53 protein-coding genes and 1 pseudogene (2 of these 54 running past the window's edge) are annotated in these 56,647 nt (G+C 58.4%); 18 read left to right on the top strand and 36 right to left on the bottom strand.

Annotated features, from left to right (window positions below; translation table 11 throughout):
• The 4 genes from BK659_RS09335 to BK659_RS27955 form a co-directional block, all read right to left on the bottom strand.
• A protein-coding gene (locus BK659_RS09335; protein WP_123424771.1) for an acyl-CoA reductase crosses the window boundary here: on the bottom strand, positions 1–592 show its beginning. The gene continues 1,829 nt to the left of window position 1, outside the view; the window shows 592 of its 2,421 coding nt (coding positions 1–592); its start codon is at positions 590–592; the stop codon falls past the left edge of the window.
• A 1-nt stretch (position 593) separates the two neighbouring features.
• A complete protein-coding gene (locus tag BK659_RS09330; RefSeq protein WP_123424770.1) occupies positions 594–1,721 on the bottom strand; it encodes a LuxE/PaaK family acyltransferase in 1,128 nt (375 codons plus the stop codon).
• Between the two features lie 26 nt (positions 1,722–1,747).
• Entirely contained in the window at positions 1,748–2,989 is a 1,242-nt protein-coding gene (locus BK659_RS09325) for an MFS transporter (RefSeq protein WP_123424769.1), read from the bottom strand.
• Between the two features lie 308 nt (positions 2,990–3,297).
• Entirely contained in the window at positions 3,298–3,429 is a 132-nt protein-coding gene (locus BK659_RS27955; protein WP_259740232.1) for a hypothetical protein, read from the bottom strand.
• Between the two features lie 157 nt (positions 3,430–3,586).
• Between BK659_RS27955 and BK659_RS09320 the strand changes: the two genes are divergently transcribed.
• The gene (locus BK659_RS09320) at positions 3,587–3,775 is read left to right on the top strand and encodes a hypothetical protein (protein WP_123424768.1); all 189 of its coding nucleotides are present in this window, start codon (positions 3,587–3,589) and stop codon (positions 3,773–3,775) included.
• 16 nt (positions 3,776–3,791) lie between these two features.
• Here BK659_RS09320 and BK659_RS09315 read toward each other — a convergent pair whose 3' ends face one another.
• From BK659_RS09315 to BK659_RS09305, 3 genes and pseudogenes are all read right to left on the bottom strand, one after another.
• The gene (locus tag BK659_RS09315) at positions 3,792–4,169 is read right to left on the bottom strand and encodes a fe2+ zn2+ uptake regulation protein (protein ID WP_123424767.1); all 378 of its coding nucleotides are present in this window, start codon (positions 4,167–4,169) and stop codon (positions 3,792–3,794) included.
• 385 nt (positions 4,170–4,554) lie between these two features.
• A pseudogene (locus BK659_RS09310) lies at positions 4,555–4,716 on the bottom strand (FecR/PupR family sigma factor regulator); the annotation flags it as partial.
• Positions 4,717–4,912: 196 nt separating this feature from the next.
• On the bottom strand, positions 4,913–9,784 hold the full coding sequence (locus BK659_RS09305; RefSeq protein ID WP_123424766.1) for a dermonecrotic toxin domain-containing protein: 4,872 nt from the start codon (positions 9,782–9,784) through the stop codon (positions 4,913–4,915).
• A 221-nt stretch (positions 9,785–10,005) separates the two neighbouring features.
• Here BK659_RS09305 and BK659_RS09300 point away from each other — a divergent pair, with 221 nt between their 5' ends.
• Entirely contained in the window at positions 10,006–11,046 is a 1,041-nt protein-coding gene (locus BK659_RS09300; RefSeq protein WP_123424765.1) for an Ldh family oxidoreductase, read from the top strand.
• Positions 11,047–11,250: 204 nt separating this feature from the next.
• Here BK659_RS09300 and BK659_RS09290 read toward each other — a convergent pair whose 3' ends face one another.
• A complete protein-coding gene (locus BK659_RS09290; RefSeq protein WP_123424763.1) occupies positions 11,251–11,568 on the bottom strand; it encodes an ElaB/YgaM/YqjD family protein in 318 nt (105 codons plus the stop codon).
• Positions 11,569–11,733: 165 nt separating this feature from the next.
• Between BK659_RS09290 and BK659_RS09285 the strand changes: the two genes are divergently transcribed.
• Entirely contained in the window at positions 11,734–11,985 is a 252-nt protein-coding gene (locus BK659_RS09285; protein WP_019690567.1) for a hypothetical protein, read from the top strand.
• 160 nt (positions 11,986–12,145) lie between these two features.
• Here BK659_RS09285 and BK659_RS09280 read toward each other — a convergent pair whose 3' ends face one another.
• Positions 12,146–13,075: a LysR family transcriptional regulator gene (locus tag BK659_RS09280; protein ID WP_123424762.1), complete on the bottom strand. Its 930-nt coding sequence runs from the start codon at positions 13,073–13,075 to the stop codon at positions 12,146–12,148.
• Positions 13,076–13,160: 85 nt separating this feature from the next.
• Here BK659_RS09280 and BK659_RS09275 point away from each other — a divergent pair, with 85 nt between their 5' ends.
• On the top strand, positions 13,161–14,081 hold the full coding sequence (locus tag BK659_RS09275; RefSeq protein ID WP_123424761.1) for a carbon-nitrogen hydrolase family protein: 921 nt from the start codon (positions 13,161–13,163) through the stop codon (positions 14,079–14,081).
• Positions 14,082–14,103: 22 nt separating this feature from the next.
• On the opposite strand, the gene BK659_RS09270 is transcribed toward BK659_RS09275, so the two are convergent.
• The 4 genes from BK659_RS09270 to BK659_RS09255 all read right to left on the bottom strand — a co-directional run bounded on the left by BK659_RS09270 (position 14,104) and on the right by BK659_RS09255 (position 18,272).
• Positions 14,104–14,577 (bottom strand): LEA/WHy family protein, encoded by a 474-nt coding sequence (locus BK659_RS09270; RefSeq protein WP_123424760.1) that lies wholly within the window; start codon positions 14,575–14,577, stop codon positions 14,104–14,106.
• Positions 14,578–14,635: 58 nt separating this feature from the next.
• Positions 14,636–16,108 carry a nucleobase:cation symporter-2 family protein gene (locus BK659_RS09265; protein ID WP_123424759.1) on the bottom strand — a complete coding sequence of 491 codons (1,473 nt, stop codon included), beginning with the start codon at positions 16,106–16,108 and terminating at the stop codon, positions 14,636–14,638.
• A gap of 326 nt (positions 16,109–16,434) precedes the next feature.
• Complete coding sequence (locus BK659_RS09260; protein WP_123424758.1) at positions 16,435–16,809, bottom strand: DUF6124 family protein; 375 nt, start codon at positions 16,807–16,809, stop codon at positions 16,435–16,437.
• Between the two features lie 560 nt (positions 16,810–17,369).
• A complete protein-coding gene (locus BK659_RS09255) occupies positions 17,370–18,272 on the bottom strand; it encodes a LysR family transcriptional regulator (RefSeq protein WP_123424757.1) in 903 nt (300 codons plus the stop codon).
• A gap of 101 nt (positions 18,273–18,373) precedes the next feature.
• Here BK659_RS09255 and BK659_RS09250 point away from each other — a divergent pair, with 101 nt between their 5' ends.
• The 5 genes from BK659_RS09250 to zapE all read left to right on the top strand — a co-directional run bounded on the left by BK659_RS09250 (position 18,374) and on the right by zapE (position 23,661).
• Positions 18,374–19,465: a polyamine ABC transporter substrate-binding protein gene (locus BK659_RS09250; RefSeq protein WP_123424911.1), complete on the top strand. Its 1,092-nt coding sequence runs from the start codon at positions 18,374–18,376 to the stop codon at positions 19,463–19,465.
• 13 nt (positions 19,466–19,478) lie between these two features.
• Complete coding sequence (gene speB / locus BK659_RS09245) at positions 19,479–20,438, top strand: agmatinase (RefSeq protein WP_123424756.1); 960 nt, start codon at positions 19,479–19,481, stop codon at positions 20,436–20,438.
• 175 nt (positions 20,439–20,613) lie between these two features.
• Positions 20,614–21,330 (top strand): helix-turn-helix transcriptional regulator, encoded by a 717-nt coding sequence (locus BK659_RS09240; protein ID WP_123424910.1) that lies wholly within the window; start codon positions 20,614–20,616, stop codon positions 21,328–21,330.
• A gap of 51 nt (positions 21,331–21,381) precedes the next feature.
• Positions 21,382–21,723: a nuclear transport factor 2 family protein gene (locus BK659_RS09235; protein WP_123424755.1), complete on the top strand. Its 342-nt coding sequence runs from the start codon at positions 21,382–21,384 to the stop codon at positions 21,721–21,723.
• 819 nt (positions 21,724–22,542) lie between these two features.
• A complete protein-coding gene (gene zapE, locus BK659_RS09230) occupies positions 22,543–23,661 on the top strand; it encodes a cell division protein ZapE (protein WP_123424909.1) in 1,119 nt (372 codons plus the stop codon).
• A 213-nt stretch (positions 23,662–23,874) separates the two neighbouring features.
• Here zapE and BK659_RS09225 read toward each other — a convergent pair whose 3' ends face one another.
• The 6 genes from BK659_RS09225 to BK659_RS09200 form a co-directional block, all read right to left on the bottom strand.
• Positions 23,875–25,149 (bottom strand): OprD family porin, encoded by a 1,275-nt coding sequence (locus BK659_RS09225; RefSeq protein WP_123424754.1) that lies wholly within the window; start codon positions 25,147–25,149, stop codon positions 23,875–23,877.
• Positions 25,150–25,253: 104 nt separating this feature from the next.
• Complete coding sequence (locus BK659_RS09220; protein WP_123424753.1) at positions 25,254–26,903, bottom strand: ABC transporter ATP-binding protein; 1,650 nt, start codon at positions 26,901–26,903, stop codon at positions 25,254–25,256.
• Between the two features lie 2 nt (positions 26,904–26,905).
• Positions 26,906–27,766 (bottom strand): ABC transporter permease, encoded by an 861-nt coding sequence (locus tag BK659_RS09215; RefSeq protein ID WP_123424752.1) that lies wholly within the window; start codon positions 27,764–27,766, stop codon positions 26,906–26,908.
• On the bottom strand, positions 27,763–28,704 hold the full coding sequence (locus BK659_RS09210; RefSeq protein ID WP_123424751.1) for an ABC transporter permease: 942 nt from the start codon (positions 28,702–28,704) through the stop codon (positions 27,763–27,765). The genes BK659_RS09215 and BK659_RS09210 overlap by 4 nt, the downstream gene beginning before the upstream one ends.
• A 10-nt stretch (positions 28,705–28,714) precedes the next feature.
• A complete protein-coding gene (locus BK659_RS09205) occupies positions 28,715–30,277 on the bottom strand; it encodes an ABC transporter substrate-binding protein (RefSeq protein WP_404942520.1) in 1,563 nt (520 codons plus the stop codon).
• A 117-nt stretch (positions 30,278–30,394) separates the two neighbouring features.
• Complete coding sequence (locus tag BK659_RS09200; RefSeq protein WP_123424750.1) at positions 30,395–31,519, bottom strand: C45 family autoproteolytic acyltransferase/hydrolase; 1,125 nt, start codon at positions 31,517–31,519, stop codon at positions 30,395–30,397.
• A 419-nt stretch (positions 31,520–31,938) separates the two neighbouring features.
• Here BK659_RS09200 and BK659_RS09195 point away from each other — a divergent pair, with 419 nt between their 5' ends.
• Complete coding sequence (locus BK659_RS09195; protein WP_123424749.1) at positions 31,939–32,430, top strand: GNAT family N-acetyltransferase; 492 nt, start codon at positions 31,939–31,941, stop codon at positions 32,428–32,430.
• A gap of 152 nt (positions 32,431–32,582) precedes the next feature.
• Here BK659_RS09195 and BK659_RS09190 read toward each other — a convergent pair whose 3' ends face one another.
• Together BK659_RS09190 and BK659_RS27725 are read right to left on the bottom strand one after the other, a co-directional pair.
• Positions 32,583–34,337, bottom strand: a complete 1,755-nt coding sequence (locus BK659_RS09190) for a phosphoethanolamine transferase CptA (RefSeq protein WP_123424748.1) — start codon at positions 34,335–34,337, stop codon at positions 32,583–32,585.
• Positions 34,338–34,556: 219 nt separating this feature from the next.
• Positions 34,557–34,724, bottom strand: a complete 168-nt coding sequence (locus BK659_RS27725; RefSeq protein WP_185015302.1) for a DUF6026 family protein — start codon at positions 34,722–34,724, stop codon at positions 34,557–34,559.
• Between the two features lie 251 nt (positions 34,725–34,975).
• On the opposite strand from BK659_RS27725, the gene gnd reads away from it, so the two are divergent.
• Together gnd and zwf are read left to right on the top strand one after the other, a co-directional pair.
• On the top strand, positions 34,976–35,980 hold the full coding sequence (gnd, locus tag BK659_RS09185; RefSeq protein WP_259740240.1) for a phosphogluconate dehydrogenase (NAD(+)-dependent, decarboxylating): 1,005 nt from the start codon (positions 34,976–34,978) through the stop codon (positions 35,978–35,980).
• A complete protein-coding gene (gene zwf, locus BK659_RS09180) occupies positions 35,977–37,497 on the top strand; it encodes a glucose-6-phosphate dehydrogenase (protein WP_123424746.1) in 1,521 nt (506 codons plus the stop codon). The genes gnd and zwf overlap by 4 nt, the downstream gene beginning before the upstream one ends.
• Before the next feature lie 125 nt (positions 37,498–37,622).
• On the opposite strand, the gene nhaB is transcribed toward zwf, so the two are convergent.
• From nhaB to BK659_RS09165, 3 genes are all read right to left on the bottom strand, one after another.
• Positions 37,623–39,125: a sodium/proton antiporter NhaB gene (gene nhaB, locus BK659_RS09175; RefSeq protein ID WP_123424745.1), complete on the bottom strand. Its 1,503-nt coding sequence runs from the start codon at positions 39,123–39,125 to the stop codon at positions 37,623–37,625.
• Positions 39,126–39,242: 117 nt separating this feature from the next.
• Positions 39,243–40,532: a hypothetical protein gene (locus BK659_RS09170; RefSeq protein WP_123424744.1), complete on the bottom strand. Its 1,290-nt coding sequence runs from the start codon at positions 40,530–40,532 to the stop codon at positions 39,243–39,245.
• Between the two features lie 288 nt (positions 40,533–40,820).
• Positions 40,821–41,087, bottom strand: coding sequence for a hypothetical protein (locus BK659_RS09165; RefSeq protein WP_123424743.1), 267 nt, complete (start codon positions 41,085–41,087; stop codon positions 40,821–40,823).
• Between the two features lie 345 nt (positions 41,088–41,432).
• On the opposite strand from BK659_RS09165, the gene BK659_RS09160 reads away from it, so the two are divergent.
• Complete coding sequence (locus BK659_RS09160; RefSeq protein ID WP_123424742.1) at positions 41,433–42,758, top strand: sigma-54 dependent transcriptional regulator; 1,326 nt, start codon at positions 41,433–41,435, stop codon at positions 42,756–42,758.
• 65 nt (positions 42,759–42,823) lie between these two features.
• On the opposite strand, the gene BK659_RS09155 is transcribed toward BK659_RS09160, so the two are convergent.
• The 8 genes from BK659_RS09155 to pnuC form a co-directional block, all read right to left on the bottom strand.
• Positions 42,824–44,098 carry a hypothetical protein gene (locus tag BK659_RS09155; RefSeq protein ID WP_123424741.1) on the bottom strand — a complete coding sequence of 425 codons (1,275 nt, stop codon included), beginning with the start codon at positions 44,096–44,098 and terminating at the stop codon, positions 42,824–42,826.
• Positions 44,099–44,144: 46 nt separating this feature from the next.
• Entirely contained in the window at positions 44,145–44,885 is a 741-nt protein-coding gene (locus BK659_RS09150) for a hypothetical protein (RefSeq protein ID WP_123424740.1), read from the bottom strand.
• A 33-nt stretch (positions 44,886–44,918) separates the two neighbouring features.
• Positions 44,919–45,599, bottom strand: coding sequence for a C39 family peptidase (locus tag BK659_RS09145; protein ID WP_123424739.1), 681 nt, complete (start codon positions 45,597–45,599; stop codon positions 44,919–44,921).
• Positions 45,600–45,669: 70 nt separating this feature from the next.
• Positions 45,670–46,917, bottom strand: a complete 1,248-nt coding sequence (locus BK659_RS09140; protein WP_123424738.1) for an autotransporter outer membrane beta-barrel domain-containing protein — start codon at positions 46,915–46,917, stop codon at positions 45,670–45,672.
• A gap of 53 nt (positions 46,918–46,970) precedes the next feature.
• Positions 46,971–47,543 (bottom strand): adhesin, encoded by a 573-nt coding sequence (locus BK659_RS09135; protein WP_123424737.1) that lies wholly within the window; start codon positions 47,541–47,543, stop codon positions 46,971–46,973.
• Positions 47,540–47,980 (bottom strand): hypothetical protein, encoded by a 441-nt coding sequence (locus BK659_RS09130; RefSeq protein WP_123424736.1) that lies wholly within the window; start codon positions 47,978–47,980, stop codon positions 47,540–47,542. Before BK659_RS09130 ends, BK659_RS09135 begins: the two co-directional genes overlap by 4 nt.
• A gap of 331 nt (positions 47,981–48,311) precedes the next feature.
• Positions 48,312–48,836, bottom strand: coding sequence for an AAA family ATPase (locus BK659_RS09125; RefSeq protein ID WP_123424735.1), 525 nt, complete (start codon positions 48,834–48,836; stop codon positions 48,312–48,314).
• Positions 48,833–49,396 carry a nicotinamide riboside transporter PnuC gene (pnuC, locus tag BK659_RS09120; protein WP_123424734.1) on the bottom strand — a complete coding sequence of 188 codons (564 nt, stop codon included), beginning with the start codon at positions 49,394–49,396 and terminating at the stop codon, positions 48,833–48,835. The genes BK659_RS09125 and pnuC overlap by 4 nt, the downstream gene beginning before the upstream one ends.
• Before the next feature lie 130 nt (positions 49,397–49,526).
• Here pnuC and BK659_RS27720 point away from each other — a divergent pair, with 130 nt between their 5' ends.
• Genes BK659_RS27720 through BK659_RS09110 form a run of 3 tightly spaced genes read left to right on the top strand, consistent with a single transcriptional unit; the run spans position 49,527 to position 51,248 of the window.
• Positions 49,527–49,979 carry a hypothetical protein gene (locus tag BK659_RS27720; RefSeq protein WP_185015317.1) on the top strand — a complete coding sequence of 151 codons (453 nt, stop codon included), beginning with the start codon at positions 49,527–49,529 and terminating at the stop codon, positions 49,977–49,979.
• Between the two features lie 34 nt (positions 49,980–50,013).
• On the top strand, positions 50,014–50,844 hold the full coding sequence (locus BK659_RS09115; RefSeq protein WP_123424733.1) for an undecaprenyl-diphosphate phosphatase: 831 nt from the start codon (positions 50,014–50,016) through the stop codon (positions 50,842–50,844).
• Positions 50,841–51,248, top strand: coding sequence for a DUF1294 domain-containing protein (locus BK659_RS09110; protein ID WP_259740231.1), 408 nt, complete (start codon positions 50,841–50,843; stop codon positions 51,246–51,248). Before BK659_RS09115 ends, BK659_RS09110 begins: the two co-directional genes overlap by 4 nt.
• 135 nt (positions 51,249–51,383) lie before the next feature.
• Here BK659_RS09110 and BK659_RS09105 read toward each other — a convergent pair whose 3' ends face one another.
• Together BK659_RS09105 and BK659_RS09100 are read right to left on the bottom strand one after the other, a co-directional pair.
• Positions 51,384–51,749 (bottom strand): MmcQ/YjbR family DNA-binding protein, encoded by a 366-nt coding sequence (locus BK659_RS09105; protein WP_123424731.1) that lies wholly within the window; start codon positions 51,747–51,749, stop codon positions 51,384–51,386.
• Complete coding sequence (locus BK659_RS09100) at positions 51,746–52,654, bottom strand: LysR substrate-binding domain-containing protein (protein ID WP_123424730.1); 909 nt, start codon at positions 52,652–52,654, stop codon at positions 51,746–51,748. The genes BK659_RS09105 and BK659_RS09100 overlap by 4 nt, the downstream gene beginning before the upstream one ends.
• A gap of 128 nt (positions 52,655–52,782) precedes the next feature.
• Here BK659_RS09100 and BK659_RS09095 point away from each other — a divergent pair, with 128 nt between their 5' ends.
• Together BK659_RS09095 and BK659_RS09090 are read left to right on the top strand one after the other, a co-directional pair.
• Positions 52,783–53,394 carry an FMN-dependent NADH-azoreductase gene (locus tag BK659_RS09095; RefSeq protein ID WP_123424729.1) on the top strand — a complete coding sequence of 204 codons (612 nt, stop codon included), beginning with the start codon at positions 52,783–52,785 and terminating at the stop codon, positions 53,392–53,394.
• A 278-nt stretch (positions 53,395–53,672) separates the two neighbouring features.
• The gene (locus BK659_RS09090; protein WP_123424728.1) at positions 53,673–54,719 is read left to right on the top strand and encodes an alpha/beta hydrolase family protein; all 1,047 of its coding nucleotides are present in this window, start codon (positions 53,673–53,675) and stop codon (positions 54,717–54,719) included.
• A gap of 11 nt (positions 54,720–54,730) precedes the next feature.
• Here BK659_RS09090 and BK659_RS09085 read toward each other — a convergent pair whose 3' ends face one another.
• The gene (locus BK659_RS09085) at positions 54,731–55,927 is read right to left on the bottom strand and encodes an MFS transporter (RefSeq protein ID WP_123424727.1); all 1,197 of its coding nucleotides are present in this window, start codon (positions 55,925–55,927) and stop codon (positions 54,731–54,733) included.
• Between the two features lie 235 nt (positions 55,928–56,162).
• On the bottom strand, positions 56,163–56,647 hold the 3' portion of the coding sequence (efeO, locus tag BK659_RS09080) for an iron uptake system protein EfeO (RefSeq protein WP_123424726.1). The gene runs 340 nt beyond the window's last position; 485 of the gene's 825 nt are visible here — the last part of the coding sequence; its start codon lies off the right edge, out of view; its stop codon occupies positions 56,163–56,165.

Genomic DNA, 56,647 nt, shown 5'->3' with positions numbered 1-56,647 from the left:
CGCTGAGCGCGGCTTCGCCACCCCATGCGCTGACGCCATCGGCGTGAGCGCATAGAAGACCAATATCAGCGATGTCTACCGGTAGTACGGCAATGCAGTTGACCAGCAACCCGCCAGAGTCACAGTCGAGCAATGCCGCCAGTAATTGCGCGCTCAGGCCATTGTCACTGGAGCTTGGGCGCAGCCAGTTGACGTTGCCCACCAACAGGCTTTCCAGTACCGCGCAGAACCCCAGCAATGGAGCGTTGGCAGGCGTGATATGCACCACAAGCCCTAACGGGTGCCAGTTTTCAAAAGGTTGTTGGTCGTAGGCGATACGCCGCAGCGATTGCGGTTGTACGCCCAACTCTCGTTCCAGTTTGGTGCTCAGTGTGCTGCGTTGGCAGAACGCGATGAGTTCCTGGCGTTGTCCCTCATCGAGTTCAAGGTTGTGCTGACGGGTCAGCAGTTTCTGCGCGAAAAGCTCCGCGCATTCAAGGACGCTTTCGCTGGTCGGTGGTTGCTCCAGTTGTTGCGCCAATCCTGGCAGCAGCCGGTCGAGGGCGGCTGTTGGTGTGAGGGTGTCGTGCAGTTGGCCGTTGATCAGGTACATATCAAGCTCTCCCTATCAGTTCGGAGGCGGCCATCGCACAACTGCGACTGGCGCTGGTTCCGGCGCGGCCATGCAGCTCGAACCAGTCGGTGGCCAGGCCACAGCCGCAGGTTGCAGCGGGGTGCAGGGTTGCCAGGTCACTCATGACCACGGAGTGCGCCGGGCTTGATGAAATGTAGGGGGAGACCAACTGCAACAGACCGCTGTTGCCGTAAGGTTGAACGGCGAAATCGGTCGGGTTACGTATAAACACCTTCGAATAAACCGGGACATGAAAGTGGTGGTTGGCGCATTCGATATAGGGCACCGCATGCTCGACAGCGCCGTACCCGTCGCGACAACGACTGACGTCTATCCCCAACTGCTGCGAAATGCTGGAGTAAAGCTGTTGCCTGGAGACTTCCTCGCTCGCTCGGGTTTTCCAGCCACCGCCAAGGAACACCAGCGAATCGGGATGCAGCTCAAGCGTTGGCGCCTCAAGGTCTTTCATTCTTTGCAAGGCCTGCCAGAGAAACGCCGGAAAGCCAAAAATACGCACGGGCAAACCCTCATTGGCAAACTGGCGCAGGGCTTCGATCACGCCGAATACATCGAATTCGTGGCTGCTGCCGGTGGCGCGCAGCGCGTAGACAGTCCGGTTGATCGGCGCGTATTGGCACAGGAATTGGTCGGTATAGGACGTTCCCAGGCTGATTGCGCCCACAGGTTCGTAACTCAGCAACAGGTAGTTGCACGGGGTGTGGCTGTTCCAGTGGTAATGCTCGAAGATCCTGCTCACCATGTTCTGCGCTGCCGTCAGGCTTCGTACGTCATAACGCATGCGGCTTTTCTGGCCGCTGGTACCTGAAGAAGTCAGCTCCAGGGCATCTTGCCCGGTGGGGCTCAGCAGCAGACGTTGCTTGAAGTAGTTGGCGTACAGCGGCGGCAATCGCGCCCAGTCGTCCAGCTCACCCAGCGCTTGGGCACTCAAACCATTGGCGCCCAGCCAATGTTCATAACCTGGCGTGTGATGGCAATGAAAGAGGCTGATTTCGCGCATCGAGTTGTCGAATAACCCTGGCGGAACAGAGTCCAGGCAATAGGGCCGTGGCAATGCACACAAGGCATCGGTGTAGGGTAGATGAATCATCAAAAGTCCTTTTTTGATTGAGTTATTTATAGAGAGAGCGCGGGCCTGGTCGCAGGCAAAAACCAGCGCAATGGCACCAGTGCCAGAAGTCCTGAGATACCGATTGTCAGAGCGAAGTAACCCAGGTCCTCGCCAGCGCCCAGTGCGGCGATCACTGAGCCTGCGCCGGCCATTAGCGCGATGGAAATCATCCCCACCATGGCCGAGACCAATCCTTTGCTATCGTCACTGGTGAACAGCGCCGCGCGGTACAGTGCTGCATTGCTCATGCCGAGACCTATGCCGTAAAGCATCAGGCCACTGACCAGAACCGGGATCGAAAGAGAAAACCGACTGGCGATGATGAGTAGCACCAGGCCCGCACAGAATGGCCAGAGCGCACATTGGATCAAGCCTTCCAGAGTGGTTCTGGAAATCATCAGGTTCAGCAGCAGATTGCCGATGATGACGGCGCTGAAGACCGGGATCTGCCACAGCCCGTACTCAAGAACGGACAACCCTTGTCCCTGAATCAACAGAAGGGGTGACAGACCGATCCAGGCGATCAGTGGCAAACTCATCAGCCCCAGCGCGACACTGGCGCAGATGAATCGACGGTTCTTGAGCAGGGCGATGTACCGAAGGGCTAACGTATGCAGCCTGAATGGCGTGGGGGTTAGCCGTGTACCGTCCTGACGCAGGGCGCCGATGGTTTCCGGCATGACCCAATAAAGCACGAGCCACACCGCGGAGCCGCAGACGCCAAGCATGAGAAAAAGCTCACGCCAGGACATCCATTTCAGCATCAGGCTCCCCACCAGAGGGCCGAGGAGCGGAGAGAGCAGGGCGACATTACCCAGCACGGCCATGATCCGAACCGCATCGGCTTCACAAAACACTTCCTGAAGCGCCGGGTAACTGACGGCGATGACAAACCCCAATCCCATGCCCTGAAGCAGGCGCAACAGGTTGAATGCAAAAATACCCTGCACCCAGACGGTCATGACGCAGGTCACGGCGAAGGCCGCGCAGCCAATCAAGAGTACTTTTCGGCGTCCGAAACAATCCGCGAGCGGGCCAATCAGCCACTGCAAAAGAACACCGCCCAGCAAGTACAGATTGAAGGCTGACGGAATATGCTTTGTACTGGCATTCAGGTCTTCGGTCACCGTCAACATGGCGGGCATTATCATGTCGCTGGCCATATAGGTCAGCAGTTCAAAGAGTGTAATCGCCAGGCAGAAGCCTAGCGCCTGGAAAGTTCTGATTTTTATGATGGGCTTGAGCATAAAGTTCCAAAGTTTGTGTGGTGACTTATATGAAAGTTCTATATTTAAGTTGAGAGTAGTTCGGAATGAAAATAAGCCAAGTTAAATTATTGATTTATTGAGAGTAATAGTTGTCGTGTTATTTCGAGATTCTGTATCGGGTAGTAGTGTGGTTTATGGTGAGGGCGTTAACTTACAGAGTCACGTGTAAAGCCCAGGTACGAAAAAGCCCGCACTCAGTGGCGGGCTTTTATCTTGATGTTATAAGTAGTGGTCAAATAGTGAGGATGTGGGAGCACTTAATGATGTGGACGCCCCCTGAATAAAGGTCAACGGCGGTAGTAACCATCATGGTAGTAGCGGTGGTCGCCATGCCAGCCACCTCCGCGTGGGAAACATACGCAACCGCTCAGGGTCAGGACAATCAGCAGGGGAATCAGCAGTGTGATTCGACGGAACATTTCTCAATCCTCATCGTTTGAACCGCATGAAGCCAAAATGCTTCATGGGCTGTAACATGAGACCCCGCATGCTGCCGCTCATCCCCGAAGAAGCGTATGAGCTTGGCATGCATCAGGATACAAACCGGATACACATTTTCAGGTTCAGGAACCCGCAATGACCCAGTCGCAACGTTTGAAATATTCGATTCTGATCTCCCTTGTCGTGCTGGGGATCATGGTTGGTCTGTCCTACATGCAGAACGCCGGAATGATCAGCGAGAAGCTGTTCCAGTACATCGCCATTGGCGTTGCGGTGATCGTGGTGGTGATCAATGGCGTGATGCGTCGCAAGGTCAAACCTTAAGCCACGCGCCAGCGCTTTATTGATTGCCGTAGAGCACGGCAGCCGCTTGCGGGTGCAGGCTGTAGCTCTTGTCCTCGTTCAAGACAATCAGGCCTTCGCTGCACAGTCGCTTCAACACTTCGCGAACGCTGAGAAAGGACAGGGGAATGCCCAGGTCCAGCAAGTGGCTGTGCACGCCGCGCACTCCCAGCGGGCGATCGTTCTCGGTGGCGGTCAGTAGCGCGTCGATCACTTTCAGGCGAATCAGGCTGGTGCGCAGGCCGAAGCTTTTGAGCAGTTGCCGGATGCGCTCATTGTTGTGGCGCTCGGTGTTTTTGGCGAACGCGCCGGTGTCCAGGTTCAGCGAACCGTTTGGTGCAGGGGTGCCATCCGTTGGCAGTTGCGAGTTGTACATGCAAAAACTCCTTTTCAGAGCCTGATCAGGAAAAAGTGATGGGTGCTCTCATTGATTAATGACGAATGAGCTGAGCAAATCATGAAGGCTCGTATGTAGAAAATTTGTCGGAACCACGTCAGCGCAAGGTGAGATGCCCGGTTTTGCCGGGGCGTGGAGGATTAAATTTATTTCACAATCGCTCGCCGGTTACTCGCCCTTGATCAGTCAGGCCGGGCAACCGCTGGGCCAGCGTAGGTTGCCCCAAAAGATCGCAGCCTGCGGCAGCTCCTACGGATTTACATACGGCTGCGATCCTGGTGATCCTGCACGCGCCGAAGTAGGCATTAGGCCGCGCCCTTCAGCGTTTTACTGGTTGTTGCGCGAGTGAGTTCAGCACTGTAGTTGCTGTGTATTTGAATGCATGCAGCGGATGGGCATTACGCCATTGCTCGAACGCCTGACGCTCGGCCACGGTGCAGTCACTGGCGTGCAGACGCATGCACCAATGAGCCGCCGCGTCTGTGATGGCGCCGTATTCAGTTTCCGAGAGAGTTTCTTCGCTCATTGACTCATCCTGATTTCCTGCATTCTAACCTTCGCGGTGAGCTGGCGAGAACAGCCGTCTTGGCGACTACGCATCAACGCAGCGGCTTTTCTTCCACCCATGTTCTGAGTCAGGACATGGGTGAGCATGATCCCCAGCTGGAGTGAAAAAAAGGGTCAATGGCGCCTTTGTTGTTGCGGGCGCTGTTCTCTCGGTGTCAAGGCGTGCTGATATCCAGTTGACGCCCCAGGTGGCTGATAAACAAGGCCACAGAGTCGGCGTTGCCCAATTGTACGGCCAGCCTCACATTTGCATCGTTCATGAATGTTGTGCGGGCTGTCTGGAGGGTCTGTTGCCCGGTCAGCGCCAACACCTGTTTCAGCGCATCGGCAGTATTCTCGTAGGTCGTGCTGCCCAAATCTTCCCAAACGCCGCTGCTGGAATTAAAAATCGTGAAGAGCTGTGCCAAGGGCGATCGGCTCGATAGCGCTTCTTGCTGGAGTTCCCCCAGTTCGCGCTTGAGCAGCTGCGCACGTGGACTGAACGTCCCCAGCAGGTCGACGAAGGGCTTGCAGGAGTCCATGTACGCAATATCTTCGGTGTTACTGACGAGATGCGAGAACTCATGGATCAGCGTTACCGCACGGGCATGGGCGCCGATGGCAAACGAAGGATCCGCCATGTAGTTGCGATAGTGATCGAGCCTGGGGAGAAAGAATTTCTCCAACAGGTAGAGTTTTCGCCCCGCATCGTTCGGGATGGTAAAGGCGAATACACTTTCGGGGTCTTCACGGCTCGTACCCACAACAAAACGCTCGGAATTCACGTTTCTGAGGTCCGGGTCCAATAACGCGCCAAACATATCGCCGATGACTTTTTCAAGCTTCGTCACATGGTCGGGCAGTACCGCCGGCACACCCAGGAAGTCCTTGATCAGTTGATGCACGCGTGTCGTCTGTACCACGCTGGTCTTTACCAACTGGAGATTGCGCTGGCTGTTCCAGACATAAGTGGTCGCCAGATCAAGCGCTTCATCAATCAGCCGAGCCCTGACCGGATAGAGCTGGCGAATCGCGCGCATACCGCTCGCTTCAACGTTCATGGCCGCCCGACGGGTGGTGCGTGTCTCTAGCCGGTTGAGCATTCCGTAGCGCGGGGCGTGTGCCGTTGGGTCGAGAATCCACTGTTTTGAGGTGTTCTGCAGCAGCGTGGGACCCTCGCCGCGATCACTGACAATGCGCCAGGGAGTGCCACGCTTTTCAACGCGATACACCTTGCCTTCGACCGGCGCGTAGTACTTTTTGGTGGTTGGGTGAAGGTAGAGTCCTGACGCCGAGGCAGGCGTGAGTGACTGCAGATTGATGTCGATACTTTCATGACGCTGCAGGCGGGTTCGTTCGGGAGCTGTTATGTCTATGTCCTGCCATTGACGTTTTGTGGTGGGTATTTCCAGCGAAGGTTCGGGCTCGGCCACTGCCGTAGTCGGCGGTGCTTCCATCGATTGACGCAACATCGCCAATTGCGCGATGCCACTGATGAACGCCTTGAGGGCGCTGCCCCATTTGTGTTCTTGAAGGTCCTCGGCAGACGTTTTGATAGCGCGATAGCTATTCCAGACGATGATCGGGTAGGCGAGCTTCCCGCTGAGGAAGGTGAATGCCTGTTCCAGATCTTCGCCGAAGACGCGTTTTATGGTTTGCCATTCACTCTTGGCATCGCTGTCTGACTGAGTGCCAAGCAACCGCGCCAGGACGTTCGTATTATCGTCAAACAACTGACCGAGCAGATTTCCGGTGATCGGATTGGACGCCAGCCTGATATCGCTGGACGCGTTGTGCGTTGAGGCCCACAGGTTCTTATAGGTAGCACGGACGGACGTCGACAGGCATTTGAGCACCCAGTCCTGCAGCGCTCCTGTTGTATTGAGCTCGGCCAACAGGCTGCTTTCACTTTCGTACTCCTTGATCCCGTGGGTGCTGCTATAGGGCGCCAGGAGAACATGCGGACCGTCTTTTCCCGGGCCAGGTCCGATCAGGTAAACCCCGAGTGCCTTGGCCACTTGGGCACCGTGTGTGGCGACCAACTCAAGCGGGCGGATCACTGCATTCGCGCCTGTGAGCGCCGCACGGGCGATGGCGTCCGGCATGTTCATAATCTGCGCAACCAGGTTGAACCCTCTCTCGCTCAGGCGCTCCTGGAGTTTTTCCGAATGGGCGTAATGCAGAAGTTGCCAGGGTAACTGTTTGGCGAACAGGGTTCGGTACGACGCCGCGTTGGCATTGCTCGATGCGAATGCCGTTTCAAGGACTGATTGCTGGAATTCTCCCAGTTTGAGATTGCGTACCAGCTTTTTCACATAGTTTGCGTCCAATCCTGAGGGAAGTGCGGCCTCGGTGAGTGACCTGATCTTCATGATCGGGAGGGCGTCGAGCTCATCAAAATGAGTCAGCGCAAACGTTGTCAGCGTCTGGGTCAGACCTGTGGCGGTCAGTCGCGGGCTGAACTGCAACTCGACGTTGTCCGGATCAACGTCATGCTGTTTGAAGGCGGTCTTGATTTGCTTCTGGAGTTCAGCGTGAGCGGTGCGCGTCAGAGAGGTCAGGTCGCTGAGGTAATCCTTGTCGTCATCGGCATTGGCCAGGTACTGCTGAAGCAGTTCGGCATGCAGTACTTGATCGCCGATGGATGCTTTCGCCAACCATGCCGGTATTTTTTGCTGGGTGATCAAGGACCGGGCAATGCTCATTCCTCTATACAGTCCGTTGATCGGTACGCTCGCTGCAATCAAATCCAGCAGTTTTTTCAGGGTGTTTCCAGGGAGCTTCGAAGCAAGCGCCTGCTCGATCGATGCGCGGTCCAATTGGGCATAGGGCTTTTGCAGATGGTCGAGGAAGTTCTCGTGAACCAGTTGCAAGGGCGCCAGTGTGAACGTCTGGTCTGCCATTCGATCGTAAAGTCCAAGGTTTTCCAGAAGTCCTCTGCGTTCATCCGGATCGAGCAGCCGTCGTTGGAGTTCAGCCTTCAGCGGCGTCAATGAACCGAATGCTTCAAACCCACAGGCCGGGGTCCACAAAATGGCCCGTCCTGAACGATATGGGTCCAGGCCACCGCGCTCCGTGAGCATGAAACAATTGGCCAGGTGCAATAACGTCGTGGCCGTGCCGGCCTTGACCGCCAGTGAAAATACATCGGGCAGAAAACCGTTCAATACCCGGCGCTGCAAGCGTACAGGGCTGTCGAGTACGGTGGTGATAATGGCCTGGTCCACAGCCGACAGCGTGCGGCTCAAGGTCCGCAATTTGACTTCGCTGCGCAAGGCGACAGACAGGGTGTTAGCCAGTTTCGGTGTCAATAGGTTCAGAAACGCTGCGGTGACGGTTTGTACGTCCTCGAAACTCTTTGGTTGTTGTGGCAGAACGAGATTTCTTTCGAACTCCAGATCAAGCGCTGCGCTGATGCTGGAGAGTTGCGCCAACAATTGTTTTGCCGACTCCGCTCGCACGGTGACCGGTTGGCTATTCCACCGCTGATCTGCCCGCGTACTCCAACGGCCGTCGGTGTCGGCGTCGGTGCTCAAAAGACGCTTATCGATCAACGTCCGCACATCCAGAGCGTTATCCAGCAGGACATCCAGAGCAACGGTGCCTTGCGCTTCACGGTAGCGGCTCAAGGTGAACTGTAGATTTTGCGCCTGCTTGGCAAGGATCTCAGTCATCAAGTCCTGAAACACCGGGCCTGATATCGGTACGCCGACAATCTTTCGTTCTTTCTGGTCCAGTGAGAGGAAGGTAGCGCGCTCTTCCAGCGCCAGGAAGTTGAGCAGGTTGTCTTCATGCCCTTTGGTTTTCATCATCGTCAACACGATGTTCTGGATCTGTGACAGGTCGGTGCTGGTCTCAATACCTCGAGACTGGCTGTACAGAAAGGCATTTGTCTGCGGCACGTTGGGGATGCTGATCATCAGGGTGGAGGCCAACTCCACGTAATGTTTGTAGAGGGCAGTGACGCGTATTTTTTCGACCTGGATCGAAGGGCTCGTCGCCAATTGAACGGCAGTGTCTGCGCGGCATACGGCCATCAAGCTCTGGTGTTCTTCAGTGGTTAATATCCCCTGTTGGCGCTTGAGCAAGAGGTCCACACAGTACGTATCACGCAGGTTTTGGGTGAAAAAATCCGCGCGTGAATCCCCGCTGCTCATCGGGCTGTTCCAGAAGGTATCGAGCAAGCTTTGCAGGCGCGGCGTCAAGCTCTGTGCGACTTCCTTCAAAGTCGCTTCCCAGGCCTGATTGTCGTCATTGCTGCTGATGCCATGTGCCGGGTTGGAAAAACGCCTGAAGTCACCTTCCGGCCAGGCGTTGGTCAGGTACAAATGCAGGACCGCGTCACTCAGCGACAGGGAAGACACCATGCGCTGATTGACGCCGCTACCGTCCACGGTGACAGGCACGGCCGTGGTGACAAAGCTGTCCATCCGGGTGTGACGCTGCTCCAGTGCCGGGAAGCGTTTGGTCAGGGCGATAGTCAGTGTCTCGTCGAGCATTGACTGTAGCGTCGGTGTCTTGATGAGTTCGGCCAACATCGTTTTGATGTTGTGTGACTGATTTAGCTCAATGACGCTTTCCTGGTCCTGAAACACTCCACCTTCGACGATCACTGTCGAAATACTCGGCTCGCTGAACGCCTGAAGAGAATGACGTTGTTCGATGGAGAGGTAGCGCAGCAGTTCGTCCTTGCGGGAGGCGTTGCCCAACCATTGCGTGAGTTTACTGTTGAGGTCCTCCAGATCCGCATGTTTAGTGAGACCTCGATAGGGCGTGTAGAGCGTCACTTCTCCCCCCGCAGGCCTGCTCATCAGAAAGGCCCCGGCCAAGGGGATTGCCGTCTTGCCTGGAGGCGTCAGGATCACCCGGTCGACTTGCATGGGATAAGCACCGTCGACACGGGTTGCATGGGTGGGCAGATACACCCGGTTCAACCATTTCAGGTCAGCGGTGGTGAACCCCAGGTTTTTTTCCCTGTCGCCGGGCTCCTTCGCAAAGGAGGCAAGATTGGCTTCATGAAAAAAGTACGGGAGAGGGGGAGCAGTCATAGTGATTCCTCGCCCTGCTGCAATCGGCAGGGTATTTGGGTGAGGAAAAACATTACGGTCAGCGGAGTGTTGAGGTGCGGTACATATCGCTTGAGGTGTTTGTGCGCTCCTGAGTCTTGACAGATCACCTGCAAAACAGCACTTAATCGGCAAGTTTTCGGTTGCTGTGCAACCCGATTTCACGCTGTTGCCCGTATTCAATAATAAAAGTGGAGCTTCAGATGCCTGTATCGCCCGAAATGGCTGTCAACCCGGACACCCCAGCACTGAGTTTCGCGGAACTTGTGCAGTTATTGACCCAGATCTTTTTGCGACATGGCACCTCGATCGAGGTCGCCGGGGTACTGGCCGAGAACTGTGCCGGCGCCGAGCGCGATGGCGCCCACAGTCATGGGGTGTTCCGGATTCCGGGCTATGTCTCGACGCTGAACAGCGGCTGGGTCAATGGCAAGGCGGTTCCGGTAGTCGAGGACGTGGCCTCGGGCTTTGTTCGAGTGGATGCCGACAACGGCTTTGCCCAACCGGCGTTGGCCGCAGGTCGCGCGTTGCTGGTCGAGAAAGCCCGCAGCGCCGGGATCGCGGTCATGGCGATCCGTAATTCCCACCATTTCGCCGCACTTTGGCCGGATGTCGAGCCCTTTGCCTATGAAGGCCTGGTGGCGCTGAGTGTGGTCAACAGCATGACCTGCGTGGTGCCGCACGGCGCCGATCGCCCGTTGTTTGGCACGAACCCGATTGCCTTCGCCGCGCCACGCGCGGGGGCCGACCCGATAGTGTTTGACCTGGCCACCAGCGCCATCGCCCATGGCGACGTGCAGATTGCCGCGCGCAAGGGTGAGCGTTTGCCGCCCGGTATGGGCGTAGACAGCCTGGGCCAGCCAACGCAGGACCCGAAAGCCATTCTGGAGGGCGGTGCATTGCTGCCATTCGGCGGGCACAAGGGGTCGGCGTTGTCGATGATGGTCGAACTGCTGGCGGCGGCTTTGACCGGTGGCAACTTCTCGTTCGAGTTCGACTGGTCCAATCATCCGGGAGCGAAAACCCCGTGGACCGGCCAGTTACTGATCGTGATCGATCCGAGCAAAGCCGCCGGGCAGAGTTTCGCCGAACGCAGTCAGGAACTGGTCAGGCAGATGCATGCTGTGGGGCTGCGGCGTTTGCCGGGTGACCGACGTCATCGCGAGCGGGCCAAGGCGCTGGCTGGGGGCATCACGCTCGATGCGCAAACCCTGGCGCAATTGCGCGAACTGGCGGGTAATTGAGGTGAAAAGGCGAGCCATGACGTAATGCCGGTTTAGTTAAGCGAATACAAGCTCCGAAACAGCAACGATCGAATGTGGGAGCGAGCTTGCTCGCGATTGCGATATGACAGTAAACATTGATGTCGAATGTAAAGCCGTCATCGCGAGCAAGCTCGCTCCCACACTGGACTTGCTTCTTAAGCCCATGGGCTCGCTTTTGATTCTTCAGCGACGCCCCAGCAGCAACCCCACCACCAGACCAAAACCGGCCGAGATCGCTACGGTTTGCCAAGGATGACCACCGATGTAGGTTTCGGTCGCCTCGATCACGGGTTGGGTCCGCTCACGCACACTGGAGACAGAATCGCGTGCCTGCCGCAGTTTCAGCGCGACTTGTTCGCGCAGGTTTTCAGCTTCCTCACCGACCAGTGAGGCACTGCTTTTGAGCAGTTTCTCCGACTCTTCGATCAGCGCTTGCAGCTCGCTGAAGACCTGATCCTTGATTTGCTCGTCATTTGCGTGCACCGGGGTTTTTCGGGCCATCAGGTGACTCCTTGCTGGTTTTGGGACAGTGATCAATTGAGTGTAGGCGCGGCGGAAAAGTTGCAGTTTTTTTGCCCTGAAACTCAACGCAAATGGAAAATCCGCCCCCGGAAATTTCTGCCTACAGTGTAAGATGGCGCCTATTTTATGCAGCAGGTAACTCCCATGAGCTTCAATCTGGCCGACAAGCCCCTTGCCGAGCGCGCTGCGCTTGAAGATGAAAAGTCCCGTCTGTTCGACCTCTGGCAGAGCAACCTGGGCAAATCCAAAGGCGAAGCGGCACGCTTGTTCGGCGAGCGCTCCAAGCGCAAAGGCAAATGGGCCGAATGGGTGCGCTCCGAGCTGGATGCCATGTCACCGCCGGAATACGCCAACATGGTCCGCAGCGAAGTCAATCGCTTGATGGCCGCCAAGTAGGAGCTGCCGCAGGCTGCGATCTTTTGATCTTGCTCTTTGGCATTCTTCAGCACCGTCAAAAGATCGCAGGCTGCGCCAGCTCCTACGGGATCGCGTCCCCATGTAGGAGCTGCCGAAGGCTGCGATCTTTGTGGCGGATGAGGCATCGACAAAATCAAGATCAAAAGATCGCGGGCAGTGCTTTTAAAAAGCTGGCCACAATCGCTTCACGAACCTTCAGCAACAGCGGGTCGAGTTGGCTGTTGGTCCGCCAGCCCAGTTCAATCGGATAACGCGGCAGGCTCAGCGGGCAGGGCAGCACTGTCAGCCCGCTGAGTGCGGCGATGCTCTGCGCCGCATGGGCCGGGATGGTTGCCACGGCCTGGCTGCCCTTGAGCAAGAACGGCAACGCGGCAAAATGCGTGGTTGACGCGCACACTCGCCGACTCAATCCCAGGCCCGCCAAACCCTCATCGGTAATGCCGATAAACCCTCCAGACGACACCAGAATGTGCTCACGAGCGACATACTCGTCGAGGCCTATTTCCTGTTGCCCGTCGGCCAGGCTGTCGGGGTCGACCAGACACTGATAGCTGCCTTCACCCAACACCTGACGGCTGAGCAAGCGCTCGGCAAAACCGCCTGCGGTAATCGCCAGGTCAACGCTGCGCTCCAACAAGGCGTGAGCCACGATCTGGCTGTGGGTCTGGCGAAAGATCAACCGCAGCTTTGGCGCTCGACGCTCGATTTCCTCGATCAATCGCCGGCCATAGGCGATCTCGAAATCATCCGACAAACCCACAATCACTGAACGACCTTCGTACTGGTTGGCCGCAGGGTCGATCATCGCCAGGCTTTGTCGGCACTTGTTCAGCGCATCGCTGATCACCGGTTTCAATTGATTGGCGCGTAACGTCGGCGCCAAACCACGGCCGGTGCGCACGAACAATTGATCGGCGTACACATCGCGCAGCCTGCGTAATGCCGCACTCACGGCGGACTGCGTAACCCCTAAACGCAGCGCGGCGCGGCTGGCGCTGGACTCGTCGTGCAGCGCTTCGAAGACTTTGAGCAAGTTGAGGTCAATGTCGGCGATATTCATTTGGCTCATATCTTTCAGCAGTGAATTGGGCTTTATTCATGATCGGCGGTGGCCGGAGAATGAGCAATACCTCAATACTCAGGGAGTTACCGCGATGCCAAAGTCCATTGTTGCTGCACTGCAAATCGGTTCGTTGCCAGGCGGCAAGGGCGAGACCCTGGAACAGATACTTTCTTATGAACAGGCGATCATCGAGTCCGGTGCCAGGCTGGTGGTCATGCCCGAGGCGTTACTCGGCGGTTACCCCAAAGGCGAAGGCTTCGGCACGCAGTTGGGCTACCGATTGCCGGAAGGTCGTGAGGCGTTTGCACGCTATTTTGCCAATGCCATCAAGGTACCGGGCGCTGAAACCGAAGCCTTGGCGGGATTGTCTGCGCGTACCGGTGCGAATCTGGTGCTGGGCGTGATCGAGCGTTCAGGCAGCACCTTGTACTGCACCGCGTTGTACTTCGAACCGCAAACCGGCTTTGTGGCCAAGCACCGCAAACTGATGCCCACCGGCACCGAGCGGTTGATCTGGGGTAAGGGCGACGGCTCGACACTGCCCGTGATCGACAGCCAGGTCGGGCGCATTGGTGCCGCCGTGTGCTGGGAAAACATGATGCCGCTGCTGCGCACGGCGATGTACGCCAAGGGCGTGGAAGTCTGGTGCGCGCCAACGGTCGACGAGCGCGAAATGTGGCAGGTCAGCATGCGCCACATTGCCCACGAAGGACGTTGCTTCGTGGTCAGCGCCTGTCAGGTCCAGCCATCACCGCAAGCCTTGGGAGTGGAGATTGCCAACTGGTCGGCCGAGCGCCCGCTGATTGCCGGCGGCAGTGTGATCATCGGCCCGATGGGCGACGTGCTGGCCGGGCCGCTGTTGGGCGGCGCAGGCTTGCTGACGGCCGAAATCGACACCGACGAACTGGTGCGTGCGCGCTACGACTACGACGTGGTCGGGCACTACGCGCGCCCGGATGTGTTCGAGCTGACCGTGGATGAACGGGCCAAACCCGGTGTGCGGTTTATCTGAGGCGCTGTGCTCTGCGGCTGATTTACCAGATGCCTGCTGTCGAGCCCGGCAGGTTGAGTGTGCCTTTATCGACAAAGCGCAGGGTGCCTAACGCCCCGCCAGACAGCTTGCCGCGTAACACGTAAGGCAGGTTGTTGAGGGATTGCGTCTGGCTCAGGCCAAGGGTTTGGCGCAGCACGGAGAACGCTGAAATACTCACGGGTACGGTGAGGATCGCTTCCGAGTAACGCGGGATCGTTCCCGCTTGATCGCTCACGCCAGTGGCGAGGGGTTGACCATTGACCTCCAGACTCAGGGCTACGCCGTTGTAGTTGATGGGCGTTTCGTTGGGGTTTTGCAGGCGCAGCTTCACCGCAAAGCGCACTTCCAGGTCCTGGTTTTGCAACGGTTCGATGCCGACCACGTTGACGTTCAGCGGGTCGCGATTGGGAAACAGGGCGCAGGCGCTCAAGCTGAGCAACAGCAGGGAAAGGCTTAAAGCGAGGAATCTGCGCATGAACGAGCTCTCGATAAAATAAGGGTCGAAGCGCTGGCGGCTCGACCCTCGAGCAGCGTTAGCGGTTCACCTGTGCGACCACGGAAGGCTTGAGTGGTTCGCCGTGTGGCGTGACATCCGGGTTCTCCATGACCGTGAGGATCGAAGCTTCCGGATCGAAATCGTCTTCTTCCAGCTCGATGAATTCTTCGGGCAGAAAGATATTCAGCACGATAGCGCACAACGCACCGACGGTGATCGGCGACTCGAAGATGTTGTGCAGCGCCTTGGGTAATTCGCGCAGCACTTCCGGTACGGCGGCGACGCCCAGCCCCATGCCCAGCGAAATGGCGACGATCAGCATGTTGCGCCGATGCAGACCGGCCTCGGCGAGGATCTTGATCCCGGCCACTGCCACAGTGCCGAACATCACCAGCTCTGCGCCGCCAAGCACCGGTTTGGGCATCAGTTGCAGCACGGCGCCAATCATCGGGAACAGCCCCAGCAACACCAGCAGCCCGGCGATGAAGAACGCGACGTAGCGGCTGGCCACGCCGGTCAGTTGGATCACCCCGTTGTTCTGCGCGAAGGTGACCATCGGCATGCTGTTGAAGACCGCCGCCATCGCCGAGTTGAGGCCGTCGGCGAGCAAACCGGACTTGATCCGCCGAATGTAAATCGGGCCTTTGACCGGTTGCTGGGAAATCATCGAATTAGCGGTCAGGTCACCGGCCGCTTCGAGCGGCGAGACCAGGAAAATCACCGCCACCGGAACGAACGCCACCCAGTCGAAGTTGAAGCCGTACTTGAACGGCACCGGCACGCTCATCAGCGGCACGGCGGCCATATTGGCGAAATCGACGTCACCCATCAGCCACGCGACCACGTAACCGAGGGTCAGGCCAATGACGATGGCACCGAGGCGCAAGAAGGGTACGTCGACCCGGTTGAGCACCACGATGGTACCCAGCACCAGTGCAGCCAGGGCCAAGTGACTTGCTGCGCCCAGATCCGCAGCGCCAAAACCGCCGGCGATGTCGGTCATGGCGACCTTGACCAACGACAAGCCCATCAGGGTGATGATGGTGCCGGTCACCACCGGGGTGATCAGCATCCGCAACTTGCCAATGAACTGGCTCAGCACCACTTCGATAAACGCGGCAAAGAAGCACACGCCGAAGATCGTCGAGAGGATTTCATCGGTGCCTCCGCCACGCGCCTTGACCATGAATCCGGCGCTGAGAATCACGCTGATAAACGAGAAACTGGTGCCTTGCAGGCACAGCAGACCGGAGCCGATCGGGCCGAAGCGTCGCGCCTGGACGAAGGTGCCCAGGCCGGAAACGAACAGCGCCATGCTGATCAGGTAGGGGATTTCGCTTTGCAGACCCAGGGCGCTGCCCATGATCAGGGTGGGCGTGATGATCCCGACGAAGCTCGCCAGCACATGTTGCAGCGCGGCGAAGACGGTCGCGGTGAAGTGTGGGCGATCGTAGAGGCCGTAGATCAGGTCGGAACGAAGCGCAGTTTTCGAGTGGTCAGATGAGGTCACGGGGAGGGTGCCAATAAGGCCAGGTCAGAAAATGGAGGCGCAGGATGCCAGCCGCGGGCATCGAGGGCAACGCGCGGAAACGACAAACCCGCCAGCCTTTTGAAAAGGTGGCGGGTTTTGTGTGGTCTGCGCGCACAGTTCAAGGGCTGGCGAGGGGGCTTGCGCTAATGCCAGTCAGTTAAGCGAGCACAAAGTTCGAAGCAGCAAAGATCAAATGTGGGAGCGAGCTTGCTCGCGATAGCGGTGTGACAGTAACCATTGATGCCGAATGTAAAACCGTCATCGCGAGCAAGCTCGCTCCCACAAGAGCTCCACAGTGTTGGCCGTTATTCCGGTGAGTCAGGTGGATCGAGGTGATCCAGTGCGCGATTCACCGTCAGTTCGGCCAGGGAAATCATCTGCTGAATCGCTAGCGCGGTATTGCGCTTGGGACCTTCGAGGTCGAACGCCAGGTCACTGGCCATGACGTTGGCCGAGGCGAGGGTTTCGCAGGCATGGGCGAGCAGGGTTTCGCTGTCGACGTCGGGGGCGATGACGAAAATGCAGCCGGGGCGTCGGTCGGCTAACAGTGCCTTGGTTTCGGGCAGCACCAGGTAATGATCGAGCGCACGGTGCGCGGCGGCGTGGAGTTCTTTCGAGTCGAGGGAGGCGTAGGGGGAAACCGGATCGGTTTCGGGGGGATTGGGCGTGGCTTTGAACATGGTGAAACTCCTAAGTCTAAGTCGAGGGGAGTCGCACCCATTGCTACCAAACAAATAGGGTGGCGACTGAACACAGGTTGGTAGACCGGGACTAAGGCAACCGGCGTGCCCGAAGGCACCCTGCGCACAGCCGCCATAACAAACAACAGGCAAAATGAAACCGCCCACTGAGTGGAAATGTCGGCGCTGTGCGCCTTAGCCGAACTCGGGCTACCAAACCCGATCGCTGATAATCAGCGACACGGAAACGATAGAGGTGAGGGCCAAAGCGCACAAGCCGGCGGATTCTGGCGCAGGTGTAGGCCGTGACGCAAGGTGTTGTAGCCCGCGACTGAGGTTACGTAGGCAAGCATAAACACCCGCAGCAGCTGCCGAGCCCGCGAGGCTGCGTTCGAGGACGAAGTCCTCGCCAATCCTGCATACGCGGTTCACCTGAAAGAACGTGTTGCCTGATTTTACGACTGCTTCGCCCGAGCGCGGACCGAGCCGAACGCAGCCTCGCGGGCTCGGCAGCTGCTACGAGTGCGGGTGCGGCTCTCCAACGTATTTGACGGGGGGCGTTACGGCGTGTGTGCAAACGCCGTCAGCAAATCCTCTTCAAACGCCAACTGTGCATCGCCCGGCACTTGTGCACGGTGTCGGGCCAGGTGGAAGGTTACGTCAAAACTCAACTCTGGCTGGCCCACCGCTTTGAGCAAGCCTTTGTCTTCCCACGAGCGGGCGAAATGATCGGGCAGGTAGCCGACATGCTTGCCGGAAAGAATGAAGGCTAGGGTGCCTTCGACCTGTTCCGAGCGCGCCGAGCTGAGTGTGCTGTGCAGCGGCTCGTCACTGCGCAGGAAACGATAGGGGTGATCGACCCGGTCCGTGTTACGCAATGCCTCCTCATCCGGGGCGTCGTTGCTGAACAACGGATGCCCGGCTGCGCAATACAAATGCTGGGTTTCGCTGAACATCGGGCGGTAGTCGAAGGCGCTTTGCACCTGGGAGAAGTAGCCGACCGCCAGGTCCAGCCGTTGTTGGAGTAACAGCCGTTCCATTTCCGCTGGCATCGCGCTGATCAGCTCGATACGCACTGATTCATCCCGTTCACGAAAGCGTCGAATCGCCTCGGCAACCTGTTGCAACACGGACTGATCGAGGGCTTCGGACAGTCCCAGGCGCACCTCGCCGATCAATCGCCCGGCCACACCGTTGGATTGATGGCGGAACGCTTCGATGGACTCGAACAGCCCGCGAGTCGCCAGCAAAAGCTGCTCGCCCTTGGGTGTCAGCTTGAATCCACCTTTGCCGCGACTGCACAGCCGATAGCTGAGGCGGGTTTCCAGCTTGGCCATTTGCTGGCTGATGCTCGACTGGCTCAGGCCAAGCTCGCCTTGGGCCGCGCTGAAGCCGCCGCATTCAACGACGCTGACGAACAGGCGCAGCAGGTGCAGGTCCAGATCATGCAGTTGACCGAGCATCAAACATTACTCACGGTTAAAGTCAGGATAATAAACTTAATATTTTTACAATGTATCTTCCGCTGCAAGCTGCAAGCACTTCAATCGCTCAGGTGCTTGTCATGGTTACGGCTCTCAGGTTTGCGTTTCCCGCGTTAGTGTTGGCTACGGCCATGTCGGCGCAGGCCGAAGAAAAGGTCATCAATCTTTACAGCTGGGCTGACTATGTGGCGCCCGAAACCCTGCAGCGCTTCGAGCAGGAAACCGGCATCCATGTGCGCTACGACACCTTCGACACGCCGGAGGTGCTGGAAACCAAGTTGCTCACCGGCGGCAGTGGTTATGACGTGGTAGTGCCATCTTCCAGCGTGTTGGCTCGTGGGCTGGCGGCCGGGGCGTTGAAGGAAATTCCCCACGACCAGCTCAAGGGTTACGCCAACCTCGATCCTGACCTGTTGGGCAAACTCGCGGCGGTCGACCCCGGCAACCGCTACGGCGTGCCGTATACCTGGGGCACTCTAGGGCTGGGAATGAACGTCGAGGCGGTGGAGAAACGCTTGCCGGGTGTGCCGCTCAACAACCTGGATCTGTTGTTCAAGCCCGAATACGCCAGCAAGCTGAAGGATTGTGGCATCGCAATTCTCGATTCGCCGCAGGAGGTGATCGGTCTGGCGCTGCATTACCTCGGTAAAGATCCCTACAGCACTGACAAGAATGATCTGGCGGCTGCCGAAGCCTTGTTGCATCAGTTGCAGCCTTCAGTGCTGTACGTCGCCACCGGCCGGCAGATCAACGATTTGGCCAACGGCAGCGTTTGCCTCGCGCTGACCTACAACGGCGACGCCAGCATGGCCGCCGATCAGGCCCGCAAGGCCAACAAAACCTTCGAAGTCGCCTATCGGATTCCTACACAAGGCACGCTGGTCTGGCAGGACAACCTGGCGATTCCCAAGGACGCGCCACACCCGGAAGCCGCCCGGGCCTTTATCGAATTCATGCTGCGCCCCGAATCCGTCGCGGCGCTGACCAACACGCTGTTTTTCGCTACCGCCAACCAGGCCGCCACGCCCTTGGTCGATGCTGCCGTACGCAACGATCCGGACATCTATCCGCCCGCCGATGTGCGTGGCCGGTTGTATGCCGACCGCAGCATGAGCCTCAAGGACATGCGTCAGCGCACCCATCTCTGGACCACTTTCCGTACCCGTCAATAACAAGGAACACCTCATGGAAATCGCCGATCAGAACGACCAGGCCATGACCCGCGACAGTCTTTACGGGACTGCCGCCGAAAGCACCTACGCCGGTATCACCAGTTTCATGCGGCGCCGTTACAGCCGAGATCTGCGCGGTGTGGATGTGGTGGTCAGCGGTGTGCCGTTCGACACCGCCACCAGCAACCGCCCCGGCGCACGTTTCGGGCCACGCGGGATTCGCGCCGCGTCGACCGGCATTGCCTGGGAGCGTCACTGGCCCTGGACGTTTGACCCGTTCGATCATCTGGCGGTGATTGACTATGGCGATTGCGCCTTCGACGCCGGCACGCCGCAGTCGGTACCGGACAGCATCGAAGCCCACGCCGAAAAAATCCTCACGGCTGGCTGCGCGATGCTGACCTTCGGCGGCGACCATTTCATCAGTTATCCGCTGCTCAAGGCCCATGCCCGCAAGCACGGCGCCTTGTCGCTGATTCATTTTGATGCGCACAGCGACACCTGGCCGGACGAAGACGGCAAGCGCATCGACCATGGCACGATGTTCTGGCACGCAGCCAAAGAAGGCCTGGTCGATCCATCGCGTTCGGTGCAGATCGGTTTGCGCACCACCAACAATGATCATCAGGGTTTTGAAGTGCTGGACGCACGGCAAGTGCATCGGCGCGGCTGCGACGCGATCATTGAGGCGATTCGCGCCCGGGTCGGCGATAACCCGGTGTACCTGACCTTTGACATCGACTGCCTGGATCCGGCCTTTGCGCCAGGCACTGGCACTCCGGTGTGCGGAGGCTTGAGCACGGTGCAAGCGCTGGAAATTCTCGGCGGGCTGCGCGGGATCAATGTGGTGGGCATGGACGTGGTGGAAGTCGCGCCGGCATACGACAGCGCGGAAATCACCTCACTGGCGGCAGCGACGCTGGCGATGGAGATGCTGTGTTTGTACGCGGCTAAACATAAGGTCGATCAATAACCCTGTGGGAGCGAGCCTGCTCGCGATGACGGTTTTACATTCGGCATCAATGTTTACTGTCACACCGCTATCGCGAGCAGGCTCGCTCCCACAGGGGGCTTTTTTGCTGCTGACAGTTTCTGACAGTGGCCTCTGCTAAGCTTCGTCGACCTTCATTCCTCAGAGCATGCTGATCGTGTCGCGTACCAGTCGTTTGTTGACCTTGTTGCAAGTGCTGCGCGGTAAAAGTCGTCCGGTGACGGCGGCGACATTGGCCAGCGAACTGGAAATCTCCGAGCGCACGCTGTACCGCGATATCGCCGAACTGACGGCCCTCGGCGCGCCGATCTTTGGCGAAGCGGGCATCGGTTATGTGCTGCGCAGCGGTTTGTTTCTGCCACCACTGATGCTCAATGCCGACGAGACCGAAGCGGTGGTGCTGGGTTTGCGTTATGTCGATCAGCGTGGCGATGAGGTGTTGAGCAAAGCCGCCGCCGATGCGTTGGCGAAGATTGCCGCCGTGTTGGCGCCGGACGCCCAGGAGGCCTTGCGCAATCCGACGGTCTTGCCGGGGCCGCCGGGCTATGGCTATCCGCAAAATGCTGTGGAATTGAACGTGTTCCGCCAGGCGATTCGTGCGCAGGCCAAGTTGCATATCGATTACGCGGACGTGAACAAAACCCCTAGCCAGCGGCTGATCTGGCCGTTGGCGCTGGGTTTTATGAATGAGGCCCGCGTGATTGTTGCCTGGTGCGAGTTGCGCGAGGCTTTTCGAACCTTTCGTACCGACCGGATTGCCGCCGCCCGAGAGCTGGGTGAACGCTATCCGGGGCGTCGCAGTGACCTGTTGCGGGCCTGGCGCAAGGCGATGCAACTGGATGAAGCGGGGCGTTTCACTCCTGACAAGAATTGACACAGCACTGCTTTAAAATGGCTCCAGAATCAACCAACAAGGAGCCGCACCATGTCGAACCCAGCCGTTTCACTCGCACCTGCCATTGCCGCCTATATCGCTGCCGCCAATGCCCGTGACAGCTCGACGGTCGCCAGTTTTTTCGCCGAGGATGCCAACGTTTTCGATGAAGGCGCCCATCAGGTCGGCACCCACGCCATCGCGCAATGGATGGAAGACACCGCTCGACGTTACCAGCCTCGGGTCGAAGTACTGGACGTGCAGCAGCGCACCGGCAAAGTGCTGGTCAGCAACCTGATTTCCGGCACGTTCCCCGGCAGCCCGCTGGAGTTGCGCTATGTGTTCCGCCTGAACGAGCAAGGCAAAATCGCCCGACTCGATATCTCGCTCTAGGCCCCTGTAGCAGCTGGCGAAGCCTGCGTTTGAGCGCGTAGCGGTCGTAAATGCTGACGACTCGGTGAGCCTGAAGCACCGCGTAGCCTGATTTTACGACTGCTGCGCAGCCGGACGTCGCCTGCGGCAACTGCTACGGGGTTGTGTGTGCCGGGAGTTCTGTAGCAGCTGGCGAAGCCTGCGTTCGAGCGCGTAGCGGTCGTAAATGCTGACGACTCGGTGAGCCTGAAGCACCGCGTTGCCTGATTTTACGACTGCTGCGCAGCCGGACGTCGCCTGCGGCAACTGCTACGGGGTTGTGTGCGCCGGGAGTTCTGTAGCAGCCTGCGTTCGAGCGCGTAGCGGTCGTAAATGCTGACGACTCGGTGAGCCTGAAGCACCGCGTAGCCTGATTTTACGACTGCTGCGCAGCCGGACGTCGCCTGCGGCAACTGCTACGGGGTTGTGTGCGCCGCGAGTTCCGTAGCAGCTGGCGCAGCCTGCGTTCGAGCGCGTAGCGGTCGTAAATGCTGACGACTCGGTGAGCCTGAAGCACCGCGTAGCCTGATTTTACGACTGCTGCGCAGCCGGACGTCGCCTGCGGCAACTGCTACGGGGTTGTGTGTGCCGGGAGTTCCGTAGCAGCTGGCGAAGCCTGCGTTTGAGCGCGTAGCGGTCGTAAATGCTGACGACTCGGTGAGCCTGAAGCACCGCGTAGCCTGATTTTACGACTGCTGCGCAGCCGGACGTCGCCTGCGGCAACTGCTACGGGGTTGTGTGCCGGGAGTTTTCGCGTGTCGTGGCATACTCCAGACTTTTGCGTTCGGACCAATGGCCGATATGACTTTCGATTCGCCCCTCAGCGCTTACCAGTACGCCCTCTCGCAAAAAGGCTTCGTGCCGGATGCCGCGCAAGAACATGCCGTTCTGGCGTTGCAGCAGTGCCACGAAGCCTTGCATCAGGGACGAACGCCGATCACCGGGGTTTATCTTTGGGGGCCGGTCGGGCGGGGCAAGACCTGGTTGATGGATCAGTTCTACCAAAGCCTGCGGGTTCCGGCGCGGCGTCAGCACTTTCATCATTTCATGGGCTGGGTGCACCAGCGCTCGTTTCAACTGACTGGCACTGCCGACCCGCTGCGAGCGCTGGCCCGTGAGCTGGCCCGGGACGTGCGGGTGTTGTGTTTTGACGAGTTGTTCGTGAACGACATCGGCGATGCGCTCATCCTCGGGCGGCTGTTCCAGGTGATGTTCGACGAAGGCGTGGTGATGGTCTGCACCTCCAATCAACCCCCGGATCAGCTGTACGCGGACGGTTTCAACCGTGATCGTTTTTTGCCGGGGATTGCCGCGATCAAAAGCCACATGCAGGTGGTGGCGGTGGACGGTGGTGAAGATCACCGATTGCATCCTGGCGCCGCTCTGCAACGGTATTGGGTCAGCGCACCTGGTCAGCCCAGCCCGATGAGTGAAGTGTTCAAGGAACTGACCGAAGGACAGCCAGTGTCCAGCGATCCCGTAACCATCGGCTATCGTTCGGTGATTGCGGTCAAGGCCAGTGAAACGGTGCTCTGGTGCCGTTACGCGGACCTGTGCGAGCAACCGTTCGCGGCGATGGATTTCATGGCGCTGTGCGATCGCTTCAGCGCTATTCTGCTGAGCGAAGTGCCCAATCTCAGTGCCCATCAGCGCCCCGGACGCATTGCCCGAGGCACCGAGGATGGCGCCGAGCGCGTCGATGCCGGTGACCGTGAACTGCCGCAATTGTCGGTACACGACGACAGCGTGCGGCGCTTTATCGCACTGGTCGACGAGTGCTACGACCGCAAAGTGCCGCTGTACCTCGAAGCGCAGGTGTCGATGGATGAGCTGTACACCGAGGGTTACCTGGAGTTCCCGTTTCGCCGGACCCACAGCCGGCTTAAAGAAATGCAGTTACAGCGCTTTGCCGAGGCTTGAAACCTTGTGCCGGGGGAGGCGGGATTAAAGGCAAAGGAGATAGGTGTAGGAGCTGGCGCAGCCTGCGATCTTTTGATCTTGATCTTCGGCATGGCGTAACACGGCCAAAAGATCGCAGCCTTCGGCGGCTCCTACGGGGGCGACGTACATCCATAAGTCCCGGGGTGTACGCGGTCGGCGGAGCTGCCGCAGGCTGCGATGTTCAACTTCGGGTTACCACAGCTTGACGCTATAACTGAGGACCAAGCGGTTTTCGTTGGTGTCGCGCTGGTAGTTGCTTTTGCTCATGCCGTTGCGCCAGCGGGCGCTGACGTTTTTCAGCGGGCCGCTCTGGATGGTGTAGCCCAGGTCGATGTCACGCTCCCATTCCCGGCCTTCACCGACAAATTTCCTGATCTGTGCCTGATCGCCCTTGGCGTAACGCGTGGAGAACAGCAGCCCCGGAATGCCCACCGTCGCGAAGTCGAAATCGTAGCGGGCGTGCCAGGCACGTTCCTTGGTTTGCGAGAAGTTGCTCAGTTGGTACTCGGTGAACAGGTAAGTGTTGCTGCCGTCGACGTAGGCAAACGGTGTTTCACCGTACTGCTGCTGGAAGCCGCCTCCGATGGCGTGCCCGGCAATCGCATACATGAAGCGGGTGCTCAAGGCGCGGTTATCGACGGTGCCGGCCAGACCAGCGCCGGCGGTGTCGGCGCTGAAGTAGCGGATATCGCTTTTCAGGGTGCCGCCGCCCAACGCCAGGCTGTGTTTGAGGCCGACGTAGTGCTGCTGATAAATGTCCTCAAGCTGCGCGTAGTAATAGCTGCCGGCAAGCGTTGGGTTGAACTGGTAATCCGCGCCGCCGAAACGGAACTCGTCGCTTTTTGCCGAACTCTTGTAAGCCCCGCTCTGACTGGTCAACCCCATTTTTTCGTAGTCGGTGGATTCCCGCTGTTTGACCTGATCGATCTGCCCGCCGCGTAACGTCAGGCCTTTGATGTCTTTGGAACTGAGCATGCCACCTTCGAAGGTCTGCGGCAGCACCCGGCTGGTGTTCGGTTGCAGCAAGGGCAGGTCGGGCAGCAGATGACCGAGGCGCAGTTCGCTCTTGGCAACACGGGCCTTGGCGGTCAGGCCAACCTTGGAATAACTGTCGTGGGCACGCCTGGCGTAGCTCGGCTTGCCCGGTTCGGCCTGGCTTTCTCGGGACAACAAACCGCTGCCGGAGCGATCCGGACTGGAGTCGAGCTTCAGCCCGAGCATGCCGAGCGCGTCCAGGCCAAAGCCGACCGTGCCTTCGGTGTAACCCGATTGCAGGTTCAGTAGAAACCCCTGGGCCCATTCGTCACGCTTGGACTGGCCATCGCCTTCGCGGTAGTCGCGGTTGAAGTAGTAGTTTTTCAGGTCCAGCGTGGCCTTGCTGTCCTTGAGGAATTCCGCTTCGGCGGCTATCGGCAGCAGGCTGGTGCCGCCGATCAAGGTCAAGTGCTGCATGAGTCGTGCGTTCATGGTGTTGGCTCCTGTGAGGGCTTTTGTTGTTTTTCTCGGGCATGGCTTCGCCAGGGGCGCATTCAGGGGTGTCTGAAGGCGCCAGAGGTGAAGTCAGTGATTAACTAAGGCGTGGGCTGCAGATTTTCGGGTGTTGGTCGGAGGCGGTAACCGCCGCCCGACAGTTGTTCCAGTGGGCTCGCGGCCGCCAGCAATTGGCGGGTGTAGGGATGCAATGGGTTGTCGAAGACCGCCTCACGGCTGCCAATTTCCACGATATGACCCTGGTGCATGACCGCCACCCGATGGGCGATGCGTTCGACGGCCGCCAGGTCATGAGAAATGAACAGGCAAGCAAAGCCGTACTGCGCCTGTAGGCGCTCGAACAGTTCGAGGATCTGCTTCTGGATGGTCATGTCCAGCGCCGAAATCGGTTCGTCGGCGATCACCAGTTGCGGGTGCCGCACCAGCGCTCGACCGATGGCCACCCGCTGGCGTTGTCCGCCCGACAATTGATGGGGAAAGCGCTCCATGAACGCTTCAGATAAGCCGATATCCACCAGCGTGGTGGCGACGCGCTGACGTTTTTGCTCTGCGCTCAGCTCCGGTAGATGACGCAGCGGTTCGGCGAGGGTTTCGCCAATGCGCATCCGCGGATCAAGGGATGAGTACGGGTCTTGAAAGATCATCTGGCATTGCAGCCGATGATCACGCTGACCCGCCTTGAGGATATCGACGCCCTTGAAGCGAATCTCGCCGGCACAAGGGTTGACCAGTCCCACCAGCGCACGACCCAGCGTGGTTTTGCCCGAGCCGCTGCCACCGACCAGCGCCAGGGTTTCACCGGGGGCGATGCACAGGTTGGCGTTGTGTACGGCGCGCTTGGGTTGCGATTTACCCCAGAACCGCGCATGCCCCGGATGCTCGATGCTCACGCCGGTGATTTCCACCAAGGGTTTGTCGGTCGCCAGCAACGCAGCCAATTCGCCGCGCTTGGGCAGCGCTTCGAGCAATTGGCGGGTGTAGGCGTGTTGCGGAGCCAACAGAATGTGATTGATCGAACCTTGCTCCACCGCCTGACCGTGGCGCATGACCACGACTTTGTGGGCATAACGTGCCACCAGCGACAAATCATGGCTGATGAACAGGATCGCCGTGCCTTGCTCGCGGGTCAGCTCCAGCATCAGTTCAATCACGTCCAGCTGCGCCAGGCAGTCGAGCGCGGTGGTGGGTTCGTCGGCAATCAGCAGCGCCGGACGCAGCAACATCACCGAGGCGAGCATGATCCGCTGGCGCATACCGCCGGAGAACTCATGGGGATAAGCGTTCAGGCAGCGCTCGGGATCGGCGATGCCGATGCGCGTGAGCATGTTCACGCAGCGTTGGCGAATCTGTGCCGTGTTCAGGTCGGTGTGCAGGCGCAGACCTTCGGCCATTTGCTCGCCGATGCGGATGGCCGGGTTGAGCGAGACCATCGGTTCCTGAAAGACCATGCCGATTCGCGCGCCGCGGATATCACGCAATTGCGCGCTATTGAGTTGATTGAGGTCCTGGCCTTCGAAGTGGATCGCGCCGCCACAGACCTCCATCGGCTGTGGCAGCAGGCCAATCGCTGCGCGAGCGGCCATGGTCTTGCCGCTCCCGGATTCGCCCACCAGCGCGACAATCTCGCCGGGCGCGACAGTGAAACTCAGATCATTGACCGCCAGCGGGCCTTCGGCGCCGGCGCGGATCAGCAGATGGTCGACTTCAAGCAACGGTTTTTGACTGGGCATGATCAACGGCTCATTCGCGGGTCGAGGCGGTCGCGCAGGGCGTCGCCGAACAGGTTGATGGCGACCAGCGCCAGGGCGATGAACAACCCCGGGAACAGGCCGAGCCAGGTAGCGTTGGCAATATACGGGCGGCTGGCGGCGAGCATGTTGCCCCAGGTCGCCGCAGGTGGCGGAACACCCAGGCCGAGGAAGCTCAAGGCGCTTTCCGACAGCAGCGTCCAGCCGAACATGCTGGTGGCAAGCACGCACAGCGGCGCGACGCAGTTGGGGGCGACGTGTCGGTACAGCGTGTAGATCTCCGAATTGCCGATCACTCGCGAGGCTTCAATGAACTCGCGTTCACGCAACGACAGCACACTGCCACGCACCACCCGAACCACCGACGGCGTGTAGGCGATGCTCAAGGCCAGGACGATGCCGTACTGGCTGGCACCGATGATCGCCATCAACCCCAGCGCCATCAGAATCCCGGGGAACGCCAGCAGTGCGTCGTTGATCATCATCAGGATGCGATCGGTCCAGCCTCGCAGGTAACCGGCGAGCATGCCGATCACACTGCCGAAAAACAGCGCCAGGCACACGGTCAGCAGGCTGATCCACAAACTGGTGCGTGCACCGATGATCAGCCGGCTGAGCACGTCACGACCAAACTCGTCGGTGCCCAGCCAATGCAGCGCCGAGGGCGCCTTGAGGCGTGACAGCAAGTCGATTTTCAGCGGATCGTAAGGTGTCCAGAACACACCGAGCAGGGCCATGCTGATTAACAACGCCAGCAGCGTGCCGCCAATCAAGGCGTTCGCCGGTGGCCAACGCAGCGGACGACGCGCAGGTGCAGGGCTCACGGAAGACAGGGAGACAGTCATAGCTTCACCCTTGGGTCAAAGAGTGGATAGAGCAGGTCGACCAACAGGTTGACCGCTACGTAGATGAAGGTGATCAACAGCAGGCAGCCTTGCAGCACGGGGTAGTCGCGAGCGTAGATGGCGTCGACCATCAAGCGGCCGATGCCGGGCAGGGTGAACACCGTTTCCAGTACCGCGATACCGCCCAGCAAATTGCCGAGGATCAAGCCGATCAAGGTCCAGGTCGGCGCGAAGGCATTCGGCAGCGCGTGACGCCACAGCACCGCGCGTTCCGATAAACCTTTGGCTCTGGCGTGGGCGATGTATTCCAGGCGCAGCACCTCGATGGTGCTGGCCCGGGCCATCCGGGTAATCGCCCCCAACTCCACCAGCGTCAGGGTGACAATCGGCAGTACCAGATAGGTCACCGCTTCACCGGGGTTCTGCGCGAACGGCACATAACCCACCACGGGCAGCCAGTTGAGCTTGATCCCGAACGCGTAGAGCAACAGCAAGCCGAGCCAGAAGCTGGGAATCGACAGCAGCAGGGTCGCGCCGGTGACCAACCCCAGGTCCAGCGCGCTGTCCTGTTTCCAGGCCGCGAACAGGCCTGCTGGAACGGCAATCAGCGCCGCCAGCAGGACCGCCACCAACACGATGCTGGCGCTGACCGAGAATCGGTCGAGGATCAGTTCCAGCACCGGTTGTTTGCTGGTGATCGACACACCGAGGTCACCGCTGAGTACCGACTGCAACCAATAGACGAACTGCACGCCAATCGAGTGATCCAGTCCCAGTGCTGCGCGGGTGCTGGCCAGGCTTTGCGGGTCGGCCATATCGCCGAGCATCAACAGCGCCGGGTCGCCGGGGATGAAGCGGATCAGCGCGAACACCACCACCGAAATCAGCAACAAGGTCGGCACCGACAATGCCAGGCGTTGAGCGATAAATCGCAACATGATCGATCTCCTACTCGGCCAGTTTCACGCCCCACAGGCGCGGTTTGGCGATGGGCCAGGAGCGGTAACCTTCGACCCGATCCTGAAAGGCACCCACGGTGCTGCCGTTGTACATCACCACCATGGGCACATCGGCGAGCATCTGTTGGTGCAACTTATCGAACAGCGCCTGACGTTTGAGCGGAGCGATTTCACGCATGGACTCAAGCATCCAGCCCTGTGCCAGGGGGTTGTCCCAAACCTTGCGCGGTTGCTGATTCTTGTCACCCATCACCGACTCGAAGTTCAGCGCCGCGTCGAAGCGCGCCGAATAGGGGAACGCCATGATCTGGTAGGCACCGGTCTGGTAGCGCTCCAGTTGCGTGCCCCATTCGAGGGTTTCGATATCGATGTTCAACCCGGCCGCCTGGGCCATGGCCTGGCTCAGTACCGCCATGTCGAACACACTCTGGTAGCGTTTGTTGGTAATGATTTTCAGTGGCTGGCCGTTGTAACCGGCTTCCTTGAGCAGGCGTTTGGCTTCTTCGATGTTGGCTTTGTAGCCTTGCTTCTGAACGCTTTTATAGTAGGGGCTGGTGTCTGGCACCACCGAGTTGTTGGCGTGGGAAGTGCCTTCGGTCAATGCCTGGACCATTTGCTCGCTGTCCAGCGACAGCGCGATGGCGCGCCGAATGCGTACGTCCTTGAGCAGTGGGTCGCGGGTCTGAAACAGCAGGGCGTTGAGCGACATGTTGGAACTGCTGGAGGTCTTGATGCCTGGCAAGGCCTCGAGTTCGCGGGCGTCCATTACCGTGACATCGGGCAGCACGTCGACGCCTTTGGATTGCAGCGCGGCTTTGGCTGAGGCGGCATCGGGAATGACCATGAAGCGCAGGTCGTCGACGAAGGCCTGTTTGTTGCCGGTATAGCCGTCGGTGCCTGTCTCTGGACGGGCGCTGTAGTCGCTAAAACGCTGTAGATCGACGTATTGCCCCGGCTTCCATTCGGCGAGCTTGAACGGCCCGGTGCCGATTGGCGCTTGCCACTTGCCGTTCGCATCGACAGAAGACGGATGCAGGATACCGGTGCCGCCGCAATCGGAGCGGGCCATTTGTGCGAGGAATAAGCCATTGGGTTTGTCGAGGGTGAAGACCACGGTCAATGGATCTGGCGCGCTGATGTCGGCGACTTTCGCCACGCTTCGGCCATCGAAGTCTGCGAGACAGCGCCACTGGGTCTGCGGGTCGAGATAACGTTTCCAGGTCCACAGCACGTCGGCGGCGGTGAGGGTCGCACCGTTATGAAACTTCACCCCGTCACGCAGGGTGAAGCGGTATTCCAGGCCATCGGCCGACACCTCGACCTTACTGGCCAGCAGCGGCCCGACGGAGGCGTCTTCGCGGTAGGCCACCAGGCCTTCGACGATGTGCAGCACCACCGCGTCAGTGTTTTCGTCGCGATTGACGCCAGGATCGGTGCTGCGAATGTCCGCGTTGAGCGCTACACGCAAGGTGCTGGCGGCCTCGGCGCTGAGACTACCTATAGCGAGACTGCTGAACCCTAGCGTCAGGGCGATACGAGTGAATGTATGCACGGGAGTGATTCTCCATTGGCGGTTTGCGACGGTTGGAACCGGCAGAAGTCGCAAACCGTTAGTTGTTTATTGTCATTGTTGTTGTCGTGCCGCCCGCAGGCGTGGGTGTCGCGTGAGTTACTTGAGGTAGTGGTTGATGTCGCTCTCCATTGCCAGCGTATAGGCGCTGAACTCGCGGTTCACCGCCGGCAGCGGTGCGACCTCCATTAAACCTTTGGCCGGGCGCATCACCACCATGGCGACCGTGGCCGAAAGGTTGCCGGCCGTATTGGAAAGCGGTGGGCGACACACGGCCCATGGCGTGCCGAAGTCATCGAAGAAGGCTTTTTTCAGGTGCTCGACGGTCAATTGTCCGGGCGTTTCACTGAGGATCTGTCGCACACGCACATCGCGGTAGAGACTTTCCGGCACGCTGTTCAATCCGGCTTCACGCAACTTGCCCAGTGCCACCGGGCTCTGCCAATGGTTGGCGTGCACCAGCAATCCCTGTTCCGCCTGAATCGGGAAGACTTCGTCTGGGGCGCATTCAAAATTGATCGCGTATCCACCGGCGTGGCTGAGCATCATGTTGTTGGAGGTGGATTTGGCGGTGGTGGCGACCACCTTGATCGACAGCGCGAAGTGCGCGGCCTCCAGCGCCTTGCGTCGAATGAACGGCAGTGGTACGCCGACCTGGGTGTAGTCGCGTTCGGACTCCAGGTAATTGGCGGTGATTGCGGTGCCAATCGAGTTCAACCCGTTGCGGGCCAGACCTCCGGCCTCGGTGAAGGTCAACACATCCGGGCCGTCTTCGCGCAGGACCTTCAACACGATGGCGCTCTCGGCACATTCCGCGCGCCAGTCCCAGTTTTGTCCGTGAATCACTTCGTTTGCGGCCGAAGCCGTTGGCAGAATCACCGCCCCGGTGCAACCGTCCGGATCTGGCAGGCGAGCCTTGCGTCGGCCCAACTGGATGATCTCGGTGCGGGCGTTGATCAGCACGATAGCTTCGAAATCACAGCCTGCACCCTCGGCGATGCCGCGCATTTCCTGAGCGTACTCCGGCTCGAATGCTTCGATGCTGGGCACGAACTCATTGGCAAAGCCACGGATGTCAGCCCAGGTGTAACCCATCTTCAGCAGTTGGACAGAGTAGATCTCGATGCTTTTGTGAATCCGTTGACTGACGGCTTGACCGTATTGAACGCCGCGTTCGAAAGGGGTACCGCTGATCTCGACGAGAGGGAAAGGGGAGTGGCTCATGGTTGGCAATCTCATGTTTTTTGTTTGCGTTGGGTACAAGAGTTGCTGGATCCGACTCCCCTGTCAATGCTTTTGGTTGACTGATAAAACCTTGCTGTAGGCGTCCTACAGCGCTTCATTCATCGGGTCGTGCTCGAAAAGGCCCGGTTTATCTATGCTGTAGCGATGTTTATGGCCTGTCGTCCTGCCTGTTGTTTATGTTCTGTGTATTTAGCTTTCAGAAAAATCGGAAAACTCCTGCTTTTTGTACCGCTGAGCGACAGAGGGAGGTGTCCCGTAATGCATTGCCGATAAAAACGTCGCTCGGTGGTGATTTGGCAGTTGTCCGCAGTGCTCCCGGCACGCTAATGTCGGTTAGCCCAGCGCTGACAGCGCGATGCGCGCAGGGATGCACACTCACTGTTTGATCGAGGATGGAAATGGAATCCGCAGATATCCTGGTACTCCAGGCCAGCTACACCAACCCGATACACGCCGAAGCGATCAGTCTTGTTCTGAACCACTACGCAGAAGACCCGATGGGTGGTGGCACGCCGTTATCGGCCGATGTCTTGCAGCAATTGCCCGGCGAACTGGCCAAGCGACCCCATGCGTTCAGTGTCCTGGCGTTTGTTCACGGGGAGCCTGCCGGGCTGGTGAATTGCTTCGAAGGTTTCTCGACCTTTGCCTGCCGTCCACTGATCAACGTCCACGACGTAATGGTGGTTGGGAAATTCCGCGGGTTGGGCCTGAGCCAAAAGATGCTGCAAAAGGTCGAGGACATTGCCCGTCAGCGCGGCTGCTGCAAAATCACGCTGGAAGTGCTGGAAGGCAACGCAGTCGCGCAGGGTTCCTACAGCAAGTTCGGGTTTTCGGCGGGGATGTTCGATCCCGCTCATGGCCGCATGCTGTTCTGGATCAAGGCGCTTTAAGGGCAGAGGAAACGCAGGCTGCCCCCAAAAGATCGCAGCCTTCGGCAGCTCCTACGGATTTGCGCACGGCCTCGGTTATTCGGCGTAGGAGCTGCCGCAGGCTGCGATCTTTGTTGCGCAGAAAAGGGGGCTGGAACCAGCCCCCGAAGAGATTACGGCTTGGTGCTTGAAGCACTGACAGCGGTAGGTGCAGCAGCCTTGGGTTTCATCAGGCTGAAGTCGATCAGTGCCTTCTGCTCGCGTTCATAAGGGTTGCCGATCAACAGCGGACGCGGTTTGAAACTGTCGCTGACCAGGCTCTTGCTGTGGTCCAGTTCATCGAAGCTCAAGCCTGCAAGTTCTGCCCAGGTGTGGATCAGGTGCGAACTGCTGTAAGGCCGTTGCAGATCCGCGGCAAAGTTCCAGTCATGGGTTTCTCGCCATTGCGGCGAAGCCCAGGCGATGAACGGAATCGTGTACATCGGCGCGGTTGGTTTGGCTTCGTTACGACCCAGGGTGTTGTGACCTGCGGAGTCGAAAACGTCTTCGCCGTGGTCGGAGAGGTACAGCAGGAAGCCGTTTGGATCGGTCTTTGCGTAGTCTTTGATCAGGCTCGAGACCACGAAGTCGTTGTACAACACCGCATTGTCGTAGCTGTTGTAGGTCGGCAACTGGTCATCGCTGATACCGGCCGGCACACCCTGACGATCGTTGAATTTGTCGAACGTCGGCGGATAACGGTACTGATAACTCATGTGCGTGCCGAGCAAATGCACGACGATGAGCTTGCGCGGGGCACTGTCGGCCATGGCTTTGGCGAACGGCTCCAGCACATCGCCATCGTACTGACGGGCGTTCTGGTTGCGGTTGTTGTTCAGGTAGACCTGTTCATCAGCCTGCTCGGAGAACGTTGTGAGCATGGTGTTGCGCTTGGTCATGGTCTGCTGGTTGGTGATCCAGAAGGTCTTGTAACCCGCCTGTTTCATCACGCTGACCAGTGACGGCGTTTTCAGATACAGGTCCGGATTTTCTTCGTCGGCGAAGGTCAGAACCTGTTGCAGCGCCTCGATGGTGTAAGGGCGCGGGGTAATGACGTTGTCGAAAACCGCCAGTTGGTCCTTGAGCTTGTCCAGTTCCGGCGTGGTTTCACGCGGGTAGCCATACAGGCTCATGCGTTGACGGTTGGTCGATTCGCCAATCACCAGCACCAGGGTCGCGGGCTGGTTTGCCAGCGCATCCTTGAAGTTGTGCAATGGCGGGATCTGACTGGCGTTGTCGAGCATGCCTTGCATGCTGCCGAGTGTTTCGCGGTAGCGACGATAGGCAACCATCATCTGCCACGGCACAGCGGGCTCGACTCGGGTTTCAAATTTTTCGATGCCACTGGCGAAGCTACCGGTATGGGCAGTCTGCTTGACCAGCGGATAACCGATAATGGCGACCAGAATGGCGGTCGCGGTCAGCAGCGCTTTGCCACGAGACAGGTAAACCGGGCGCAGCCGCGTCCACAGGAACACGGCAACGGAGGTATGCGCGAGGAAGGCCAGGACCATCCACCAGGCGAAATACTGAGCCATGTATTCACCCGCTTCCGACACGTTCGATTCGAACATGATGAAGATGACGCTTTGCGAGAATTCCTGCTGATAGATAAAGAAGTAGCCCAGGCTCGCCATCGAGCAGGCCCACAGCACTACGCCGATCAATGCGGCCAGCAAGCGCGTACGCGCCGGGAACAGTAACATCGGTGCCAGCCAGATGGCGCTCATGATGAAGGCCTGGCGGAATCCGGCGAAACCTGCAGTGTCGGACACCAGAATGAGTAATTGGGTGATGCCGGAGAAATACCAGAAGAACAGGAACAGCCAGCCAAATCCGGCCCAATCGAAACCATTCGCAGACGTATTGCTGCGTTTAAACATCGTCATTCAGCGCTCCAGCCGATTATTTACTGCGGATACTGGAGCATTCCAGACACCAACAATTGCACCGCTCACAAGGTGGGCGGCTATAACCGACGAATTATCATCAGACAGATGTGAAAAAAATGTGAGTTTCGTTCAGCTAACTGACAGCTTGCGCAGTGGTCGTTGCATCTCTGTTTGCGCGGGCGCGGCGCCTGGATCGTTACTCAGGCACCCGTCGGTTTAGCGCGTTACCGGTTGCTCAGGCAATTGTGCCTGGGCAAGCAACCGGCGCAGTTGCGCGACCTGCTCGAGCAGCTGCTCACGTTCGGCTTTGAGTTGGCGCAACTCGTCACGACGGATAGTGACGTAAAGCGTTTGTGGAGGCAGTGCGTTTACTACGGTGCCCATTGCTCACCTCGCAAATGGCGTGTCACATCTGTGGCCGGATTGCTCGGGAGCCATGCTCGAACCACTTTCGGCGCCGATTCTGGTTTCTTTTTGTTATTTATGGAACTTTTTTATTTTTCGTTGTCCCTGTGTCTTCGCCAACGTTTGGGACGTTATCCCTATAGCTCGGGCAAATCGTCCGGAAACTATGTTGCAGCGCTCTGGACTAACCTTAATCAGGCTCATTGCGCTATAACCTTTGGCACACCTTTATTTGTAGTAAGGAGCATCAGCACATGCAACTGGGGATTATCGGACTGGGCCGCATGGGCGGCAACATTGCGCGGCGCCTGATGCTCAATGGGCACACCACTGTGGTCTATGACCGCAACACCGCGTTCGTTGACACCCTGAGTCAAGAGGGCGCCACTGGCGTTGCGGACTTGCCGGCACTGGTCGCGGCACTGGATAAACCCCGAGCGGTCTGGATCATGCTGCCAGCGGGCGCGCCAACCGAAGAAACCATCGACACCTTGAGCCACTTGCTGGACGCCGGCGATGTGATCATCGATGGCGGCAACACCTTCTATAAGGACGACATTCGCCGCGCGAAAACCTTGTCGGAAAAAGGCTTGAAGTACATCGACGTTGGCACCTCCGGCGGCGTTTGGGGGCTGGAGCGCGGTTACTGCATGATGATCGGCGGTGATGCTGACGTGGTCGATCGCCTTGACCCGTTGTTCGACGCGCTGGCGCCAGGCCTGGGCGATATCCCGCGGACCAAGGACCGGGTGGCCGAAGATGATCGTGCCGAACGTGGCTACATTCACGCCGGCCCTGCAGGTTCCGGGCACTTTGTGAAGATGATTCACAACGGTATCGAATACGGGATGATGCAGGCGTTTGCCGAAGGTTTCGACATCCTCAAAACCAAAGCCTCGGAGAACCTGCCGGAAGATCAGCGTTTTGATCTGAACGTGGCCGACATTGCCGAAGTCTGGCGTCGTGGCAGCGTGGTCTCGTCCTGGTTACTAGACCTGACGGCCGATGCCCTGGCCAGCGATCCGAAGCTCGACGGTTACTCCGGTTCCGTCGCCGACAGCGGCGAAGGTCGCTGGACCATCGAAGCGGCGATGGAGCAAGCGGTGCCGGTACCAGTGCTGTCCAGCTCACTGTTTTCCCGTTACCGCTCGCGCCAGCAAGGCGCCTATGGCGACAAAATCCTTTCGGCCATGCGCTTTGGTTTTGGCGGTCATGTCGAGACTCCGAAAAAATGACTTCGATCCGCAAGAAATCCAAGGCACACCCCGCACCGCCAACCACGCTATTTCTGTTTGGTGCTCACGGCGACCTGGTCAAGCGCTTGCTGATGCCGGCGCTGTACAACCTCAGTCGTGACGGTTTGCTCGGTGATGGACTGCGGATCATCGGTGTCGACCACAACGCGATCAGCGACGTGGACTTCGCCAAAAAACTCGAAGACTTCATTCGCACGGAGGCGGCCAACAAGGTCGGCAACGGCCATGACACTCTGGACCCGGTGCTCTGGACCAAACTGGCCAAGGGCATCAGCTATGTCCAGGGCGATTTTCTCGATGACAGCACCTATCAGGCGCTGGGCGCGAAAATCGCCGAGAGTGCTACCGGCAACGCGGTGTTCTATCTGGCCACCGCGCCGCGCTTTTTCAGTGAAGTGGTGCGCCGTCTGGGTTCGTCCGGGCTGCTGGTGGAGAGCGACGACGCCTTCCGCCGGGTCGTGATCGAAAAACCCTTCGGCTCCGACCTGCATACTGCCGAAGCCTTGAACGCTTGTTTGCTCAAGGTCATGACGGAAAAGCAGATCTACCGGATCGACCATTACCTGGGCAAGGAGACCGTGCAGAACATTCTGGTCAGCCGGTTCTCCAACAGCCTGTTCGAAGCGTTCTGGAGTAACCATTACATCGATCATGTACAAATCACCGCCGCCGAGACCGTTGGCGTCGAAACCCGTGGCAGTTTCTATGAGCACACGGGCGCTCTGCGGGATATGGTGCCCAATCACCTGTTTCAGTTGCTGGCAATGGTCGCGATGGAACCGCCGGCGGCCTTCGGTGCCGATGCGGTGCGAGGTGAAAAAGCCAAGGTTGTCGGGGCGATTCGTCCCTGGTCCACCGAAGAGGCGCGAGCCAACTCGGTACGCGGTCAGTATGTCGCCGGTGAAATCGCAGGCAAGCCGTTGCCCGGTTATCGCGAAGAACCCAACGTCGCGCCAGACAGCACGACGGAAACCTATGTCGCGCTCAAGGTGATGATCGACAACTGGCGTTGGGTCGGCGTGCCGTTCTACTTGCGTACCGGCAAACGGATGAGCGTACGCGACACTGAAATAGCCATCTGCTTCAAACCTGCGCCCTACGCACAGTTTCGCGATACCGAAGTCGATGAGCTGCAACCGACTTACCTGAGGATCCAGATTCAGCCCAATGAAGGCATGTGGTTCGATCTGCTGGCGAAGCGTCCTGGGCCAGCGCTGAACATGGCCAACATCGAGCTGGGCTTTGCCTACAAGGACTTCTTCGAAATGCAGCCGTCCACCGGTTATGAAACCTTGATCTACGATTGCCTGACCGGTGATCAGACGCTGTTTCAGCGCGCTGACAATATTGAAAACGGCTGGCGCGCGGTTCAGCCGTTCCTCGATGCCTGGAAAGAGGACGCAACGGTGCAAACCTACGCTGCCGGCGAAGATGGGCCGGATGCCGCCGATGAGTTACTGGCCCGCGACGGTCGCGTCTGGCACAGCCTCGGCTGAGTCAGGTAATAATTCACACAAAACCCTGTGGGAGCGAGCTTGCTCGCGATGACGGTGTGTCAGGCAACATCTAAGTTGACTGACAGTCCGCTATCGCGAGCAAGCTCGCTCCCACAGGGCTGGTGTTACAACCAGTAGCTCACCGCATACCAGCCCAACACGCCCATCACCACGGTGTACGGCAAAGCCATCCAGACCATGCGTCCGTAAGACAGCCGAATCAGCGGGGCAATCGCCGAGGTCAGCAAAAACAGAAAGGCCGCCTGACCATTGGGTGTGGCCACACTGGGCAGGTTGGTGCCGGTGTTGATGGCAATCGCCAGGGTTTCGAAATGCTCGCGGCTCATATGGCCGGAGATGAACGCCTGCTTGACCTCAGTGATGTAGATGGTCGCCACGAACACGTTATCGCTGATCGCTGACAACAAACCGTTAGCGATAAACAGCATGCCCGGTTGCTGATCTACCGGCAGGGCCAGCACCCACTGGATCAACGGCGTAAACAGTTGCTGATCGTGAATCACCGCCACGACGGCGAAGAACACCACCAGCAACGCCGTAAACGGCATCGCATCCTTGAAGGCATTGCCGATCCGGTGCTCTTCGGTGATGCCGGTGAACGCGGTGATCAAGACGATCACCATCAAGCCGATCAGCCCGACCTCGGCTATGTGAAGCGCCAACCCGACAATCAGAATCAGCGCGGCTGCGCCTTGTACCAATAATGCAGCGCGTTGGCGGGCCGTGCGTTCTGCATTGTCTTGTGCCGCATAGTTGGCCAGCACCGCGCGAACGTTGTCGGGCAGTAAAGTGCCGTAACCGAACCAGCGCAATTTCTCCAGCAACACACAGGTCACCAGCCCCGCCACCAGTACCGGCAGCGAGACCGGGGCGACTTTGTGGAAGAACTCTGCAAAGTGCCAGCCCAGCTCATGGCCGATCAGCAGGTTCTGCGGCTCGCCCACCAGGGTGCAAACACCGCCGAGCGCCGTCCCCACGGCGCCATGCATCAACAAGCTGCGCAGGAATGAGCGGAACTGCTCAAGGTCTTCGTGATGCAGGACAGGCAGATTGTGGTCGTCGCTGAATTCACTGTCCTGCCGTGGGTCATTGCCCGACGCTACACGGTGATAGACCGAGTAAAACCCCACGGCCGCACTGATGATCACGGCGGTCACCGTCAACGCATCGAGAAATGCCGAAAGAAACGCTGACAGAAAACAGAACATCAGCCCCAATAATGCCTTGGAGCGAACCCCAAGCAACAGTCGGGAGAACAGGAACAGCAGCAGGTCTTTCATGAAGTAAATGCCGGCGACCATGAACATCAGCAGCAGGATCACCGGGAAGTTGTGTTGCAGTTCGTCATACAGGGCAACAGGTGTGGTCATGCGCAACAGCAACGCTTCGACCATCAACAGACCACCCGGCATCAGCGGGTAGCACTTGAGTGCCATGGCCAGGGTGAAAATGAACTCCGCCACCAGCAACCAGCCTGCCACCACCGGACCTGTCGTCCAGAGCACCAGCGGGTTGAGAATCAGGAACGCGAGAATGCTCGCCTTGTACCAGCGCGGTGAATGCCCGAGGAAGTTGTGCGCAAACGCCTGGGCCATTGAACCGGACATCTGTTGCTCCTTCTATTAAGAAGCGCGCAACTTGCCGTAACAGTCGGGGAAGATCAAGTTCTTGAGTTTCATTATCAATCGGTGATGGCGCACCTGTAGCGGAGCAAGGGCAAAGCACTATCCCAGATAGCGCGCCAATACCGCCCGATAGTGGCCGTCCAGCGAGTAACCGCTTACCACAATTCGCTCGTCTGCCTGCACCGCCAGCGAGGTCGCTGTGTCGAGGCTGCGCCCCAGTCGAGTGCGAACCCAGCCTTGGCCATTGGCAAAGGCTGGATCCAGGTGTCCGTTTGGGAGATGTCGCGCCAGAATGAAATCCGCTGTAACACCGCCAATGGTTGCACCGACGCTCAGCACCCGGCCATCGGCGAGAACCTGGGCTGCCGTCCATTGGCAGCCACTGCTACCTAATTCAGTGAGCAGCGCGTGCCCCTCGTTGCAATGAGCGTCCGGCCGACCATTTCTATGCACTGTCATTGTTAGGCAATGCATCGGGTCGCGACTGCTGCCGAAGCACTGCAAGCGGCCATCCTTCTGCTCGATTACCTGACTCACCTGGGCGCTGCGTCCCAGAACCTTGAAGCTGAAGAAGCCGGATTCAGCGAAGTCGTCGTCCAGCCGACCGGTGTTGTCGAAGCGTGCCAGCAAACCTTCCTGCGGCGGGTCAATGGACCCGGCGACCACAATCTGACCATCGGCCTGTACCAGGATGCTGCCAAGCCAGGTATTCATCAGCAGGTGCCTAACCATCACGAAACCGTGGCCGTTGAATGTGCTGTCCAGCATCCCGTCCGGATTGAGCCGTATCAGGATGCCGACGTGATCCGCAAACTCGTAGTAATGGTTGGCCAACAACAGGATTCGACCATCGGCCTGTACACGGAAGACGCAGGCTTCGGCCCCGGGGACTCCCGGCGGTAACCAGTCGTCACGCAGACCACGGGACAATCCACCGGGTAAACGCACCACCCGTATACCCCGATGACCAAAACTCAGATCGAGGCATCCATGCGTGTTTAACATCGCCAGCGCCGGCAGCGTACGGTGGGAGTCTTTGTAATGCAGGCCGGATAGCAGAATTCGTCCGTCGGGCAGTTCTTGAACGTTGCCACCTGTGGCTTCGAATCCGCTTTCGAACTGTCCGATGATGCTGCCCTGGTGACCAAAACTCAGATCCGGACAGCCGTCTTCATGCAATCGGGCCAACCCATAACGCCAGCCGCTCCGTGTTCTGACCTTTGCTGCGACCAGCAAGCGGCCCATCGAGTCCACCGCGACATCGTTGGCCATGCTGGAAAGGCTGCCAGCGAAGTGCACCCAAGCCTTACCGGACGATGCAAAGCTTGAGTCGAGTTGGCCTGCCGTGCTGAGGGGGGTAGCGAAGTCAAAAGCGTTATGGACGGACATGTCGCATCTCCTTGCGAGTCGACCGGATCCAGAACCGCGGTGGAAGACTTCACGAAGGAAATATTCAATCCCATGATTGATACATTGCACAACTGTCAGAAGTGACAGGTGGAGCGGCGTTGTTTGCCAGAACAATGTCTTTGCGAATCGATGACAGGTTTATCAGACGAATACGACCGTCTATCGCAATGAAGCGTCAACAGTGTGTGGCGAAGAGGAGGGGAGTTTTGAGGTGCATCGATAAAACAGTGCGGATCACTTCGTGGTGATCCGCACACTTCATTTGATTTACTGCGGCATTGTCCAGGATTGCAGCTGATAACCTTCCTCGCTCAACTTGGCGCGAACCTGTTCCAGCAAGAATTCAAGTTGGGCCGGGTCGGTGTAGGCGCTGCTTGGGATCTGTTTGCGGCCGATAGGGGTGCTGGTGCGGTCGATGACGGTCAGGCTGAGTTCGCCAGTACCGTCCTGTGGAGCCCAGGCCACGCATTGAAATGGCGTAAATGCGCGGTCGGCAATCAAAAGAGCTTCGTTGATACGGAGCGGGGCGTTCATGGGGTCTTCTCTCGTCTGTGCCCAATCAAGTGATGTGCCGTCGGTTGGGCTTACCGTTCGGCTGGTTACTTGTACTGATGCGCGCAACAGGGGGGCGGGTCACACACAATCAAAAGAAATTTCAACTTTCTTTTATGGGTTCTACTGCAAGGGACGCGTTGAAAGCTGAATGAAAGGTTCAAACCCGTCAGGTAACTGACGGAGGTGTGTTTTATAACGAAAACGACGTTAACCTTATAGTTAAACGATACAAGGCAGCGTCAATATCTTGCTAACGTTACATTCAGGGCCGCCAAACGACTGTTTCCAATAACTTTTCTAATTTTTTGGCGCCAAGGAACAGTCATGACCGAAACGCCCGCATTGCGACGTTTGCTAGTGGTTGATCCGTGTGACGACTGCCATCGCTTATTACCCGGCCTGCGTACGATCGGCTGGGATGTCGACAGCTGTACCCTGGAGAACGCTTCCCATCATTCCTGTGATGTCGGCCTGCTGCGCCTTCAACCTGTTCATTTTGAACGTCCTGAAGCCGTCAAGGAACTGATCAGCCGTAGCGGCACTGAATGGATCGCTGTTCTCAACCAGGAAGTCCTGCGGCTGCAGAATGCCGGTGATTTTGTCTGCGAATGGTTTTTCGATTTCCATACCTTGCCGTTTGACGTCTCCAGGGTTCAAGTGACCCTTGGGCGAGCATTCGGTATGGCGCGTTTGCGCGGCCAGGGCACGATTCACGTCCACCAGCCCGAACATGAACTGCTGGGCGACAGTCGGCCGATCCGCGAACTGCGCAAATTGCTGAGCAAATTGGCGCCCACCGAGTCGCCGGTGTTGATTCGAGGGGAAAGTGGCACTGGTAAAGAGCTGGTCGCCAGAACCTTGCACCGCCAGTCGCAACGCCGCAGCAAACCGTTTGTCGCGATCAATTGCGGTGCGATTCCCGAACATTTGATTCAGTCCGAGCTGTTTGGTCATGAAAAAGGCGCTTTTACCGGAGCACATCAACGTAAAGTCGGACGCATTGAAGCGGCCAATGGTGGCACCCTGTTTCTGGATGAAATAGGCGATCTGCCCCTTGAGCTGCAAGCTAACCTATTGCGTTTCCTGCAGGAAAAACACATCGAACGGGTCGGCGGCAGTCAACCGATTCCCGTGGATGTCCGGGTCCTGGCAGCCACTCACGTGGATCTGGAAGCTGCGATCGAGGCCAAGCGTTTTCGCGAGGACTTGTACTACCGGCTCAATGTTCTGCAGGTGGTCACTGCGCCGCTACGCGAGCGTCACGGCGATCTGGCGATGCTGGCCAACCATTTTTCCCACTTCTACAGCCAGGAAACCGGACGTCGGCCGCGCAGTTTCAGTGAAGACGCGCTGATTGCCATGGGCAAACACGATTGGCCGGGCAATGTTCGTGAGCTGGCGAACCGCGTGCGTCGAGGGTTGGTGCTGGCTGAAGGCCGACAGATCGAGGCACGGGACCTGGGGTTGATTGGCCAACAGGTGATTACCGCACCGATGGGCACCCTCGAAGACTACAAGACCCGCGCCGAACGCCAGGCATTGTGCGACGTATTGAGCCGCCACAGTGACAACCTCAGCGTAGCCGCTCGAGTACTGGGCGTTTCACGGCCGACTTTTTACCGATTGCTGCATAAGCACCAGATCCGCTAGGGCGCGGAGAAACGAAAGGGCCCGCTGCGATTTACGTCGCAGCGGGCCTTTTCCTTGTGTGGCGTTTAGAAGTAGTACGGGAATTTCAGGCTGAAGGAGAAGGCCGGTGCGTCCTGGGTCAAGCCGATGGAGAGGTTGGGGACTATCGTCAGTTTGTCGGTTGCCGCCAGGGTCAGGCCGATGTTGAAGTTGGCAGCGTTGTAGTCGCTGTCCGGGATTGATTGCCAGTCCTGGCCGCTTGGTTTGACTTTGCTTTTGCGGGCGAATTGGTCGGAAAACGAAAACGACATACTCATCTTCTCGTTCAAGGCAAACGCAATACCGGCGCCGACCTGCCAGGAATCGCCCAGTTTCACGTCTCCCGGGACCGTGGAATCTACAGTGGGGCTGATATCGCTGAAGGAGTCCTGCATGTTGTAGGTATAGGACAGGCTGCCGAAGAGCACGGCAGGGTCGAAGGTCTTGACCAGTGAGATACCCGGGGTAATCGACCAGACACCGTTGCCGGTAGGGAGTGACTGAGGTACCGACAAATTGTCGTTGCCCGGGTCCTTGATCAGCTTGATTCCGTACGGATTTTTGCCGGTCGGCGCCTTGACTCGCAGAGTGACGACCGCGTCGGGCAGGCTTTCCGATTCATCCAGGAACTTGTAGGCAACACCAAAGTTGACATCGCCTATGGTCGGATCGCGCTTAACAGTGGCGTCGGATGAGACCGGGGCTGCGCCTCCTGCACCACCAGAAGAGTATGTCGATTCTCGATAGACGACCGGGACGTTGAGGTCGAATTGCCAGCGTTGCGCCACGTTATAGCGGCCTGTCAGGTCCAGGGTCCAGTTGTCGGCCTTGATGCGGTCAATGTTGATGTTGCCGAGAAAAATCGAGTCAAGAGCCAGAAAGCCATTGAGCACCAATGCACGGGTATCGTAGTGCGTATAGGTCATGCCCGTTTCGAGACTGAACTTGCCACCACCGAAGAAGCCGCTGGCTTCGTCATACAGGTTGGACACGCTTTGCGCCGGTCCCGAGTCATCCTTGAGCGACTGCCCATACGAACTGGTCCCAGGGGCACCCGTGGCCACGGTCTTGGCGCCTGCGGTCTGTTCGGCAGGGGAGCGGGTCAGGCGCTTGGGGGCAGGCGTTGCTGGTGTTTCTTCGACTTGTTTAACGCGCTGCTCCAGTACCATCAGCGCGTTCTGTTGTGCTTCGTAACGCTGTTTCAGCTCCATGAGTTCTTGTTTTAGGGCTTCTACCTGGGGGTCCGGTGCTGCTTGCAGCAAAGTGGCCGGGACCAGGGTACTCAAACAAACGACAGCTCTGAACGTGAACGATCTGTGCATGGGTTTGCCGTCCCTTCTGACTACATTCGATGAGACTGAGCGTAGATCAGTATCCGAGAGTGCGTAGGCCTTTTAGTTGATCCAGACTGCAGTCCAGCGCCCCGGCGGTCGGCAGGTTGTTGCGCAGGACAACGTTGAGGGACGTCAGGTTGTTCACCTGGTTTCCTCCGCCCAGCAAGGTCGTGTTCTGCATCAGGCTGCCCTGGGCAAGGCTTTGCACGGTACTGCCCTGATTGTTGTTGGCCTGGATGCTCAACTGCACGCCAGCGCCACTCGACGACATACTGAAGGTCCCGGCGCCGTTGGACGCGGACAGGGTCGTGCCGGCGGTCAATGGCTGGCCCTGGGTATCCATTGGTGGTGCCTGGTTGGCTTCTTTGACGTTGATGCCGACATTGTTGTAGGCGCTGTTGTAGTCGCCGGCGGCGCGCACGACCTGGGTTACACCCTGGGTGGTACTGAGGCCGCTGCCGCCGCTGACAGTGCCGGAACCCTGGGAGACCGGCGAACCATCTCCTTTCTTGTCGATCATCGACACATAGAACTGTGGCTTGATGGTCGATTCCTGAATCTGCATCGAGGAGGTTGCCCCGATCACTTCACCGCTGGCATTTTGCCAGGTACTGGTCATGACAATCCCGAAACTGATGATCCGGCCCGGCATGACATACCGGCCGCGAAGGGTCGCCAACTCCTGATCCTTGAGTTCAATCGGTTTGAACGTGAGTGCTTGTGTTGGCAGGCTGGCGGCCAGGCAAACGACGGCCAGCCAGTATGGAGTCTTCATTGGATACTCCCGGAGCTTCGTGCTCCCTTGTCATTAGAAAAAGTCGCTCTGGATGAATCCGAAATCCATCAATTCTGTGTCCGGCACCGGGCTGAAGGTGTTGATGCGGTTCTTGGCGGTCAGTGGCAAAGGTGGTTCGCGCAAGACGTTGGTCTTTTCGTAGCCCTGGCCTATGACGGCGAAGATGATGCCGTTCCAGCCTTTGACAAAGTCGTCGAACTTGAAGCGTTTGTGACCGAGTACCGGATCACCGATATACACCCAGTCTTTCTCCGCTTTTTGCATGACCACGAAGTGCTTGTAGCCTCGGATGTCCATGAGCACGATGACCGGAATCGCGACGCTGGTCAGAGTTTCCGGCGTTACCCGGTAACCACGGGCTCGCATGCCGATACTTTCTACGTAACGCTTCATGTCGAGCATGGAGAAGCCCTGGACGCGGACCAGATTCTGGTCGGAGTGAGCCAGCATGCCTTCGATGATTTGTGCCTCGGTTACGTCCAGCCAATAGGCCTGGCGCAATATGGTCGCCAGGGAAGCTGCACCGCAACTGAAGTCGGTTTTCTGTTGGACCAGGTCGGCAAATTTGCGCTCACGCATGCTCTGGACCGGTTTGAAAACGACCGCTCCGCCTGGCAAGACGGAAAGCGGCATTTGTCCCGCTTCGCTCAGGCCAGCCAGAAAAACCAGGAACATCAGGGCGAAAATGCGCATGATCGGAAGCCCTCGTGCAAGAGTGAAAAAAAGCCCCCCGAAGGGGGCTCTCCAGACTCTGGAGCTAGGTTTACAGGCAGGTTCTGCAACCGGATGCAATGGACAGCGAGTTGCTTTGCTGGTTGCCAACACCGGCAGCCACGTTAACGCCCAGGTTGCCGCTGCCACCATTCACCGAACCGTTCAGGTTAGCAGTGTTGGTCACAGGGTTTGCCCAGCCAGTTGGGGTCAGCACTTGCCAGGACACGGTGTTGCTCAAGTCAAAGGAGCTGGACTCGCTGAAGCTTTGCGACTTATCTTTCGATTCACTGCCAGAAGCGGCGAACGATGCGCTACCCGATGCGTCGCGCGATGCGCTGCTAGATGCGCTGTGCGATGCGCTGTTCGATGCGCTGTTCGATTTGTCGAGTGATGCGGCGAGCGATGCGTCGATATCGGCGTCGAAAGTCGCACTCCTGCTGTTGGTGTGCCAGCCATTAGTCCTGCTAGCGCTAACATCCACGTCCACGTTCACATCCAGATTAGCTTTCACAGCAGCATGCGAAGCAGCGGCGCTGGCAGAGGCACTAGCAGAGCGCGAAGCAGAACTGCTAGCTTCGTGCGTAGCAAAGGCGGTATTCAAGCGCTTGGTAAAGTCCGACGCTGAGTGCGATTTGGATGCCTCTTGGAAAGACTCATGACCGCTGGCTGAGACGGTACGCGACAGCGTATCCACGCGGTACGTCCGATCGGCGTCGTTATCCACCCTCAGGCCTGGGCCTGATTGATCGGCACTCGCGGTTGCAGTAGCGTGCTTGCCGCCAGACACAGCGATCGCCATGGTGTTTTTCTGTTGGTTAAGGTCGCCAGCAGCCATGTTGATACCCATGTTGCCGCTGCCGCCGTTAGCCGAACCACTCATATTGGCGCTGTTGGTGGTGGATTGGTTGTAGACCTCGTTGTTGTTTTGGGTTTGCGTAACCTTGGCGGTTGCCACCACAGACCCAAAGACAAACGAGCCATCGCCGCTGGCAATGGCGGCAGCGTTGTCTTGTTGGTTGCCGTCGCCTGCTGCAACGTTGACACCCACGTTACCGGAGGCGCCCGTGGCCGAGTTGGTCATGTTGGCGGTGTTTTTAGTCCCTTCATTGCTGATGTAGTTGTTAGTGCTGGTTTGTTTATCTGTGGCGTTGGCAGTGGCGCCAGCATTGGTGGTGTCTTTTGGATTTACGTGATGACGATGATGATGCTCGTCACCACCCTGACCAGCTTGTGCAGCAATAGCCATTACCGCAGCGATTGCGAAAACCAGAGGCTTGATTGCCATTGTGGGTTTCATGCTGATTCTCCGTACTTTATTTTTAGGTTAAGTGTTGTTTTTTACCTTTTGGGTCAATCCGCGACCCGTACGCTCAGGGTGTTGGCCGTTCGGTTTCCCACCCCGGCGCTCTGATTCAACTGGATCACCCCACGGCTACCGGTGAAGGCCTGGTCGCTGGTAGCGACCTGGCGATGGCCAGGGGTAAGATCCGTTGAATCGGAGTTGTTGAGCAGCGCCACGTTCTGTTGCTTGAGGACGCTGTCGTCGATACTTTGCGGCGTAGCACTGATGCTTATCCGCAGGGCGTTGGCTTGCTGGTTGCTGGCGCCCGAACTCTGGTTGACCCCCAGTACGCCATTGCCGTTACTGAAAGCGTTGCCTTTAATGGCTGACTGGGCATCGATCCTGGGATCGACCTGAGTACGCAACCGTTGGCGAATCTGCGTGGTGGCGCTGGCGTTGGTGTCAATGGCAATGGCTCGGGCGTTGGCCTGTTGTTGCTGATCGCCGGCAGCCTGGTTGACCGAGAAGTTGCCCTGGTACTGGCTGCCGGAATTGTCGATGGTGGCCGTATCGATAACAGGAGGTTGGGCAAAGGTCGGCGCACTGCAAAACATGGCCAGAATCAGCAGAGTGCGATTCATTTCATTGTCCCCCCGATAGCATTCAGACTGCCCAGGCCTTGCTGGATGGTGCCGTTGATCCTGTTGGCAACACCGTTGCCGGAGCCTGCGGAATGTCCAGCGGACAAGCCGGGCAACTGTGACTGACCATTGATGCTGCCGCTCAGCGCGCCGGTGCCTTGAGCGATCGTGCCGGCGATGCTTGCACCGCTGCTGATGCCGGAAATGTCACTGTCCGTCAGTTCGTTGGTTGCACTGATGACTTGTTTGGACGGGTTGGCATTGACGGTCAGGGGGTTAGGGTCGGGAACCATGGGGGGGCGAGTCGCGTTACGCGTTTGGACTTCCCGCTGAATGACAATGATCCCATCGGCGGCCGTGACAGGCAGACTGATGACAGAGCTGAATGCACATCCGATCAGCAGGAGGCGGATAAAGCCTTTATCGATTGTCTCCACGTCGGCACTCCCTCGTCTTTTGTGCGCTGGCCCTGGTCAGCGTTGTGAAGGAGAGAGCAGAAGCTGTGCCGCTTTTTATTTATTGATTGAATTCAATAGGTTAAAGGGTGGGGCAGGAAGGGGGATGTTTGAGCTGTATCAACCGTGAGACGGTGCCCGCCGTCGCGAGCAGGCCCCATCGGTCGAAAAGCTCTAAATCAAGTGTTTGCGGGCGAGTGTACCAATGACTTAACAGTCAGCATGACAAGAGGATGAAGGCAGTTGATAGGGCTGTTGCGCTGCACTGGAGTGTTTCAGAAACGGACATATTCCCCCCAGGATGCAGATGCCGTCACGGCTTTAGCAGATACTCAACGGCAGTAAATGCCTGACGGCGGCGCTCGGCCCAATCGCCGTTGATGACCTGCAGTCTTTGCTGGTGTTGTTCCAGCCAGGCTTTTGTTGCGTTGAAGAACGCCAGGCGCTGGCTCAGATCCGGTTGGCAGCGCTGGCCGTCATCCGTCCAGTCCACCACTTCAGGGGAAAGCAGCAGATGCAGGTCGTAATGCCTGGCCAGCAGCGCTTCTTCGATCCATGCGGGGCATTCGCCAAACAGGGTTTGGCTCCACAGCATATTGCTCAGCAGGTGTGTGTCGAGAATCAGCAACTCAGGGCGCTTGGCCCGGGCGCTGTCTTCCCAGGCCATTTGGCCGCGGGCAATCTCCGGGATATCGGCAAGGCAGGTATCTCGAGGGTTCTGTTCAATGAAGTAACGTACGTATTCACCTACCAGCAACCCGCCAAAATGGCCTTGAAGCTCTGCCGATAACCAGCTTTTGCCACTGGATTCAGGGCCGGTCAGTACCAATACTTTCATGCGCGCAACGCCGGATCGGTCCGCCACTCACGCCAGCCTTGCACGGCGATCAGCGTAAACAGGCCATAGAGTGCGGCGGTCAGGTACAAGCCTTTATAGATAAACAACCCGACGAAAATCACATCGACGGCAATCCACAGCGGCCAGCATTGCAGGCGTTTTTGCGCCATCCACAGTTGCGCCACCAGACTGAAACCGGTCAATGCTGCGTCCAGCCAGGGCTGCGCGGCGTCGGTCCAATGAGCCATGGCGGCGCCCAGCAGCAAGCTGCCGACGGCACCGACGGCCAACCCCGCCCACATCGAGCGGCCATCCAGTTGCGTGACTTGCCGTCCATGCTGTGCTTCGCCGGCGCGGGTCCACTGCCACCAGCCGTAGAGCTGCAAACCGGCGTAAATCACCTGCAGCAGCATGTCCGAATACAGCTTTACCTCGAAGAAGATCCAGCTATAGAGCAGCACCATGACCAGTCCGATCGGCCAGCACCAGGGGTTCTGTTTGACCGTCAACCAGACGGCAATCACGCCGAGTGCGGCGGCAAACAGTTCAAGCCCGGACATGAAGGTTCCTTGGTGAAGTCGAAAAGGGCGCCGATTGTAACGCAGGTGGTAAGTGAAGAGATTTCAGGCTAGGCACATTCCCCGTAGCAGCTGCCAAGCCCGCGAGGCTGCGTTCGGCTGCGAAGCAGTCGTGAATCCTGCCTCCACGGTTAACCTGAAGAAACGCGGTGTCCGAATTTACGGCCGCTTCGCAGCCGAACGCAGCCTCGCGGGCTCGGCAGCTGCTACGGATCGTGTAACTACAGAGGCATTGTTTCAGCGCAAAATGTGTCTACACCCGAAACTGCTTGAGCAGGCTGTTCAACTGTTCACTGAGCTCTTTCAAATGCACGCTCGCGACGCTCGACTGCTCAGCGGCCAAGGCAGTGCTGTGAGACAAACCCGCCACCCGACCTATCCGACTCAAGTCCAATTACGGCGCAGCGTTATTCAGGCATGTCTGGTAGGATTTCGGCCACGTCAGTGGAAACCTGAATTCGCGCTGATTTCTCAGGAAGTTTTTACGATTTCGCGTGGATCTTGCGCGCGTCTTGATTCAGCGATGCTGGCTGATCGCAGTGAAGGCTTAAATATTATTGACTAGGCATGCCTTGGAGGCATTGCTTCATGGGGGATTGATGGATCTTTGGACCGCCGTTCAGGCTTTGATTCTTGGCGTTGTAGAAGGACTGACAGAGTTTTTGCCCATCTCCAGTACCGGGCACCAGATTATCGTCGCCGATTTGCTCAACTTCGGTGGCGAGCGCGCGATGGCGTTCAATATCATCATCCAGCTCGGCGCGATCCTGGCCGTGGTCTGGGAGTTTCGCCGCAAGATCCTCGACGTGGTGACGGGCTTGCCCACGCAGCGAAATGCCCAACGGTTTACCGTCAACCTGTTGATCGCGTTCATGCCGGCCGTGGTGTTGGGGGTGATCTTCGCCAATATGATTCATAAATACCTGTTCAACCCGATCACCGTAGCGACGGCTCTGGTAGTGGGTGGGATCATCATGTTGTGGGCTGAGCGTCGCGAGCACACTGTGCATGCCGAAACCGTCGACGACATCACCTGGAAAGACGCGTTGAAGGTCGGTTTCGCCCAATGTCTGGCGATGATTCCCGGCACATCGCGTTCCGGTTCGACGATCATCGGCGGCTTGTTGTTTGGGCTGTCGCGTAAAACCGCCACCGAGTTTTCGTTCTTCCTGGCCATGCCGACCATGGTCGGTGCCGCGGTGTACTCCGGCTACAAGTATCGCGACCTGTTCCAGGCCGCTGACCTCCCGGTGTTCGCCCTCGGCTTCGTTACTGCGTTTATTTTCGCAATGATCGCGGTCAAGGGCTTGCTCAAGTTCATTGCCAGCCACAGCTACGCTGCATTTGCCTGGTACCGGATCGCGTTCGGCTTGCTGATTCTGGCGACCTGGCAGTTCGGTTGGGTCGACTGGGCAGCTGCCACATCGTGATCAAGCCACGCAATGGGCGCGGGATTCAAAACCCGCGCCTCAAAGGTCTGATTTTCCTGGTGCTGTGCGCCTTGCCGGCTTTTGGTTCGACTCTTCTATGGTGGCGCGGAATTTCGCTGATTCCGCTCGCGGCCTACGCCGTTGTCAGCCTGCTGACGTTCTTGCTGTACTGGAGCGACAAGCGCAAGGCCCGGGCAGACAGCTGGCGTACACCGGAGAATGTGTTGCACGCAATTGAACTGGCCGGTGGCTGGCCGGGTGCGTTGCTCGCCCAGCAAGTGTTCCGGCACAAGACCCGCAAAGTGTCCTATCAGTTGGTGTTCTGGATCATCGTGCTGCTGCATCAGGTGTTCTGGATCGACCAGTTGTACCTAGGGAGCGGCCTGTTCGCCTGGATTCCGTAGCAGCTGCCGAAGGCTGCGTTCGATTGCGTAGCAGTCGCAAATCCTGCAACCGCAATCTATCTGTAAGACCTCAGTGTCTTATTTTACGATCGCTTCGCGACCGAACGCAGCCTCCGGCAGCTGCTACGGATCGTGTCATGACTCAAGCAATAACCCGACCTGCACGCGCTTGGGCAACTTGCTCACTACCAGTTGGTGAGATCGTTGCAGCAAGCCTTGCAGTTCATCGGCGCCAAGCGGGTAGGGCGTTTGCATGATGATCCACTGCGCCCTTGCCAGATAGGGCGCAGGCCCGATGCCCGGGCGGTCGACATGCCCCAAAAACAGTTCTTTGTCGACCTTGAACGCCAATGATTCACCCCGCAGGTTTTGCAGGGCGAACATCTTGTTTCCGGCCACTGAAAACACCCGCACGCCGCCCCATTTGTAATCTTCTTGCGCGCCGGGCAGCGCCAGGCAGAAGCGCGCCACGTCTTCCTCGTTCATCGGTTTAGCCTTCATAACAATCGATCCCCGCAGGCTTTGAATGATTCGGTCAAATGGTCGATCCAGGCACGCACCGCCGGTAGCAAGCCGCGCCGATGAGGGTAGACCGCCAGCAGCCAACCGCCAGGCAGCGACCACTCGGGCAACAGCTGCACCAACGAGCCGTTTTCCAGTTCCTCTTCGCAGTACATCATTGGCAGCAGGGTGAAGCCAAGACCTGCAAGCACGCAGGCTTTGCGCACAATGAAATCATCGATCCCCAGTCGTGCTTCCAGCGTCAGGTCGCAGGTTTTGCCCTGAGCGTCGAGCATGCGCACATGCACCATGCGGTCTGCTTCCAGAGCGCCGAGCACCGGAACCTGCTTCAGATCTTCCGGATTGCCGATCGGGTGATCGCGTAGAAAGGCCGGACTGGCGATCATCACCATTTGCGCCTGACGCAGACGCCGGGTAACCAGCAGCGGGTCTTCATCCCCCAGATCACGCACTCTCAAGGCGACATCGATGCCTTCGGTCACCAGATCGACCCGGCGGTTGAGCAACTGCATCTCCAATTGCACTTGAGGGAAACGTTCCAGAAAGGAACTGATGACCGACGGCAAAAACTCATGGGCCAGGCCAACCGGGCAGGAAACCCGCAACCGCCCTCGGGGCTCGCTGGACATGCTGGCCACGGCCTCGTCAGCCATCTCGGCCTCCAGCAACATCGCCTGGCAATGGCGCAAATAGCGCTCGCCGACAGCGGTCAGCTTGAGCTGGCGAGTGGTGCGCTGTAGGAGGCGGGCACCCAGACGCTCTTCAAGTTCGGCGATGCGCCGCGACAGTCGCGACTTGGGAATGCCCAACACGCGCCCGGCGGCAGCGAAACCGCCGGCTTCGACCACTTTGGCGAAGTAGTAGAGGTCATTGAGGTCTTGCATGGCGTTACTCGATTGTCCTGTCAGTGGGACGAACTATCGCATTGTTGCTGGCTAATCAGCTATTGGTTTCGTCTGTAGGATTGTCCCCACTAGATCGCCCGGTGGCGGTCCTCACTTGGAGATCCCACATGAAACTTTTGCACATTGATTCGAGCATCCTTGGCGACAACTCTGCTTCCCGTCAACTGAGCCACAGTGTCGTCCAGGCCTGGAAAACCGCCGAGCCTGCTGCCGTGGTTACCTATCGCGACCTGGCCAGCGACGCCATCAGCCACTTCTCTGCAGCGACTCTGGTCGCGGCCGGCACCACCGCTGAGTTGCGTAACGCCGCGCAACAGCATGAAGCCGAACTGAGCGCTTCGACCCTGGCTGAATTCCTCGCTGCCGATGCCGTCGTGATCGCAGCGCCGATGTACAACTTCACCATCCCGACTCAGCTCAAGGCCTGGATCGACCGCATTGCCGTTGCCGGCCAGACTTTCCGCTACACCGAAGCCGGCCCTGAAGGCCTGTGCGGTAACAAGAAAGTTGTGGTGGTATCGACGTCTGGCGGTATGCACGTCGGTCAGGCGACTGGCGTCGGTCACGAAGAGTACTTGAAAGTCATGCTGGGCTTCATGGGCATCACCGACATCGAGTTCGTCCGCGCCCATGGCCTGGCTTACGGTGACGACGTTCGCAGCAAAGCCATGAGCGATGCTCAGGCGCAGATCAGCGAGCAACTGTTCGCTGCCGCGTAAGGCTTTCGTAAAGAGTTAAAAAGCTCAGGCAAGACCTACTAGACTCTATACCCTGATCGTCGTAAAACGATCGGGGTATGGAGTTTTCCTGTTTCCTAACTTTTCTTTCATGAATCAAAAGTGCTGGTGTTACAGGTGTTGGCCCAGGTTATGCAATTCAGGGTTATCGGCCCCGTTCTGCACAGGCCTTGAAAGCGGCAAAAGCCGGCACAAGGCTCTAAATCCAAGGGAATGGAAGAAAACGGGTATTCCAGTCTGGTAACAAGGTGGGGCATCCCATGGTGCGTCTTTGTGCAATGTTACTGATATGCCTGCTCAGCAGCCTGAATACAGTGCAAGCCGCGCCTGCGCCGTCCCCTCACTGGAGCGTTGGCTACCATGAGCTGACGTTTCTCGATCCGCTGGACTTGCAACCGATGCGGGCCATCGCCTTTTATCCGTCGACCGGCATCGAGCATTCAAGCAAGCTCGAGGGTTATCAAGTCCAGGCGACCGAAGACGCAAGGGTCGCGATTGGGCGCTTTCCGATGTTGATGCTGTCCCACGGCAACATAGGTACTCCACTGGCGTTGCATGACCTTGCCACATCGCTGGCACGCAAAGGCTTTGTGGTGGTGGCGGTGATTCATCCCGGTGACAACTCCAAGGACCACAGCCGCCTCGGCACATTAAGCAACCTCTATGGACGGCCGATCCAGATTTCCGAAGCCATTACCGCAACCCTCGCCGACCCGATGCTGTCGCCATTCGTCAATCCTGACGAGGTCGGGGTGATCGGTTATTCGGCCGGTGGCGAAACCGCATTGATTCTCTCGGGTGCCACGCCGGACCTGAATCGTCTGCGGCGTTACTGCAAGGAGCGTCCTGACGACGGGGACGCCTGCAGCACCAACGGTGAACTGATTGTCGACCGCGATGACTTGCGGCCAGTCGCTGACCCACGGGTTCACGCCTTGTTGCTGATGGCGCCATTGAGCCTGAAGTTTGGTCGCCATACCCTGGCCGGTGTGCATGTGCCGGTGCTGCTTTATAGCGGCGATGGCGACAAACTGGTCGCGCTCGATAAAAACGCCGCAGCGCTCGCTCGCAAACTACCCGTCGCCCCTGATTTCAAACTGCTGGCCGGGGCCGGGCACTTCGTGTTCATGGCGCCATGTACGCCGGAGCAACGGGTGGCGATGCCGGCGTTGTGCACCGATGCCGATGGTGTTGACCGTGAGGACATTCACCGCAACCTGATATCCGAAGCCGGGCGTTTCTTTGCCCAAACCCTGAGCAAGCCGAGTCGGGCCGGGATGCAGACGGCTGACCAGACTTTGCCGTAGACGCCAGGCTCTTACGACGGGCTGAGTGCTGAACGACGTTTCAGGATCAGGGTCAGCCCCAGTCCGGTGATCGACAGCAGCGCCGCGCAGAAGAAAATCCACGAGTAGCCCAGGTTCAGAGCCACCGCGCCCATCAATGGCCCGGCAATCGCCAGCGCCAGATCGAAAAACACCGCGTAGGCACTCAACCCGGCGCCTCGACTGGTACTTGGCACTTGCTTGATCGCCTCGACACCCAATGCTGGATAAACCAGCGACAGACCGAACCCGGTCAGCCCGGCACCAATCAACGCCACTGCCGTCGTAGGTGCCAGCCACAACAGGCCCAGCCCCAGGGTTTCGATGCTCATGCAGGCGATCGCCGAGCTGAACCCGCCAAAACGGTTGATGCTGGAGATGAACAGCAGGCGCGCGAGGATGAAGCAGATGCCAAAGACCGTCAGGCACCAGGCCGCGCCGGTCCAGCCGCGACTGATATAGAACAAGGTAATAAAGGTCGTCAGTGTGCCGTAGCCAATCGAGGCCAGGCTCAGGCTCGCGCCAAACGGCGCGATGCGCCCGAACACCGCCCAAAACGGCAATCGCTCACCACGAATCACCGGCACCGAAGGTTTGTTGCGAATCAGCAGCAATGCCGCCAGCGCCAACACCGAGAGCGCAATCCCAAGACTCACAAACCCCAACTCACCGACCATCACCACACCCAGTGGCGCACCAATGGCAATCGCGCCATACGAGGCAATGCCGTTCCAGGAAATCGAGCGGGCGGTGTGCTCGGCACCCACCTGGCCCATACACCAACTGATAGTGCCGACACCGATCAAGCCTTGGGCGATCCCCAACAACAATCGACCGCCGATCAGAATCATCAGGCTCAGCAATGGCAGGTTCTGCAACAAGGTCGACAGCAATGTCAGCACGCCACTGAGCACAATCCCCAGCAAGCCATACACAATCGCCCGTTTGGTGCCGATGCTGTCAGACATACGGCCCGCCATAGGGCGGCTGAGCAGGGTGGCGAGGTACTGCGAGCCGATGGTCAGGCCGGCCACAATGGCGCTGAAACCCAGTTGCTCATGGACATAGCCCGGCAATACCGCAATCGGCAGGCCGATGCAGAGGAAGGCAACAAAGGTATAAAAAACGATGGAGACGATCTGCCGGGTGATCGCCATGGAGCTGACGGGAGGCGGTTGTTGCGCAGACATGAGGACTCGTTCGCGGGCGGGCGGCAGGAGAGCTGCATCATGGCGCGGGTCTGAAATAAAAGGAAGCAGGCTAACGGTTGTTTTCAGGGGATGGGCGCCTGTAAGACCGCCTTCGCGAGCAAGCTCGCTCCCACATGGGTTCTATGTTGATCACGACAGTGTGGTCAGACACAGATCCAGTGTGGGAGCGAGCTTGCTCGCGAAGGCGTCAGTTCAGGCAACGTTGAAACAACGGTTAATTCAGACCCAACTTGCCACGCAGGGTCGACAGGTCTTCCGCCAGGGTATTGACCGGCCCGACCAATGCCTTGCGGTCGTTTTCCTTGACCTTGTCGTAGGTCTCGAAACCACCGTCGGCGGTTTTGTACTTGGCCAGAATCTTGTTCACGCTGGCGAAGTTCTTGTCGACTTTGGCAACGAAAACCTTGTCCTGCTTCTCCAGCTGCGGACGGAACAGGTCGACGATTTTCTTCGCGCCGTCGATGTTGCCCTGGAAGTCATACAGGTCGGTGTGGCTGTAGCGGTCTTCTTCACCGGAGATCTTGGTGGCAGCGACTTCTTCGAGCAAGGTGGCCGCGCCGCCGACAACTTTCTCTGGCGGGAAGGTCAGGCCGGCAACGCGGGTTTGCAGGTCTTTGACGTTGTTGTTCAGCCCATCGGCCAGCTCACCAAGGCCCTCGGTGGTTTTCTCGGAGAACAGCGTGTATTCGATGCGGTGGA

Source organism: Pseudomonas brassicacearum, from assembly GCF_003732225.1.
Taxonomy (GTDB): Bacteria; Pseudomonadota; Gammaproteobacteria; order Pseudomonadales; family Pseudomonadaceae; genus Aquipseudomonas; species Aquipseudomonas brassicacearum_E.
The sequence above is the reverse complement of the archived record's forward strand: the minus strand, read 5'-3'. Positions and strand labels throughout refer to the sequence as shown.

Excerpts from the sequence above, each read along its gene's own strand:
- BK659_RS09090 (WP_123424728.1), top strand. The coding sequence starts at position 53,673 with ATGGTGCGTCTTTGTGCAATGTTACTGATATGCCTGCTCAGCAGCCTG.
- BK659_RS09250 (WP_123424911.1), top strand. The coding sequence starts at position 18,374 with ATGGTTACGGCTCTCAGGTTTGCGTTTCCCGCGTTAGTGTTGGCTACG.
- BK659_RS09095 (WP_123424729.1), top strand. The coding sequence starts at position 52,783 with ATGAAACTTTTGCACATTGATTCGAGCATCCTTGGCGACAACTCTGCT.
- BK659_RS09275 (WP_123424761.1), top strand. The coding sequence starts at position 13,161 with ATGCCAAAGTCCATTGTTGCTGCACTGCAAATCGGTTCGTTGCCAGGC.
- BK659_RS09145 (WP_123424739.1), bottom strand. The coding sequence starts at position 45,599 with ATGCGCATTTTCGCCCTGATGTTCCTGGTTTTTCTGGCTGGCCTGAGC.
- pnuC (WP_123424734.1), bottom strand. The coding sequence starts at position 49,396 with ATGTCCGGGCTTGAACTGTTTGCCGCCGCACTCGGCGTGATTGCCGTC.
- BK659_RS27725 (WP_185015302.1), bottom strand. The coding sequence starts at position 34,724 with ATGGGCACCGTAGTAAACGCACTGCCTCCACAAACGCTTTACGTCACT.
- BK659_RS09155 (WP_123424741.1), bottom strand. The coding sequence starts at position 44,098 with ATGCACAGATCGTTCACGTTCAGAGCTGTCGTTTGTTTGAGTACCCTG.
- nhaB (WP_123424745.1), bottom strand. The coding sequence starts at position 39,125 with ATGTCCGGTTCAATGGCCCAGGCGTTTGCGCACAACTTCCTCGGGCAT.
- BK659_RS09305 (WP_123424766.1), bottom strand. The coding sequence starts at position 9,784 with ATGACTGCTCCCCCTCTCCCGTACTTTTTTCATGAAGCCAATCTTGCC.
- BK659_RS09325 (WP_123424769.1), bottom strand. The coding sequence starts at position 2,989 with ATGCTCAAGCCCATCATAAAAATCAGAACTTTCCAGGCGCTAGGCTTC.
- BK659_RS09085 (WP_123424727.1), bottom strand. The coding sequence starts at position 55,927 with ATGTCTGCGCAACAACCGCCTCCCGTCAGCTCCATGGCGATCACCCGG.
- BK659_RS09215 (WP_123424752.1), bottom strand. The coding sequence starts at position 27,766 with ATGACTGTCTCCCTGTCTTCCGTGAGCCCTGCACCTGCGCGTCGTCCG.
- speB (WP_123424756.1), top strand. The coding sequence starts at position 19,479 with ATGGAAATCGCCGATCAGAACGACCAGGCCATGACCCGCGACAGTCTT.
- BK659_RS09290 (WP_123424763.1), bottom strand. The coding sequence starts at position 11,568 with ATGGCCCGAAAAACCCCGGTGCACGCAAATGACGAGCAAATCAAGGAT.
- BK659_RS09100 (WP_123424730.1), bottom strand. The coding sequence starts at position 52,654 with ATGCAAGACCTCAATGACCTCTACTACTTCGCCAAAGTGGTCGAAGCC.
- BK659_RS09140 (WP_123424738.1), bottom strand. The coding sequence starts at position 46,917 with ATGAAACCCACAATGGCAATCAAGCCTCTGGTTTTCGCAATCGCTGCG.
- BK659_RS09255 (WP_123424757.1), bottom strand. The coding sequence starts at position 18,272 with ATGCTCGGTCAACTGCATGATCTGGACCTGCACCTGCTGCGCCTGTTC.
- BK659_RS09105 (WP_123424731.1), bottom strand. The coding sequence starts at position 51,749 with ATGAAGGCTAAACCGATGAACGAGGAAGACGTGGCGCGCTTCTGCCTG.
- BK659_RS09190 (WP_123424748.1), bottom strand. The coding sequence starts at position 34,337 with ATGACGATGTTTAAACGCAGCAATACGTCTGCGAATGGTTTCGATTGG.
- BK659_RS09200 (WP_123424750.1), bottom strand. The coding sequence starts at position 31,519 with ATGAGCCACTCCCCTTTCCCTCTCGTCGAGATCAGCGGTACCCCTTTC.
- BK659_RS09260 (WP_123424758.1), bottom strand. The coding sequence starts at position 16,809 with ATGTTCAAAGCCACGCCCAATCCCCCCGAAACCGATCCGGTTTCCCCC.
- BK659_RS09220 (WP_123424753.1), bottom strand. The coding sequence starts at position 26,903 with ATGCCCAGTCAAAAACCGTTGCTTGAAGTCGACCATCTGCTGATCCGC.
- BK659_RS09280 (WP_123424762.1), bottom strand. The coding sequence starts at position 13,075 with ATGAGCCAAATGAATATCGCCGACATTGACCTCAACTTGCTCAAAGTC.
- BK659_RS09135 (WP_123424737.1), bottom strand. The coding sequence starts at position 47,543 with ATGAATCGCACTCTGCTGATTCTGGCCATGTTTTGCAGTGCGCCGACC.
- BK659_RS27955 (WP_259740232.1), bottom strand. The coding sequence starts at position 3,429 with ATGTTCCGTCGAATCACACTGCTGATTCCCCTGCTGATTGTCCTGACC.
- BK659_RS09195 (WP_123424749.1), top strand. The coding sequence starts at position 31,939 with ATGGAATCCGCAGATATCCTGGTACTCCAGGCCAGCTACACCAACCCG.
- BK659_RS09315 (WP_123424767.1), bottom strand. The coding sequence starts at position 4,169 with ATGTACAACTCGCAACTGCCAACGGATGGCACCCCTGCACCAAACGGT.
- zwf (WP_123424746.1), top strand. The coding sequence starts at position 35,977 with ATGACTTCGATCCGCAAGAAATCCAAGGCACACCCCGCACCGCCAACC.
- BK659_RS09160 (WP_123424742.1), top strand. The coding sequence starts at position 41,433 with ATGACCGAAACGCCCGCATTGCGACGTTTGCTAGTGGTTGATCCGTGT.
- BK659_RS09270 (WP_123424760.1), bottom strand. The coding sequence starts at position 14,577 with ATGCGCAGATTCCTCGCTTTAAGCCTTTCCCTGCTGTTGCTCAGCTTG.
- BK659_RS09125 (WP_123424735.1), bottom strand. The coding sequence starts at position 48,836 with ATGAAAGTATTGGTACTGACCGGCCCTGAATCCAGTGGCAAAAGCTGG.
- BK659_RS09285 (WP_019690567.1), top strand. The coding sequence starts at position 11,734 with ATGAGCTTCAATCTGGCCGACAAGCCCCTTGCCGAGCGCGCTGCGCTT.
- BK659_RS09150 (WP_123424740.1), bottom strand. The coding sequence starts at position 44,885 with ATGAAGACTCCATACTGGCTGGCCGTCGTTTGCCTGGCCGCCAGCCTG.
- BK659_RS09320 (WP_123424768.1), top strand. The coding sequence starts at position 3,587 with ATGACCCAGTCGCAACGTTTGAAATATTCGATTCTGATCTCCCTTGTC.
- BK659_RS09170 (WP_123424744.1), bottom strand. The coding sequence starts at position 40,532 with ATGTCCGTCCATAACGCTTTTGACTTCGCTACCCCCCTCAGCACGGCA.
- BK659_RS09300 (WP_123424765.1), top strand. The coding sequence starts at position 10,006 with ATGCCTGTATCGCCCGAAATGGCTGTCAACCCGGACACCCCAGCACTG.
- BK659_RS09210 (WP_123424751.1), bottom strand. The coding sequence starts at position 28,704 with ATGTTGCGATTTATCGCTCAACGCCTGGCATTGTCGGTGCCGACCTTG.
- BK659_RS09225 (WP_123424754.1), bottom strand. The coding sequence starts at position 25,149 with ATGAACGCACGACTCATGCAGCACTTGACCTTGATCGGCGGCACCAGC.
- BK659_RS09235 (WP_123424755.1), top strand. The coding sequence starts at position 21,382 with ATGTCGAACCCAGCCGTTTCACTCGCACCTGCCATTGCCGCCTATATC.
- BK659_RS09115 (WP_123424733.1), top strand. The coding sequence starts at position 50,014 with ATGGATCTTTGGACCGCCGTTCAGGCTTTGATTCTTGGCGTTGTAGAA.
- BK659_RS09165 (WP_123424743.1), bottom strand. The coding sequence starts at position 41,087 with ATGAACGCCCCGCTCCGTATCAACGAAGCTCTTTTGATTGCCGACCGC.
- BK659_RS09330 (WP_123424770.1), bottom strand. The coding sequence starts at position 1,721 with ATGATTCATCTACCCTACACCGATGCCTTGTGTGCATTGCCACGGCCC.
- zapE (WP_123424909.1), top strand. The coding sequence starts at position 22,543 with ATGACTTTCGATTCGCCCCTCAGCGCTTACCAGTACGCCCTCTCGCAA.